General features: G+C 38.5%; 57 protein-coding genes, 3 pseudogenes and 3 other annotated features (1 of these 63 running past the window's edge). Of the genes and pseudogenes, 44 read left to right on the top strand and 16 right to left on the bottom strand.

Annotated features, from left to right (window positions below; translation table 11 throughout):
* The 5 genes from ABH902_RS13040 to ABH902_RS13020 form a co-directional block, all read right to left on the bottom strand.
* A protein-coding gene (locus tag ABH902_RS13040; RefSeq protein ID WP_404591393.1) for an SDR family oxidoreductase crosses the window boundary here: on the bottom strand, positions 1-461 show its 5' portion. The gene continues 433 nt to the left of window position 1, outside the view; the window shows 461 of its 894 coding nt (coding positions 1-461); it begins with the start codon at positions 459-461; its stop codon lies off the left edge, out of view.
* A 36-nt stretch (positions 462-497) separates the two neighbouring features.
* Positions 498-1388: an SDR family oxidoreductase gene (locus ABH902_RS13035; RefSeq protein ID WP_404591391.1), complete on the bottom strand. Its 891-nt coding sequence runs from the start codon at positions 1386-1388 to the stop codon at positions 498-500.
* Between the two features lie 101 nt (positions 1389-1489).
* The gene (locus ABH902_RS13030; RefSeq protein ID WP_404591389.1) at positions 1490-2749 is read right to left on the bottom strand and encodes a cytochrome P450; all 1260 of its coding nucleotides are present in this window, start codon (positions 2747-2749) and stop codon (positions 1490-1492) included.
* A 180-nt stretch (positions 2750-2929) separates the two neighbouring features.
* Positions 2930-3955 carry a DUF4097 family beta strand repeat-containing protein gene (locus ABH902_RS13025; protein ID WP_404591387.1) on the bottom strand — a complete coding sequence of 342 codons (1026 nt, stop codon included), beginning with the start codon at positions 3953-3955 and terminating at the stop codon, positions 2930-2932.
* A gap of 1 nt (position 3956) precedes the next feature.
* On the bottom strand, positions 3957-4619 hold the full coding sequence (locus ABH902_RS13020) for a DUF1700 domain-containing protein (RefSeq protein WP_404591385.1): 663 nt from the start codon (positions 4617-4619) through the stop codon (positions 3957-3959).
* 359 nt (positions 4620-4978) lie between these two features.
* Here ABH902_RS13020 and ABH902_RS13015 point away from each other — a divergent pair.
* From ABH902_RS13015 to wrbA, 9 genes and pseudogenes are all read left to right on the top strand, one after another.
* A pseudogene (locus tag ABH902_RS13015) lies at positions 4979-6373 on the top strand (LysM peptidoglycan-binding domain-containing protein); the annotation flags it as partial.
* A gap of 129 nt (positions 6374-6502) precedes the next feature.
* Positions 6503-6607: pseudogene (locus ABH902_RS13010) on the top strand (LysM peptidoglycan-binding domain-containing protein); the annotation flags it as partial.
* A 117-nt stretch (positions 6608-6724) separates the two neighbouring features.
* Positions 6725-7048 (top strand): LysM peptidoglycan-binding domain-containing protein, encoded by a 324-nt coding sequence (locus ABH902_RS13005; protein ID WP_404591429.1) that lies wholly within the window; start codon positions 6725-6727, stop codon positions 7046-7048.
* A gap of 47 nt (positions 7049-7095) precedes the next feature.
* Positions 7096-7315: a binding site (T-box leader), on the top strand.
* Positions 7316-7376: 61 nt separating this feature from the next.
* Positions 7377-9890 carry a leucine--tRNA ligase gene (gene leuS, locus ABH902_RS13000; protein ID WP_404591383.1) on the top strand — a complete coding sequence of 838 codons (2514 nt, stop codon included), beginning with the start codon at positions 7377-7379 and terminating at the stop codon, positions 9888-9890.
* 115 nt (positions 9891-10005) lie between these two features.
* On the top strand, positions 10006-10401 hold the full coding sequence (gene fosX, locus ABH902_RS12995) for a FosX/FosE/FosI family fosfomycin resistance hydrolase (RefSeq protein WP_404591381.1): 396 nt from the start codon (positions 10006-10008) through the stop codon (positions 10399-10401).
* Between the two features lie 391 nt (positions 10402-10792).
* On the top strand, positions 10793-12382 hold the full coding sequence (abc-f, locus tag ABH902_RS12990) for a ribosomal protection-like ABC-F family protein (RefSeq protein ID WP_404591379.1): 1590 nt from the start codon (positions 10793-10795) through the stop codon (positions 12380-12382).
* Positions 12383-12624: 242 nt separating this feature from the next.
* The gene (locus ABH902_RS12985) at positions 12625-16479 is read left to right on the top strand and encodes a bacterial Ig-like domain-containing protein (protein WP_404591377.1); all 3855 of its coding nucleotides are present in this window, start codon (positions 12625-12627) and stop codon (positions 16477-16479) included.
* A 181-nt stretch (positions 16480-16660) separates the two neighbouring features.
* A complete protein-coding gene (locus tag ABH902_RS12980; protein ID WP_404591376.1) occupies positions 16661-18124 on the top strand; it encodes a glycoside hydrolase family 1 protein in 1464 nt (487 codons plus the stop codon).
* Between the two features lie 195 nt (positions 18125-18319).
* A complete protein-coding gene (gene wrbA / locus ABH902_RS12975; protein WP_404591374.1) occupies positions 18320-18925 on the top strand; it encodes an NAD(P)H:quinone oxidoreductase in 606 nt (201 codons plus the stop codon).
* 79 nt (positions 18926-19004) lie between these two features.
* On the opposite strand, the gene ABH902_RS12970 is transcribed toward wrbA, so the two are convergent.
* From ABH902_RS12970 to ABH902_RS12960, 3 genes are read right to left on the bottom strand one after another with little or no spacing between them, the layout of a single operon-like run.
* The gene (locus ABH902_RS12970; protein WP_404591372.1) at positions 19005-19820 is read right to left on the bottom strand and encodes an amino acid ABC transporter substrate-binding protein; all 816 of its coding nucleotides are present in this window, start codon (positions 19818-19820) and stop codon (positions 19005-19007) included.
* A 14-nt stretch (positions 19821-19834) separates the two neighbouring features.
* Positions 19835-20470 carry an amino acid ABC transporter ATP-binding protein gene (locus ABH902_RS12965; protein ID WP_404591370.1) on the bottom strand — a complete coding sequence of 212 codons (636 nt, stop codon included), beginning with the start codon at positions 20468-20470 and terminating at the stop codon, positions 19835-19837.
* A 35-nt stretch (positions 20471-20505) separates the two neighbouring features.
* Positions 20506-21147 carry an amino acid ABC transporter permease gene (locus ABH902_RS12960; protein ID WP_404591369.1) on the bottom strand — a complete coding sequence of 214 codons (642 nt, stop codon included), beginning with the start codon at positions 21145-21147 and terminating at the stop codon, positions 20506-20508.
* Positions 21148-21209: 62 nt separating this feature from the next.
* Positions 21210-21453, bottom strand: a binding site (T-box leader).
* A gap of 38 nt (positions 21454-21491) precedes the next feature.
* Positions 21492-21722 (bottom strand) — a binding site (T-box leader).
* A gap of 250 nt (positions 21723-21972) precedes the next feature.
* Here ABH902_RS12960 and ABH902_RS12955 point away from each other — a divergent pair.
* The 6 genes from ABH902_RS12955 (at position 21973) to ABH902_RS12930 (ending at position 26085) form a co-directional block, all read left to right on the top strand.
* The gene (locus tag ABH902_RS12955) at positions 21973-22695 is read left to right on the top strand and encodes a gamma-glutamyl-gamma-aminobutyrate hydrolase family protein (RefSeq protein ID WP_404591367.1); all 723 of its coding nucleotides are present in this window, start codon (positions 21973-21975) and stop codon (positions 22693-22695) included.
* A 15-nt stretch (positions 22696-22710) separates the two neighbouring features.
* Positions 22711-24354 carry a peptide ABC transporter substrate-binding protein gene (locus ABH902_RS12950; RefSeq protein ID WP_404591365.1) on the top strand — a complete coding sequence of 548 codons (1644 nt, stop codon included), beginning with the start codon at positions 22711-22713 and terminating at the stop codon, positions 24352-24354.
* Between the two features lie 153 nt (positions 24355-24507).
* On the top strand, positions 24508-25068 hold the full coding sequence (gene amaP / locus ABH902_RS12945) for an alkaline shock response membrane anchor protein AmaP (RefSeq protein ID WP_404591363.1): 561 nt from the start codon (positions 24508-24510) through the stop codon (positions 25066-25068).
* A gap of 13 nt (positions 25069-25081) precedes the next feature.
* Positions 25082-25297: a DUF2273 domain-containing protein gene (locus ABH902_RS12940; RefSeq protein WP_404591361.1), complete on the top strand. Its 216-nt coding sequence runs from the start codon at positions 25082-25084 to the stop codon at positions 25295-25297.
* Between the two features lie 37 nt (positions 25298-25334).
* Positions 25335-25805, top strand: coding sequence for an Asp23/Gls24 family envelope stress response protein (locus ABH902_RS12935; protein WP_404591360.1), 471 nt, complete (start codon positions 25335-25337; stop codon positions 25803-25805).
* A 31-nt stretch (positions 25806-25836) separates the two neighbouring features.
* Positions 25837-26085, top strand: a complete 249-nt coding sequence (locus ABH902_RS12930; protein WP_404591358.1) for a GlsB/YeaQ/YmgE family stress response membrane protein — start codon at positions 25837-25839, stop codon at positions 26083-26085.
* A 100-nt stretch (positions 26086-26185) separates the two neighbouring features.
* On the opposite strand, the gene ABH902_RS12925 is transcribed toward ABH902_RS12930, so the two are convergent.
* From ABH902_RS12925 to ABH902_RS12910, 4 genes are all read right to left on the bottom strand, one after another.
* Positions 26186-26347, bottom strand: a complete 162-nt coding sequence (locus tag ABH902_RS12925) for a hypothetical protein (RefSeq protein ID WP_404591357.1) — start codon at positions 26345-26347, stop codon at positions 26186-26188.
* A 577-nt stretch (positions 26348-26924) separates the two neighbouring features.
* The gene (locus ABH902_RS12920) at positions 26925-27323 is read right to left on the bottom strand and encodes a PH domain-containing protein (RefSeq protein WP_404591355.1); all 399 of its coding nucleotides are present in this window, start codon (positions 27321-27323) and stop codon (positions 26925-26927) included.
* A 58-nt stretch (positions 27324-27381) separates the two neighbouring features.
* Positions 27382-27588 carry a hypothetical protein gene (locus ABH902_RS12915; protein ID WP_404591354.1) on the bottom strand — a complete coding sequence of 69 codons (207 nt, stop codon included), beginning with the start codon at positions 27586-27588 and terminating at the stop codon, positions 27382-27384.
* Positions 27589-27779: 191 nt separating this feature from the next.
* Complete coding sequence (locus ABH902_RS12910) at positions 27780-28016, bottom strand: hypothetical protein (protein WP_404591352.1); 237 nt, start codon at positions 28014-28016, stop codon at positions 27780-27782.
* A 246-nt stretch (positions 28017-28262) separates the two neighbouring features.
* On the opposite strand from ABH902_RS12910, the gene ABH902_RS12905 reads away from it, so the two are divergent.
* From ABH902_RS12905 to ABH902_RS12845, 13 genes are all read left to right on the top strand, one after another.
* Positions 28263-28964: a LytR/AlgR family response regulator transcription factor gene (locus ABH902_RS12905; protein ID WP_404591350.1), complete on the top strand. Its 702-nt coding sequence runs from the start codon at positions 28263-28265 to the stop codon at positions 28962-28964.
* A gap of 119 nt (positions 28965-29083) precedes the next feature.
* Positions 29084-29242: a hypothetical protein gene (locus ABH902_RS12900; protein WP_404591349.1), complete on the top strand. Its 159-nt coding sequence runs from the start codon at positions 29084-29086 to the stop codon at positions 29240-29242.
* A 120-nt stretch (positions 29243-29362) separates the two neighbouring features.
* On the top strand, positions 29363-31561 hold the full coding sequence (locus tag ABH902_RS12895; RefSeq protein ID WP_404591347.1) for a peptidase domain-containing ABC transporter: 2199 nt from the start codon (positions 29363-29365) through the stop codon (positions 31559-31561).
* Between the two features lie 163 nt (positions 31562-31724).
* Positions 31725-33977: an ABC transporter substrate-binding protein gene (locus ABH902_RS12890; RefSeq protein ID WP_404591346.1), complete on the top strand. Its 2253-nt coding sequence runs from the start codon at positions 31725-31727 to the stop codon at positions 33975-33977.
* Between the two features lie 21 nt (positions 33978-33998).
* Positions 33999-34859: a carbohydrate ABC transporter permease gene (locus ABH902_RS12885; RefSeq protein WP_404591344.1), complete on the top strand. Its 861-nt coding sequence runs from the start codon at positions 33999-34001 to the stop codon at positions 34857-34859.
* A gap of 97 nt (positions 34860-34956) precedes the next feature.
* The gene (locus ABH902_RS12880) at positions 34957-35697 is read left to right on the top strand and encodes a carbohydrate ABC transporter permease (protein ID WP_404591342.1); all 741 of its coding nucleotides are present in this window, start codon (positions 34957-34959) and stop codon (positions 35695-35697) included.
* Between the two features lie 4 nt (positions 35698-35701).
* A complete protein-coding gene (locus ABH902_RS12875; RefSeq protein ID WP_404591340.1) occupies positions 35702-37036 on the top strand; it encodes a hypothetical protein in 1335 nt (444 codons plus the stop codon).
* A complete protein-coding gene (locus tag ABH902_RS12870) occupies positions 37029-38138 on the top strand; it encodes a hypothetical protein (RefSeq protein WP_404591338.1) in 1110 nt (369 codons plus the stop codon). Before ABH902_RS12875 ends, ABH902_RS12870 begins: the two co-directional genes overlap by 8 nt.
* A gap of 7 nt (positions 38139-38145) precedes the next feature.
* Positions 38146-38805, top strand: a complete 660-nt coding sequence (locus ABH902_RS12865) for a response regulator transcription factor (RefSeq protein WP_404591336.1) — start codon at positions 38146-38148, stop codon at positions 38803-38805.
* Positions 38792-40180, top strand: a complete 1389-nt coding sequence (locus ABH902_RS12860; RefSeq protein ID WP_404591334.1) for an ATP-binding protein — start codon at positions 38792-38794, stop codon at positions 40178-40180. The genes ABH902_RS12865 and ABH902_RS12860 overlap by 14 nt, the downstream gene beginning before the upstream one ends.
* A gap of 303 nt (positions 40181-40483) precedes the next feature.
* Positions 40484-40729 (top strand): hypothetical protein, encoded by a 246-nt coding sequence (locus ABH902_RS12855; protein WP_404591332.1) that lies wholly within the window; start codon positions 40484-40486, stop codon positions 40727-40729.
* A complete protein-coding gene (locus tag ABH902_RS12850) occupies positions 40729-41169 on the top strand; it encodes a hypothetical protein (RefSeq protein ID WP_404591330.1) in 441 nt (146 codons plus the stop codon). Before ABH902_RS12855 ends, ABH902_RS12850 begins: the two co-directional genes overlap by 1 nt.
* Positions 41170-41202: 33 nt before the next feature.
* On the top strand, positions 41203-41403 hold the full coding sequence (locus ABH902_RS12845) for a hypothetical protein (RefSeq protein WP_404591329.1): 201 nt from the start codon (positions 41203-41205) through the stop codon (positions 41401-41403).
* A gap of 434 nt (positions 41404-41837) precedes the next feature.
* Here the strand turns inward: ABH902_RS12845 and ABH902_RS12840 are convergent, their stop codons facing one another.
* Both ABH902_RS12840 and ABH902_RS12835 read right to left on the bottom strand, forming a co-directional pair.
* The gene (locus ABH902_RS12840) at positions 41838-42158 is read right to left on the bottom strand and encodes a DUF960 domain-containing protein (RefSeq protein WP_404591327.1); all 321 of its coding nucleotides are present in this window, start codon (positions 42156-42158) and stop codon (positions 41838-41840) included.
* A gap of 192 nt (positions 42159-42350) precedes the next feature.
* On the bottom strand, positions 42351-42962 hold the full coding sequence (locus tag ABH902_RS12835; RefSeq protein WP_404591325.1) for a 50S ribosomal protein L25/general stress protein Ctc: 612 nt from the start codon (positions 42960-42962) through the stop codon (positions 42351-42353).
* A 460-nt stretch (positions 42963-43422) separates the two neighbouring features.
* Here ABH902_RS12835 and ABH902_RS12830 point away from each other — a divergent pair, with 460 nt between their 5' ends.
* Entirely contained in the window at positions 43423-44163 is a 741-nt protein-coding gene (locus ABH902_RS12830) for a 16S rRNA pseudouridine(516) synthase (RefSeq protein WP_404591323.1), read from the top strand.
* Between the two features lie 8 nt (positions 44164-44171).
* Positions 44172-44855 (top strand): YjjG family noncanonical pyrimidine nucleotidase, encoded by a 684-nt coding sequence (locus ABH902_RS12825; RefSeq protein ID WP_404591321.1) that lies wholly within the window; start codon positions 44172-44174, stop codon positions 44853-44855.
* Positions 44856-44901: 46 nt separating this feature from the next.
* Here ABH902_RS12825 and ABH902_RS12820 read toward each other — a convergent pair whose 3' ends face one another.
* Complete coding sequence (locus ABH902_RS12820; RefSeq protein ID WP_404591320.1) at positions 44902-45354, bottom strand: GNAT family N-acetyltransferase; 453 nt, start codon at positions 45352-45354, stop codon at positions 44902-44904.
* A gap of 141 nt (positions 45355-45495) precedes the next feature.
* On the opposite strand from ABH902_RS12820, the gene udk reads away from it, so the two are divergent.
* Positions 45496-46119 (top strand): uridine kinase, encoded by a 624-nt coding sequence (gene udk, locus ABH902_RS12815; protein WP_404591318.1) that lies wholly within the window; start codon positions 45496-45498, stop codon positions 46117-46119.
* 160 nt (positions 46120-46279) lie between these two features.
* On the opposite strand, the gene ABH902_RS12810 is transcribed toward udk, so the two are convergent.
* Positions 46280-46483: a hypothetical protein gene (locus tag ABH902_RS12810; protein WP_404591316.1), complete on the bottom strand. Its 204-nt coding sequence runs from the start codon at positions 46481-46483 to the stop codon at positions 46280-46282.
* Between the two features lie 278 nt (positions 46484-46761).
* On the opposite strand from ABH902_RS12810, the gene ABH902_RS12805 reads away from it, so the two are divergent.
* The 13 genes and pseudogenes from ABH902_RS12805 to ABH902_RS12745 form a co-directional block, all read left to right on the top strand.
* Complete coding sequence (locus tag ABH902_RS12805; protein WP_404591314.1) at positions 46762-47103, top strand: type II toxin-antitoxin system PemK/MazF family toxin; 342 nt, start codon at positions 46762-46764, stop codon at positions 47101-47103.
* Between the two features lie 178 nt (positions 47104-47281).
* Positions 47282-48241 (top strand): Gfo/Idh/MocA family protein, encoded by a 960-nt coding sequence (locus ABH902_RS12800; protein ID WP_404591313.1) that lies wholly within the window; start codon positions 47282-47284, stop codon positions 48239-48241.
* A 412-nt stretch (positions 48242-48653) separates the two neighbouring features.
* Positions 48654-50531: a BglG family transcription antiterminator gene (locus ABH902_RS12795; protein ID WP_404591311.1), complete on the top strand. Its 1878-nt coding sequence runs from the start codon at positions 48654-48656 to the stop codon at positions 50529-50531.
* Positions 50528-50866 carry a PRD domain-containing protein gene (locus ABH902_RS12790; RefSeq protein WP_404591309.1) on the top strand — a complete coding sequence of 113 codons (339 nt, stop codon included), beginning with the start codon at positions 50528-50530 and terminating at the stop codon, positions 50864-50866. Before ABH902_RS12795 ends, ABH902_RS12790 begins: the two co-directional genes overlap by 4 nt.
* 27 nt (positions 50867-50893) lie before the next feature.
* Complete coding sequence (locus ABH902_RS12785; protein WP_404591308.1) at positions 50894-51250, top strand: glycine-rich SFCGS family protein; 357 nt, start codon at positions 50894-50896, stop codon at positions 51248-51250.
* A gap of 21 nt (positions 51251-51271) precedes the next feature.
* On the top strand, positions 51272-51643 hold the full coding sequence (locus ABH902_RS12780; protein WP_404591306.1) for a DUF4312 family protein: 372 nt from the start codon (positions 51272-51274) through the stop codon (positions 51641-51643).
* Positions 51644-52426, top strand: coding sequence for a DUF4311 domain-containing protein (locus tag ABH902_RS12775; protein ID WP_404591305.1), 783 nt, complete (start codon positions 51644-51646; stop codon positions 52424-52426).
* A 25-nt stretch (positions 52427-52451) separates the two neighbouring features.
* Positions 52452-53117, top strand: coding sequence for a DUF4310 family protein (locus tag ABH902_RS12770; RefSeq protein WP_404591303.1), 666 nt, complete (start codon positions 52452-52454; stop codon positions 53115-53117).
* A gap of 126 nt (positions 53118-53243) precedes the next feature.
* On the top strand, positions 53244-54563 hold the full coding sequence (locus ABH902_RS12765; protein ID WP_404591301.1) for a PTS sugar transporter subunit IIC: 1320 nt from the start codon (positions 53244-53246) through the stop codon (positions 54561-54563).
* Positions 54564-54616: 53 nt separating this feature from the next.
* Entirely contained in the window at positions 54617-54871 is a 255-nt protein-coding gene (locus tag ABH902_RS12760; protein ID WP_404591299.1) for a hypothetical protein, read from the top strand.
* Positions 54872-54918: 47 nt separating this feature from the next.
* The gene (locus ABH902_RS12755) at positions 54919-56007 is read left to right on the top strand and encodes a DUF871 domain-containing protein (RefSeq protein WP_404591298.1); all 1089 of its coding nucleotides are present in this window, start codon (positions 54919-54921) and stop codon (positions 56005-56007) included.
* A gap of 8 nt (positions 56008-56015) precedes the next feature.
* Entirely contained in the window at positions 56016-57125 is a 1110-nt protein-coding gene (locus tag ABH902_RS12750) for an amidohydrolase/deacetylase family metallohydrolase (protein WP_404591296.1), read from the top strand.
* Positions 57115-57671, top strand: a pseudogene (locus ABH902_RS12745) (SelA-like pyridoxal phosphate-dependent enzyme); the annotation flags it as partial. The gene ABH902_RS12750 and the pseudogene ABH902_RS12745, both read left to right, overlap by 11 nt.

The raw sequence follows: 57671 nt of genomic DNA, 5'->3' as shown, positions 1-57671 counted from the left end.
TGATCGATTGGTAATTCAGCAAGCGATTCTTGAGCAACCTGTTGAGCAGCGTTTAAAATTAAGGTATCTAATCCGCCCAGCTGTGCCACTGCTTGTTCAATCAATTCTTCCGGTGCTTTTTCACCCAAAAAATCAAAAGGAAGTAAGACTGCTTTGCGTCCGGCTTTTTCGATATATTCAGCAACTTCTTCCGCATCCTCTTGTTCATCAGGTAAAAATTGCAGCGCAACATCAGCACCTTCACGTGCAAATGCAATGGCAATCGCACGGCCAATACCGGAATCGCCTCCTGTAATTAGCACCCGACGGTTTTCTAATTGATGACTGCCCTCATAGCTTTCTTCCCCGCAGTCCACAGTAACCGGCATGGTACTTTGCAGTGCTGGTGCTTGTTCATCTTCCGTAGACACCTTTTCTGTTTTATATAACGTTCTTGGATCTTTTAAAATAGGCTCTGTCATAGTGTTTGCTCCTTACTCTGAAGTAAATGCTAAATGTTAATCCGATAAAGTATCTTTAATTTTATTAATCAGACCCTCGACAGGGCGAGTAGCCGGTTCAATGTCCAGCGATTTTTGCACCAAGGCATGTCGCTGGCCCAGTTCATCCGTTGTTTTTCTTTCCCAAAGCTCTTTCTGTCTGGCTTTAGCTACCAGACTCATTGATTTTGGAATAACATTTCGGTAATCATTTGATTCACCAGTCACTACTTTAATCGCTTCTTCGATTAATTTATCGGGTTTAAATTGTTCATAAGGAAAAGCCAGCATTTCATAATCAAATAGTCGTTCAGCCGGATCATCCTGCCATAAACGCCATGCTTCAAATTCGCGGTCATTGAAGCCGGTCAGATAAGGACCCGGATTAATCAGCGCCACTTGCACATGAAATTCCTGTAATTCTCTGCTTAAAGATTCTGCGAAGCCTTCCAAGGCAAATTTGGATCCGCCGTAAGGTCCAGACAGTGGATCAGCCATTAGACCGGAAATAGAAGACATGAAAATAATTTTCCCGTGATTTTTCTTTACCATTTTTTTAGCAAATTTTTGCGTAAGTAAAATAGGACCGAAAACATTCACCTCAAACTGATTACGTAAGCGTTCTTCGGGAATATCTACCAACGAACCACCTTCAGAAATACCGGCATTATTAAGTAAAACATCCACATCCCAAGTCCAAGCTCGTTTGCGGTCAACAGGATCTGTGACATCTAATTTTTCAATTTGCAGCTTAAGCCCTTGCTCATGCGCTTCCGCTCTTAAAGCAGAAACCTCAGACATTGTTTCCACTCCGGCAATGACCGACTCGCCCATTTTGGCTAAACCGAAAGCAATACCTTTGCCGAAGCCTGTGCCGGCACCTGTAATCAAATACGTATCTTTTCGCATTGTGTGAACCTCCTATTTTATAGTTGTTAGTATGCAGTATACCTTTGGAACAAAAGGATTCCCAATAGTACGATTGTTCATTAAGCAAACGAGAGAAAGACTTATTCCTTATATAAAAGCGCCTTGCTTTTCGGGAAAGTTGGAAACTGATTTAATGGAACTTCCCAATCCTGTTCTGGAATTGAAAAAGTAAAGTGATTCACCAGCTGATCGGAAAATACTCGTAAGCTATGCAGGGTAATCCATTCGCCGGCACAGCGGTGCATGCTGCGGAAATCGCCGCCGCCTTGAGCGATCATTTCATATTCTTCGTCATATGAAATCTCTTTTGTCCGCCCAACAAAACGATCAATCATAAAGGAATCCGGCTGTTCAAACGTCCGAGGATCATGATCGGAACCATACAGATCCAAAACTACCCAGCTATCTTTAGGAATGGCATAGCCATCTACTTCAACGCCGCGCAATGAAATCGCCGGCAGCATTGGAAAAAATGGATAGTAACGGCGCATTTCTTGAATAAAGGCATCCTGTAAGGTTGAGAAATGCTCTTTTAATTGCTGGTAAAGATCGTTTCTACTGAAAAGGGCGTGACCCATAAGCGCTGCCCAGACTGTTAAAGCAACAGTCGGACGAATAATGTTTAATAGTTCAACCGCTGCTGTTTCGATCGGTAAAGGATCGCCTGTTAAGGTTTGCGCATTGGCAAAGGTATAAAGAGCGCGGTCCGCTTTTTCAGGAACCGGATTTTCTCTGGCTTCCTTGATTAAGCTTTGTGCCCATTTTTCGGATTTTTTCCGATTTTCCACTCCTTTAAATTGATTTGTGAGGGAAGGAGAAGTGGCGCTGATCATTGAAATTTGGTAATCAGCTAATTCATTGATTTCAGCCTCACTCATATGAGTAAGATTAATACCGGACCATTCACAGATTGAGGTGAAAAAGACCCATTTGGCTAAATCGAACAACTCAAAAGTACCGTGCTGCTCTGTTAAGGCTGCCGATAAATTGCGGTCTAAAATCTGCCGATATTCTTCCATTCGATTTGGAGACATCAAGTGCATAAAGTAACTTTTCCGGTGCTGATGTTCTTTGCCGTCCAAGGTTTGTACGCCGCCCTCACCAAAAAGTGTTTTTAAAACGATTTTTGGCATAGCACCTTGGCGTTTGAAATTTTTGGGATCGTAAAAAACTTTGGCTGCTTCTTTTCCATAGATAGCGATAATTTCCTGATTGAAGAACTTACCTTTGACAACAGGTGCCTGAACCTCTTCTCGCAGCTTGCCTAATAAGGTATAGCCGGCATTTAACAGGTCTTTAATGTCCGTTAATTTGATAGTTGTTTCTGGGATCTCTTTCATAGCAATGATTCTCCTTTGACTAAATTTATTCACGTTAATTTTATTGTAGTCGCTCTGAGAATTTTTTCCCAATGATAACGCTGAACCTTGTAACAGCAAGGTTTAAACAAAAAATGACTACCACGCTTCCGCAGGAATATCGGAGGTATGGTAGTCAGTGCTTTATTTTTAAGTTTTTAATTAATCATCTTCATATTCTGAAGGACCGTCAATAGTGATATCACCATATTTTGTTTTTAAATTCATACTATTGCTTTCTTTTCCTTGTTTATAGCTTGTACGATTTTTACCGAAAATAGAGCAGTCGCCCATATGAGTTTCCGCGGTAATAGCTGTATTGTACAAGATTTCGTCTGGATAAATTTGGATATCTCCTTGTTTTAATTCGACAGCCAGTTTTTTGGGAATTTCTGTTCCGTACAATTCGAAGTCGCCATTGACACTTTTAACAGTTGCTTCGCCTTTGATATCCGTTGTATAAATATCGCCATTTGTACTTTCAATACTAACATTCCCTTTTGTTCGTTCTAATGTAATATCTCCATCTCTTGAAAGAACAGACCAGTTAGAGGAAGTGAAATCTGAAACTCTGACATCTCCGCTTTTCGTTGAAAAGGTGCTTTTTTCGATTTTGGCTTCGCCATAAATGGATATACTACCATAGTCACTATGAATCGTTGCTTCTTTTGCGTTCAAATTACCAAAAGAAAGATCGGCATTCGTCATTTTAATAGTTAAGTTTTCAATAGTAAGATCGGAAAGATCAACGTTTCCACTAGCGTCACCGGAAATCACTAATTTTTCCGTATTCTCCGGAATCACTACACTGGTACTAGTGCCACGATCGAAGACATTAAATTGAATAAAATCCTGCTCTTTTTTCGTTTGCGACGTTTTGATTGTCGCGGTTAACTTGTCACTTTCTTCTTTCACGGATAAAGAACCTTTTAGAGAGGAAGATAAATAATTCTTAGTATTCAGTTTGATTTTATTTGAATTATCAGAATAAACCTTAATATAATCCGCATTTCCAGAAAGATTTAAATGCACTTCTTTAATGGCTTGTTTATTTTTAATCGTATATTGTTCTTTTTTTACTTCGGTCATAGAATGCTCCGCGCGTCGGAAAAAAGTTATGCTGCCGATGCCGCCGATAATCATTGCCAAAACACCGACAGTTAGAAAAAAGGCTGTTGTTTTTTTCATATTAAATCTCTCCCCTTAAAACGCGAATATTCCACTGCAGATAAAGCTTCAACAGTTTGCCGAAAAATTTCGTTAATGGAACCAAAATCACTAAACCAATAATGCCGGCGCCTGAAAGGAAGATACTTAAAAATAACTGGAACATAGACGCATCATTCATTCCAGCTAAAACTGAAACCCCACCCAAAATAGGTGAAAATAGAAAAGCAAGAGCTGCTAGCCAGCCACCGAAAAAGCACATAATAATAGCAAAGATAATCCAAATCATTAATAGAAAGTTTAATGAAAGAATCCCAATAATTTGGCAAAAGCGGACAAAAGGACCATGCTGCGGCCGTTCATAGGCTTGCGTTGCATCATCATAAGGATGTTCATAAGCAGCATTATCGGAAAAATCATAGTCAGCAGTAGGAGCCGGCGGAATTTCCTGCCAGCCGTCAATTCCCAATTTTTTTTCAGGAACCGATATGTCAAACTCGTGTAAGATTTCTTCTGCGATGCTTCTAGGCTTACCCAAACTTTTAGCTATTTCTTCTTCTGTTTCGCCAGCAGCTACGCGCTCGTCAAATAGTGTTTCGTATTTATTTAAGACTTGTATTTGCTGCTGAGCAGAAAGAGGTTTTAAGTAAATTTTTAATTCAATTAAAAAGTGCTCTTTATTCATTTTTTTCCCCCATTTCATCTATCAATCCTGTTTTCTACACTTTTCACTATAATTTTTTTTTAGAAGAATAACAAGAGCTTAAGGGAAAAATCAGCCTAAGGTAAAGGGAACTATCAGACTTGAGACCTAGTGGAAAACAGCTGTATTTTACTTTAGAATGACTAGCTATTTAGCATTAAAATAAGCAAAATAATTGGATAATTTATTTTAAATCAAAAACATTATATAAAGAAAGAAATTTTTTACATATATTTTTAAGTATTTAAACAGATTAAATTAAAAAATATTTCAATTTTCTTTAATAAAGGGTATACTATAACTTAAAGATAACTTTTTTAGAAAAATTTGGAGGATGTATCATGGATAAGTACAGAATATCGAGAAAAGAGCGAAGGAAAGCGGAACAAAGCAAGCTAGCCTACGGTCAGCTGAAAAAAGGGACAACGGTCCTTAGTTCAGCGGTTGTAGTTTCATCGATTGCCGCTCCAATTGCTGCTCCTAAGATAGCCGAAGCGGCAGAAGAACAACCAACTGCTGAAATCAGTTACTCAGATACGACACATACACAGAATGCCCAAGATGTAACGGGTACTTCGAACGATTCGATTGATACTCAAACAACTGCTGATGAAGAGCCGACAAGCGACACTTCTTCTGAAGTACAAGAGCCATCAGAATCAAATACATCAGAAACAATTCAAAGTACAGAGCCGACTGAAACAGCTGACAGTACTGCAACAACGGATACCAAAGCAACTGAAGCTTCTGCTTCCACGGAACTAAAAGCCCGTTCTTCCATTTCAACGTTTTCTGCTGCGACAAGAAATATTACACCTAGTGCATTTATTTCAGAGATTGCCGGACATGCCAGCACAGCAGCGGCCGCTAGTGATCTGTATGCTTCTGTAATGATCGCTCAAGCAATCCTTGAAAGTGACTGGGGTAGAAGTACTCTTTCTGCAGCACCTAATTATAATTTATTTGGGATTAAAGGCAGCTACCAAGGTCAGTCTGTTTATATGAAAACCTGGGAAGTAATTAATGGTCAAAACGTTTATATTGATGCAGCGTTTAGAAAGTATCCATCACCATTAGAATCGTTTTATGATAATGCCTATGTATTAAAAAATACATCATTCCAATCAGGCGTTTATTATTATGCGGGAACTTGGAAAAGCAATACGCGCTCTTATAAGGATGCAACAGCCTGCTTAACAGGACGCTATGCCACTGATCCAAACTATGGCACGAAATTGAATAACATTATTGAATCGTATGGCTTAACACAATATGACACGCCTGCTTCTGGAAGTAATTCAGGAAGCAATAACAGCGGCAATACAAATACCGGCAATACTACAAATACAAACACTGGTAGCAACAGTAGCTCCAACACATACCACACTGTAAAAGCCGGTGACAGCTTATGGGCTTTAGCTTCTAAGTATGGTACAACGATTGCCAACATTAAAAGCTGGAATAATCTTTCAAGTGATATGATTTATGTAGGGCAAAAATTAATTGTTAAAAAAGGCTCTACCAGCAACAGCGGAAGCAGCACTAACAATAGCTCAAATAATTCATCCAGCAATAACAATAGTAGCAGCTCTAACACTACTAGCGGCTCCAATACGTACTACACAGTAAAATCTGGAGATTCGCTATGGGCAATCTCAAATGCGAATGGTGTTAGTATAGCAAACTTGCGTCAATGGAATAATTTAAGCGGCGATATTATTTATCCAGGGCAAAAGCTAATTGTTAAAAAAGGCGCCAGCAGCTCGAATAATTCAAATAACTCAAGCAATAATACTAGTAGTTCATCATCAAACAATAATAATTCAAGTAATACAAGCTCAACTAATTCATACTACACGGTAAAATCCGGTGATTCTTTATGGGCGATTGCCAATGCGAATGGCACAAGTATAGCGAATCTGCGTCAATGGAACAGCCTAAGCGGCGATATTATTTATCCAGGGCAAAAACTAATCGTTAAAAAAGGCTCTGGTAGCTCTAATAGTTCAAGCAGCTCAAGCAATACAAGCAGCGGTTCGACGAATAACGCCAATACTTCAGCTTCAAATGCAAGTGCTTCTTACACGGTGAAATCTGGTGATTCCCTATGGGCGATAGCCAATGCAAACGGAGTGAGCGTAGCGAATCTGCGTCAATGGAACAGCTTAAGTGGCGATATCATTTATCCGGGACAAAAATTAGTTGTGAAAAAAGGCGGCAGCACCAACAGCTCTGCAGGCTCTTCTTCAAGTCAAAGTAGTAGCCAATCCGGTAAAACGCATGTAGTCAAGAGCGGTAATACATTATGGGGCTTGGCGCAACAATACGGCACCAGCGTTCAAAAACTAAAACAGCTAAACAATTTAGCCAGTGATATTATTTACATTGGTCAAACGTTAAAAGTTAAATAAAACGATTGATATTCATTAGGAAGTTTGGTAGTATGAGAACACAATAGATGAATACAGTGAGAAGGAATAGTAGAAAGAACCATGTTTTAGAGAGCGTATGGCTGGTGAAAATACGTACAGAAGCTTTCGAACTCGCCTTTGAGTTATTTTGCTGAACGAGCTTTTGCTTTATTAGGCAGAATCGGCGGCGGCCGTTGTCACGCTGAGGCTTGTTTTTGACAAGCGAAATTAGGTGGTACCACGTTGTAGTAAGCATACGTCCTATAGGAAGTTTTCCTATAGGGCGTTTTTTATTGTTAAACAAATCGAAATAAGGAGCGAAAGACCAATGAGTTACGATCACAAGCAAATTGAAAAAAAATGGCAGAAATATTGGGCAAAGCACAACAGCTTTATCACACATGATGATCCAAATAAAGAAAAATTCTATGCACTGGATATGTTTCCTTATCCTTCAGGTCAAGGCTTACACGTAGGCCATCCAGAAGGCTACACAGCAACGGATATTTTATCGCGGATGAAAAGAAGTCAAGGCTATAGCGTGCTACATCCAATGGGCTGGGATGCATTCGGCTTGCCGGCAGAGCAATATGCGTTGGATACAGGCAATGATCCTGCCGAGTTTACCAAAAAAAATATCGAGACCTTCAAACGTCAGATCAACTCATTAGGCTTTAGCTATGACTGGAATCGTGAAATCAACACGACAGATCCTGAATATTATAAATGGACTCAATGGATTTTCACTAAACTATATGAACACGGCTTAGCTTATGAAGCGGAAGTTGCCGTTAACTGGGTACCAGAATTAGGAACCGTTATTTCAAATGAAGAAGTGATTGATGGGAAAAGTGAACGTGGCGGTTATGATGTAATTAGAAAGCCGATGCGTCAATGGATGCTTAAAATTACTGCTTATGCGGATCGTTTATTGGACGATTTAGAGCTAGTGGACTGGCCGGAAAATATCAAGGATATGCAACGCAACTGGATCGGTCGTTCTGAAGGAGCGAATGTGACCTTTAAGGTGAAAGACAGTGACGAAACAATTACCGTCTTTACTACACGTGCCGATACATTATTTGGCGCTTCTTACCTAGTTCTTGCACCCGAGCTAAAACTTGTTGATACGATCACTACACCGGAGCAAAAAGCAGCTATTGAAGCCTATCAAGCAGAAGTAAGTAAAAAATCAGACTTGGACCGTACCGATTTATCAAAAACAAAAACAGGTGCCTTTACAGGTGCTTACGCTATTAATCCGGTAAACGGCAAAGAAATTCCGATTTGGATTGCCGACTATGTACTAGGCAGCTATGGTACTGGTGCAGTAATGGCGGTTCCTGCTCATGATGAAAGAGACTTTGAATTTGCAGAAAAATTCGGCATTGAAAAAATTCAAGTTATTGACGGCGGCGACATTACGAAAGAAGCTTATTCCGGCGATGGTGTCCATATTAACTCTGGCTTCCTAGATGGCTTAAACAAAGAAGCGGCCAATGAAAAGATGTACCAATGGCTGGAAGAAAATAATTGCGGAAAAAGAGAGGTTACGTACCGTTTACGTGACTGGCTGTTCTCACGCCAACGTTACTGGGGCGAACCGATTCCTGTGATTCATTGGGAAGATGGGACAACAACGACAGTACCTGAGTCAGAATTGCCGCTACGTCTGCCGAAAACAGATGATATCAAACCAAGCGGAACAGGGGAATCACCACTTGCCAACATTACCGACTGGATCAATGTAGTCGATCCTGAAACCGGGAAAAAAGGCAAGCGCGAGACTAACACTATGCCGCAGTGGGCAGGTAGCTCATGGTATCACTTGCGCTATATCGATCCCCATAACAAAAAAGAATTAGCCGATTATAAGAAATTAGAGCGCTGGTTGCCGGTTGATATTTATATTGGCGGTGCAGAGCATGCGGTACTTCATTTATTATATGCACGCTTCTGGCACAAATTCTTATACGATATCGGTGTTGTACCTACCAAAGAACCATACCAAAAATTATTCAATCAAGGAATGATTCTAGGACAAAGCTTCCGTGACAGCCGCGGAGCACTTGTTCCAACTAACATGGTTGAAAAGCGTGACGGGCAATGGGTCAACAGCGAAACAGGCGAAGTCTTGGAAGAAGCACCGGCTAAAATGAGTAAATCATTGAAAAATGTGGTGAATCCGGATGATGTCATTGACAAATACGGAGCAGATACCTTAAGAATGTATGAAATGTTTATGGGACCATTAGATGCTTCGATTGCTTGGAGTGAAAATGGTCTTGAAGGCAGCCGGAAATTCTTGGAACGAGTATGGCGCCTAATTGTCGATGAAAACGGCAAGCTTCGTGACCGCATTACTACCATTAATGATGGAAAATTAACGAAAGTGTATCATCAAACGGTTAAAAAAGTGACCGAGGACATGGAAAATCTGCACTTTAATACAGCTATTTCTCAAATGATGGTCTTTGTAAATGAAGCAAACAAAGCAGACAGCCTGCCTTATGAATATATTGCCGGATTTGTACAGCTTTTAGCACCAATAGCTCCTCACGTTGGCGAAGAGCTATGGTCAATTTTAGGGCATGATGAAAGCTTAACTAACGCTCCATGGCCAATTTATGATGAAGCTGCTTTGGTTGAAGAAGAAGTTGAAGTGGTTTTTCAGGTCAATGGGAAAGTACGTGCCAAATTAAATGTAGCGCGCGGCTTGGACAAACAAGAGCTCGAAGAAAAAGCCTTGGCAGCTGCTGAAATTCAATCTTTTATTGAAGGCAAAACTGTCCGCAAAGTCATCGTGGTTCCAGATAAATTAGTTAATATTGTAGCAAATTAAAAAAATTGCTGGGGGTCTTGTCTTTTAAGACTTCCGGCTTTTTTGTTTAAAGTATCTTTAGTAGAATTTGTTATAATTATCAAGCGTTTATTTAATGAATACTTGGAGGAAGCTTATGCTTAGTCATTTAACTTTTATTGTTCACGATCTGAAGAAAGCGACATTGTTTTTTGAAACAATTTTCGGTGCAAAAGAAGTTTATTCCAGCGGTGAAGAACAATTTTCAATTGCTGCTGAAAAATTCTTTTTAATAGATGATCTTTGGATTGCTATTATGCAGGGAGAAGCGTTGCCTACCAAAACGTATAATCATGTCGCTTTTAAAATACAGGAAAGTGAGTATGATATCTATTTATCTAAAATTGAACAGCTCGGCCTAGAAATTAAAGCTGGACGTGAAAGAATAGCAGGTGAAGGCCATTCAATCTATTTTTATGATTTTGACAATCATCTTTTTGAGTTACATACGGGTACTTTGTGTGAACGCCTAAAAAAATACAATGCTTTGTAACTATGGGAATTTACAGGTATGCAGCTAATATGCTACAATGAAAAAAATAGTAAAGGTGGTGAATAAGTACGATGGTCAACATGTCAAAAATAACAGCAGGCTTTTCTTATGTCATTGAGTTTCTGGCTTTTTGTCATGTCATTATTTCCAATTTTTCATTCCAAGGGACAAGTGTGTCTAAAATAGGATGATTAATTAAATAAAACAGACCATTCAGACTTATTTACTTTGGAATCGTTATATATAAAATAACGATGCGTTGATTTTGTCTTTACTTATACACCCGTTTAAAAGTAGATGATATGAAGGTTGAACAAGTCCATATTGTTCAGCTTTTTTGTGCTACCTTTGAAATCAATAGGTTGATCTGTCTGAATGGCAGGAGGAAATTATGCTAGTACAATTACAAAAAGTGACTCAAAGCTATGGCGGTGTGCCGCTGTTTGAAGAGGTAAGCTTACAAATTAATCCGGGAGAAAGAATTGGGTTAATCGGCACCAATGGCTCAGGGAAATCTACGCTTTTGAACCTTATAATGGGTGCTGAGAATAGTCAATCCGGAACAGTTAGCCGCAAGAAAAATAGTTCTATCGGTTATTTAGCGCAAATGCCTGTCGCAAACGAACAGCTTGTTAGAGAGTATTTGTTGGAAACCTTTATTGAATTACGCAAAATTCAAGCGCAACTTCATATTTTAGAAAGGAAGCTAACCGAAGGAGAGGATTTGGAAAAAAAATTGCTTCGTTATGGAGAAAAGCAAGAAGAATTTTTGCAAGCAGGCGGTTATGAGATGGAAAGTCGCTTAGAAATGATTACTAACGGCTTACAGATTCAACATTTGCTGGAGAAAAAGCTGCTTGATTTAAGTGGCGGTGAATTAACAATTATTGGATTAGCCAGATTGTTGCTGCAGGAAAATGAACTGGTGCTGTTGGACGAACCGACCAATCACTTGGACGCTCAACGAATTGCTTGGCTGGAAGGGTTCTTAACTCATACAAAAATGGCGTATTTAATTGTGTCTCATGATCGCTTATTTTTAGACAATACGGTAGAGAAAATTTTTGAACTAGAGGATGGGCGTCTTTTGGAATATAAAGGCAATTATTCGGACTATAAGCAGCAAAAAACAGAGCGGCTGGAGCGCTTACGCAAGGATTATCAAGAGCAGCAAAAAGAAATAAAAAAGCTGCGGCTGGCTATCCGGCGTTTCCGACAATGGGGCAATGAAGGAGATAATGAAAAGTTCTTCAAAAAAGCGAAGCAGCTGGAAAAACGTTTAGAAAAAATGCAGAGAATAGGGAAGCCTAAAGATGATAAGACTAAAATGGGGGATCGTTTCAAAGAAACAGAGCGTTCCGGCAAGGAAGTCCTGCAGTTCAAACGAGTAAGTAAAAGCTATGGAGAGCAGCAGCTTTTCGAGCAAGTTCATCTTTCTTTATTCTGGCAGGAGCAAGCAGCGATTATCGGCGAGAATGGGGCTGGAAAAAGCACGCTGATGAAGCTTGCTTTAGGGTTAGAGCAGCCGGATGAAGGCGAGATCAAACAAGGAACAAGGCTACGCATAGGTTACCTTGCTCAAGTGATTGATTATCCTAAACCGCAGCGAACTGTTTTGGAAGTATTTAGTGACGCCTGTTCGTTATCGGAACAAGAGAGTCGGCGGATTTTAGCAAATTATTCATTTTACAGAGATGATGTGAGCAAGCAAGTCCGGTTTTTAAGCGGAGGGGAAAAAATTCGTTTGGAGTTGGCTAAGCTGATGCAAAATGAAGTTAACTTTTTATTATTGGATGAACCGACCAATCATCTGGACATTGAAGCAAGAGAAGAAATTGAAGAAATCTTAGAACGTTATACAGGAACGTTATTAGTAGTTTCTCACGATCGATTTTTCCTGCAGAAAATGTTTCAAACTTTTCTAGTGATAGAACGAAAGCAGATCGTTAAGAAAATAGGCGAATACACTCAATTGAAGTAAAGGATTAGACTATAAACTATAAAATAAATGGGAACATAGAAGATGTTCCTATTTATTTTTTGATCATTTTATGTAAAAATAGTATGGTTGATTAATTAAAATTTCATAATTTCGTTTTTTAATTACAGTTTGATTAAAGCGAAAGATATTTTTATTTTGGAAATATTACAAAAAGATTTTATTTATATTTATACAAAAGGTATAATGGAGAACTGAAGTAGAAGTGAAAGTGAGGAAAAAGTGTGCAGAAACAGCATATAATTGGGGGATTGTTGGGATTAATTGCTCTATTGGTGATGAGTGCTACCGGAGCTAAAACAGCCTTTGCAGAAACCTATAACGGCGTGAGAAATGTTGAAAAAACAGTGGTGGTTAAACCGAGAGGGAATCCTACTGAAACAAAAAATATCGAAAATAGATCTTATGAACATAGTGCCTATGAAGCAACAGGAATCTTTTTATATGCGGGAGAAGAATTGGAAATCGTTATGGATGAAACGCCAGAGGATCTTCAATTACGAGTAGGTCAATGGGGCACCTATGAGAATGTTCCTTATATTACGAATGTATCAAATGTTTTTGGTAATGGTACACGTACTGTTACTAGAGGAGTAACTCGGTTTAAACGAGAGGATACAGGCGGCATGGTTTATCTGGTCAATTATTCAAAGACTAAGACAGAAACGGTTAAGATTAGAGGCGGTGTAAATGTTCCTCATTTTATTGATGGGGTTACGTCCGATGAGGAGTTTCTTGACCAATTAGCAACATATAAAGATGTTCCTTTTATGCAAATTGAATCTGACTGGGTTCTTGCAACTGTCCGAATAGATCGAGCTGAAAACATTATGATGAAAAAAGGTCAAGCTCGCAAATTTATTAATATGGCATCTAAAACAGCCAGAATAGTAAGTGAAGTAGCCGGATTTTCAGAAGATGGGATTGGTTTGAACAAAAAATCTCTGCAAAGAATTCATATTGAGAATCCAACTAAGGGTGCTGGCTCTTTATATGCAACTAGCAATTATCTTGGAATTCACAGTGGGACTACAAAAGATCAAGAAATTTTTAATACTAGTGGTAATTACCCAGAGTGGGGTCTAAGTCATGAAATGGGGCATACTTACCAAGATAAAAATTACAATTGGGCAAATATGGGTGAAGTTACGGTAAATATTTATTCAGTGTATGTGCAAAAATTCTGGGATGTTGGTGCAGCTGATCGATATGATGCTGTAAATAGCAGTAATGGCGCTCGTAAATCAGTGAAAAGATTCTTTGACGAAGTGGCTGCTGATCCGACATTCACCTTTGATCAAGATCCTTCCAGAGCACCCAAGGACTATTATTTTGCTGATCTTGGTTTGTTTATGACACTGCCTAGAGTTTTTGGCTATGATTTTTATAGAATATTAAGTCAAAATTATAGGGCGTTGCCGGAAAATGAGAAACCGGGAAGCGACTTACAAAAGAAACAGATGTTCATTATTATGACTTCTCTAACTGCGAAAAGAAATTTATTGCCGTATTTTGATCATTGGCGTTTTACAGTAACAGATGAAACTAGAGAGAAAATGAAGGCTTTGAATTTACCACCTTTAGAAAAAGATATTTGGCAAGATATCTTTGCAACCGAAGAGGAAGAGAAGGCCGGTACGTATAGAATTCTTGATAGTATGAGCAATTATACTGTACCGGTGGGTGAGTTAAAAGATACGACAATGTCGCTTCCTTTTGAGGATATTTATAATATTGATGCATTGGGTACCGTGGTAAAACGTGTATACTCAATGCCAATTGATAGCCCTACGCGGATCGTTTCAGGCGATGCACTTAGTTCTGGCGTAAGCTTTGGAGAAAACCAAGGAGCAATTACTATCCAAAATGATGCTGGTATTAATAATAAATTATTATTCCCGATTAACATAACACCAGGGAATTCATATGTTATGACCGGTCAAAGAGGACGTTACGCGGTTCTTGGCTATGACAGCAGTACGAAAAAGCTGGTATCCAAAGGAAGCACAGATAAGATATTAGAAAATATACCCAATAATACGTATCCTAAAGTTAAAATTTATAATAAAGATATGAGTACGGTAAAAAAAGAAATCACTGGTCTGGGCAGCACACGGGGAACAGAGATTTCAGGCGCGTTGGATGGTTTTTCGGTAGAGGTAGGCGATATCATAGAATTGTATCATAAAGAATCCTCTAAACGAGTGTATCGTTACAAAGACGGCAACAAATTAACGACCAATAAAGATACTTACTATTATAAAGTACTGGATAATTACTGGACAGAGGTCGCTGATCCTCACGATCAATCGCTAGTTCAAGTGAAAGACACAACGATTACGGCAGGAGATACGTGGAAGGCTTCTGATAATTTAGTTTTAGCGACAGATAAAGATGGAAAGAATTTGACCGCCGAGGAGTTAACAATCGAAGGGATCGTTGATATTAATGTTCCCGGAGAATATGAAATTAAGTATACGGTCGGAAGCTTAACTGAAATAGCCAAAGTAACGGTTTTAGATGATAAAAGTAGTATAGAGGTACAGGATAGTAGTATTGTTGCTGGCGATAGCTGGACCGCAGCTGATAACTTTGTGGCGGCGACGGACAAGGATGGTAATAGTATTGGTTTAGCTGATTTGACAGTAGAAGATACTGTCGATGTAACGCATCCTGGAGAATACACCGTAACCTTTACAAACAGAAGGGTAAAAGAAACGGCAAAAGTAACCGTTGTCGCTGATCAAACCAGCTTAGAGGTGAAGGATACAAATATCGTTGTGGGTGACAGCTGGAAAGCTGAGGATAATTTTGTATCTGCAACCGATAAGTATGGGCAAACAGTAGCGTTTGCTGCGATTGAAGTGACAGATGCCGTGGATACGACTCAGCCGAATGAATACAGAATCACCTATAAGAATGGTTTGCTTGTAAAAACAGCCAAAGTCACTGTACGAGCGGATCTTACCAGCTTAAAAGTAAAAAATCTTAATTTAACAATTGGCGATAGCTGGACGGCGGCGGATAACTTTGTATCTGCAACAGACAAAGATGGAAATAGCGTGCTGTTCAAAGATATAGTAGTAGAAGGAACTGTTGATACAAGTCAATTAGGGGTATATGAGGTTAAGTATACGAATAGTTCGCTGACAGAAGTAGCGAAAGTGACTGTCTTAAATCAAGTAATTGACCAAACCGACTTAGTTGTGAAGGATAGCAGCATAAGTGTAGGCGAACGTTGGACCGCAGCCGACAACTTTATTTCAGCACTAGATAAAGACGGCAATAAGCTGGCTCTTGAAGATATTGAAGTAGTGGGCACTGTAGATGCGGCTACGCCGGGAGAATATACCATTATTTTCAGAAATGGACAACTGGAGAAGACTGCAAAAGTCACAGTATTGCCAGTTAAAGTTGACCAAAGTACATTGAATGTTAAAAATACTAAGCTGACCGTTGGACGTAAGTGGACGGCGGCTGATAATTTCATATCCGCAACGGATAAGGATGGAAAGGCGCTATTGCTCGAAGACATTCAAGTAGAAGGTAGTGTAGACAGCTCACAACCAAGTATGCATAATATAACTTTTACAAACGGTACGCTGAAAAAAACAGTGACTGTCACAGTGGTTCCTGCTGTCATTGATCGAACGAGCTTGGAGGTTCAGGATGTAGCATTAATTGTCGGTGAAACTTGGACACCGGAGCTAGGCTTGGTTTCTGCGACAAATAAAGATGGAAAAGCACTTGGAACAGCTGATTTGCTTATTGAAGGAACGGTTGATGTGAACCATATCGGCACCTATAATGTGACGTATACGAACGGCGCACTACACAAAACGATTGCTGTGACAGTATTATCAGCGCAAAATGATCAACTAAGCGGAGTGCAGGCCGCTGATACAAATTACAGTCAAATGAACGCTGCATCAACGGCTGAAGAGCAGAGTGATCCAAGTAAAAAACTTCCAGCAACGGGTGAAAAAGCAAGTTATGTTATTTTACTGATGGGCTTGTTGACTATTCTTTTCGGTTCAAGAAAGCTGAAGCAGTTAGCGAAAAGTGATAACGAAAACTAATGCACTAATTTGAGTACAGGGTTGATGGAAAAAAGAAAAAAGCGTAGGTAACTGCGCTTTTTTCCTATTAAAAACGTCCAGATTCTAGCAATAATTGTGCTGGCGTAAGTGAATTTTATGTTACAATAAAAATATTAAAGCGTAATCATTAATGAAATTATTGGATAAGGAGAAACAACGAATGAGCAAATCAGGATTTCCAGAGAATTTTTTATGGGGCGGTGCAACTGCAGCCAATCAATATGAAGGCGGTTACCTATCTGGCGGGAAAGAATTAAGCACGCTTGATGCTATTACAGGCGGCAGCCATACGAAACCAAGGATGATCACTTATAAAACAAAAGAGGGCAAGATCGAAAGCTGTACAAGGGATTCAGAGCTGCCGGAAGGAGCAGTTGGCTATATCGATCCTGAGCAGTACTACCCTAGTCATGTGGCAACGGACTTTTACCATCACTATAAGGAAGACATTGCTTTATTTGCGGAAATGGGCTTTAAGTGTTTTCGTTTGTCTATTGCTTGGTCAAGAATTTGTCCTAAAGGTACGACAGAAGTTAATGAAGAAGGCTTGGCATTTTACGATAAAGTTTTTGATGAGCTTTTAAAATATGGCATTGAGCCCGTAGTTACGATTAATCATTTTGATATTCCAATGTATTTAGCAGATGAATTAGATGGCTGGTTCAATCGTAAAGTAGTGGATTATTTCCTATTTTTCTGTGAAACATTATTTAAACGTTATAAAGACAAAGTAAAATACTGGATGACCTTTAATGAAATCAACTTTTTACGCAGCTGGACACAGATCGGCATTCACAAAAATGATAAGCAGGCAAAATATCAAGCGGCGCATCATCTATTTGTTGCAAGTGCGAAAGCTGTGCAGTTGGGGCATCAGATTAACCCTGATTTTCAAATCGGGATGATGGTTGCCTATATTCCAAGCTACCCAATGAGCTGCAAGCCTGAGGATGTCATGGAAGCGATCCGCTTTAACCGTGAACAAGAGTTTTATATTGATGTGCAGGTCAAAGGGTATTATCCAGCCCATAAGCTAAAAGAATTTGAAAGAGAAGCGATTATTATTCAAAAAGAAGCGGGAGATGACGAACTGATTCAAGCCGGAACAGTGGATTATATCGGCTTTAGCTATTACATGTCCACCGTTTCTACAGTTAGTCCGGAAGAAGTCAAGTATGTGGGCGGTAATCAAATGCCGGCGGTTAAGAATCCTTACTTGCAAGAATCCGACTGGGGCTGGGCTGTTGATCCGCTCGGTCTGCGTATCTCATTGTGTAAGCTGTATGACCGCTATAATGTGCCATTATTCGTTGTGGAAAATGGTTTTGGTGCAGTGGATAAGGTGGAAGCAGACGGCACGATCCAAGATGATTACCGGATTGATTACTTCAGCAAGCATATTGCGGCTATGAAAGACGCGATCGAATTGGACGGCGTGGACTTGATCGGCTATACACCATGGGGCTGCATCGATTTAGTCAGTGCAGGTACTGGAGAAATGAAAAAACGCTATGGCTTTATTTATGTCGATATGGATGATGAAGGTAACGGCACCTTAAATCGTTCCAGAAAACAATCCTTCTACTGGTACCAAGAATTAATTAAAAATAATGGCAATCAATAAGGAAAAGATCGAATAAATTTTTTTCGTAGTTCAAAAAACGAGTAAAATCAACTGGAGAATGGTTGATTTTACTCGCTTTTTTTACAACAGGAAATTTACTAATAAAAAGTAAGCATATTAATTGCTAAACTTACTTACTTTTTGTTAGTATATAAATGTAGATAAGAAAACAACTATTATTGGAGGAATAAAACTATGACAACAAAACTATTAATTGCTTATTATAGCTCAACAGGAACAGGTGCTCAAATGGCAAAATGGGCCAAAGAAGCGGCGGAAGCCAATGGCGCGGAAGTACGTTTAAGAAAAGTTCATGAACTAGCACCGGATGTAGCGATTGATTCAAATCCATTATGGCGTAAAACAGTTGATGAAACAGCAGATATTCCAGAAGCGACCAGTGATGATTTATTATGGGCGGATGCGTATATCTTCTCTTCTCCTTCTCGTTTTGGTGTAATGGCTAGTCAATTAAAACAATTCTTTGACCTACAAGGTGGTTTATGGGCACAAGGAAAATTAGCGAATAAATTTGTTTCTGCATTTTCTTCTGCACAAAATCCTAATGGTGGACAAGAACAAGTAATCCAAGGAATTTACACAGTAATGCAACACTGGGGTGCTATTATTGTTCCAGCAGGCTACGTAAATGCTACAACCTTTGCTGCCGGAGGTAACCCTTACGGAACAAGCGCTTCTGTCGATGGTGAAGGTAACATGCTCAAAGCTGATGAAGTAAAAGCGGCTGTTCAAGATCAAACAAAACGCTTAGTGGATGTTGCAAGCAAATACTTAAGCTAAGAGTAAAAATAAAAAAGAGTTTGGATTGAATTTTTTCAGTCCAAACTCTTTTTGTACTTTACAGCTACATCATCGTGTCTTACTTGGTTACATCTTCGCCAAACCATTTTTTAGAGATTTCTGCCAGTTTGCCGGAAGCCCGTAAATCATCAAAAGCATCGTTGATTTTTTGCGCTAACTGCTTATCTGTTTTACGAATACCTACAGCAAAGGCTTCACTTTCAAAGTCCCCACTGATGATTGAATAATTGGCAAGATTATCTTCATGTGATAAATAATAATTCGCATATACTCGATCAATTAATAAACCGTCGATACGTCCTGATTTTAAATCCATAAAAGCTTCATTAAAGCCGTCGTATAAAATGGCCGACTGATTTTTCACGCTATTTTTGAGAATTTCAGGCTGTTCTTCAAAGCTGTTGTAGCCGGAGGAACCATTTTGAGCGCCTAAAATCTTACCTTTCATATCCGCAAAATGATTGATATTATTCTTCTTTAAGGAAACGATAACTTGTTCATTTTTCATATATTCGTCACTGAAAAGCACCTTTTCTTCTCGTTCAGCGTTTTTAGAATAGCCGTTCCAAATTAGGTCAATGGTTTGATTCTGCAGCTCGTTTTCTTTCATGGACCAGTCAATTGGTTGGAAATCAACATCAATATCATATAAATCAAAGACGGCACGAGCCAAATCTACATCAAAGCCAATGATTTCGCCGGCCTTATTTTGAAAGCCCATAGGAACGAAGGAATCATCCAGACCAACGATCACTCTTTTTTCAGAAGAAATGCGTGACCATTGATCCACATCTGCTTTTTTACGCCCGCAGCCAGCTGTAAGGAACAACCCCAATAGCGCAGCGAAGATGAGAATACGGTAGTTTTTTTTCATAAAAGCGCTCCTTTCTACTGAACGGGTGTAACAGTCAGTATATTATCAGCAATATTTTCGGCAAAATTCATATCATGAGTAACGATAATTTGTGTCATTCCCTGTGCTTTTAAGGCTAAAATGACTTCTTCTACCTGCTGGCGCAGTTCAGGATCAAGGGCGCTGGTTGGTTCATCGTAGCCCAAGATTTTTGGCTTCATAGCCAATGCCCGTGCTAAAGCCACACGCTGTTTTTGGCCCCCGGACAGCTGGTAAGGATACAAGGTTTCTTTTCCTTTTAAGCCGAATTTTTCCAACAGCTCAAGAGCTTCTGCTTCGCTGGCTTCTTTTGATTGTTTTAACGCCAAAACTGGTGCTAAGGTAATATTGTCTAAAACGGAAAGGTGAGGAAATAGCTGGAAATCCTGGAAAACAATCCCGACAACCTGATCAACATTTTCCATCGCTACTGGATCAAAAACGGTACCGTCTATAATCAGCTGCCCAGAATCAATCGTTTCAAGTCCGGCTAAACAACGTAATAGAGTCGTTTTTCCGCCGCCAGAAGGACCTACAATTGTTAAAATTTCGCCATCATTAATTTCTAAATTCAACTGATCGATAATTCGGCGACCATCAAAGCTTTTTGTTAAGTCTTTAATTACTAACATAAAATACCTCTTTTCTAAAAAATAATAGTACTTATTTATTTATAATACTGATAATGTTTTTCTATTTTCTTGGAAGCCAACGTTAAGACAGCGGTCAGCAGTAAATAAATAACCCCTACTAAAACCAATGGTAGCAAACTTACATCCCGACTCATGGCAATTTTTCCGGCACGCAGTAAATCCCCTAAACCAAGAACATAAATCAATGAAGTATCTTTGACTAAATTAATCACTTCATTGCCAATAGAAGGTAAAACAATTTTCACTACTTGGGGTAAAATGATTCTAGTCACTGTTTGCAGCTTCGTTAAGCGTAATACTTTCGCTGCTTCATACTGACCTTGCGGGATTGACTGAATCCCGCCGCGGAAGATTTCTGCAAAATAAGCAGCATAATTTAAAATAAAAGCAAAGAGTGCCGCATCATACCGCTCAAAAACGATCCCAATCAACGGCAAGCCATAAAACACAAAGATCAGCTGCAGCAATAAAGGCGTGCCCCGCATCAGCCAAATATAAATGTTGATTAAATAATTCAGCGGTTTAAAATGCGTTTGTAAGGCAAAGGCCACTAAAATACCCAGTGGAATGGAACCTAATAATGTGAAAACAAAAACCTTTAAAGTCATCAATGCGCCGTCTAATAAAGCCGGCATAATTTCCAAAATGTACGTCATATCTTTTCCTCCAATTTTTTTCATTAAGAATAAAATAAAAAAGTCCTCTTGACTAAATTAGCCAAGAGGACGAAATAATCGCGGTGCCACCTCAATTTATCAGTACCTCACAGTACTGACCTCAGAGAATTACTAAAAAAAGTAATTCTTTTTCGATAACGGGAAATTCCGCAGCTTCTTACTTTTTTCGGAAACTGGCTAAAACAGCTGTGTTCATCTTAGGTTTTCTGCTTTTTCTCTCAGCCGTTGAAAAAGTCTCTGTCAGAAAATGGACTAGGATTACTTGGTCTATTTATTTGCTTTAACTATATAAATGTAAATAAAAAAGTCCTTTGGCCTGTAGGCCAAAGGACGTAAAATTCGTGGTTCCACCTTTATTCATTATCTTCTCGCAAAGATAACCTTAGGAAGTCAAAGACTTCGCATGCTGTAACGGGCATCCCCGAACTTTCCTACTTGCTCCTTCAAAAAGTCAACTCACAGATGTGTTTCACTTTACCTCTCTGTCTTTTTTCACCAGCCAAAGACTCTCTTCAATGAAAAAATAAAGCTACTATTCTGATCTCAGTTTTTTTATAAGCTTAACTTTACCATCAACTTTGTACTCTGTCAACCGGTTATTTTTTAGAAAATTTAGAAAATAATTTTCAGGCATATTAGTTACGGATTGAAACAAGTTGCGGTAAAATAAAACTAACTATTTCCTATCAAAAAGTAAGTGTTTTGCTATAGTTAAAAACTATCACGACACTTTTGTTTCATCTATTCATTCACAGTTAAATCTGCTAAACTGAGGACAATCATTAGCGAAGAGGAGCGATAGCTATGGAACGTCCAATTATTGGCATTGCTGCGAATGAAGTTGAAGATGCGGGTGCGAAGCTTTATCACTTGCCGATCAGTTATACACCGGCTGGCTACGTAAAAGCTGTACAAGAAGTGGGTGGACTGCCGTTTTTATTGCCAATTGGCACACCAGCTGATGCTAAAGCCTATATGCAGCGTATTGATAAGCTGATTCTAGCAGGTGGTCAAAACGTTGCACCTGATTTGTACGGAGAAAAACCGCTGGTAGCAGAAGCTGCTTTGGCTAGTGAAAGAGATCAGTTTGAACTGGCTTTGATCTATGAAGCGTTAGTACAGAAGAAACCAATATTTGCCGTTTGCCGCGGGATGCAGCTGGCTAATGTTGCGCTAGGCGGTAGCTTGTATCAGGATGTCAGCCAACTAAGCGATCTGCAGATTGCTCATATGCAGGTGCCGATTGCCAGAGAAATTCCCACGCATCATATTCGTACGGAAAAAGCGAGTGTACTGCGCAATATTTATGGAGAGCAAGCCAAAGTGAATTCTTTCCATTATCAGGCAGTAAAAAAGCTGGCGCCTGATTTAAAAGCAACAGCCTTTAGTGAAGATGGTATTATCGAAGGTGTTGAAAATAGAAGCAGTAAATTTACTTTTTTAGGTGTGCAGTGGCATCCGGATTTTGCCTATGAGCATTTAGAACAGGAGCTGGCGATTTTTCGTTATGTAGTAAAAGACTTATAGAGGAGGGTTTATTAAATGAAAAAAAAGTTTGGTATCATTGTTTTGGTTGCAGGGGTGCTTTTAGCGGCATGCAGTACAAAGGGAGGAACAGATTCATCCGGCGGAAAAGAAGCAGGCAGTAATGCGCAAGCACAAGTAATTAAAGTCGCTTCCGGCGGAGAATTATCTACCTTGGATAGCGCCCACTATACGGATGTTTATAGTTCAGATATGATTGGTCAGGTCGTAGAAGGACTATATCGTATGGATAAAAATCAGGATCCGGAGCTAGGCGTGGCTGCTAGTGAACCTACAGTCAGCGACGATGGCTTAGTCTATACATTTAAATTGAAGAATACAAAATGGAGTAATGGCGATCCCGTCGTTGCTGGTGATTTTGTCTATGCTTTTAAAAATGTTGTTGATCCTGCCTATGGCTCAAGCAGCAGCAACCAAATGGATGTTTTCAAAAATGGTCGTAAAATTCGTGAAGGACAAGCGAAGCTGGATGATTTCGGAGTAAAAGCAATTGATGATAAAACATTGGAGCTAACGCTGGAATACCCGATTCCTTATTTATCACAGGTATTAGTCGGGACACCGTTTATGCCTAAAAATGAAAAATTTGCGGAAGAAAAAGGTAAAGCTTATGGCACATCAACAGATAACTTTGTCGGCAATGGTCCGTTTTTGATTTCTGGCTGGGACGGCAATAAAGAGGAATGGCAATTAAAGAAAAATGAAGATTACTGGGATCAAAAAAATGTTAAACTTGATACAATCAATGTTCAAGTCATTAAAGAAATCGGTACAGGAACCAATCTTTTTGATGCCGGCGATATTGACTATACAGTGCTGGCGGACACATATGCGCTACAATATAAGGATTCACCGCAAGCCTATTTTGTTCCGAAAGCGATGGTCGGCTATTTAAGCCCTAATCATAAACGTGAGGTAACAGGCAATGTCAATGTACGTAAAGCCATTTTACAGGCGATTGATAAAAAGACCTTTGCCGAGGATATTCTAGGCGATGGTTCTACTGCTTTGAACGGTTTTGTTCCTAAGGATTTCGCTAAAGATCCGGAAACGGGAGCAGATTTTCGTAAAGAAAGCGGCGATTATTTGCCGTATAATTTAAAGGCTGCCCAAAAGAGCTGGGAAACGGCGAAAAAAGAGTTGGGCAAGGATCAAATCGAATTAGAATTACTTTCAGCAGATTCTGCGTTGGCTAAGAAAACCATTGAGTATGTCCAAGGTCAGCTACAACAAAATCTGCCGGGCTTAAAAATTAATTTGAAATCAGTTCCGCTGCAAAATCGTTTGGATTTACAAACAGCTGGTGAATTTGATTTAGTATTTGGCACGTGGACACCAGATTATGCGGATCCCATTAACTTCTTGGAATTTTACGATTCTAAAAGCGGCTTAAATACAGCGGGCTATGATAATCCTGACTACGACAAGGGGCTGAATGATGCACGAATCACGTTAGCCAATGAACCTAAAAAACGTTGGGACAAATTAATTGAACTGGAAGCAACCTTAGTGGATAAAGACGCGGCAGTCTTGCCTCTTTACCAAGGAGCTATCGGTTATTTAAAGGCTGATAAAGTGAAGGATCTGCAAGTCTTTCCATTTGGCCGAACTGTTTCTTATCGGTTAGCATACGTCAAATAAAGAAAAAAGTAGCAGTTGTTTAGAATAATTCTAAGCAGCTGCTATTTTTTTAATGCGTATCTTTTGTAATTGTTTAAAAATGCGTTTAACATAAATATAGAAACAAGGAAAAAACTTTTGCAAAAGTCAAAACAGCGTTGGAGGGACATAGGTATGCGAATCGTCAAACTTTTTATTGCGTTAGTCTTAATCGTAGGTATTTTTGGTATCGTAGGCCTTTATTCTCAAATTGTAGATTTAGGCGTTGTTACTACCTTCTTTCGGAATTTATTTTTTCAGTCTGATTATTTATTTTACCTTTACCAAATCATCTTATTTGCTTTACTCGCTTTGTTGTTGCTAACATTTTTAATTATTGTCTTCAAGCCGATTGGTAAAAAGGCCATTCATATTAAAAAGGATACAGGACAAGTGAACGTACCGTTGCATTCTTTGGAATCTATTGCCAAATCTTCGTTGCATACAATAACAAATACGGATAACGTTCAGGTGAATATTACGTTGAACAAACAGCAATTGGCAAACGTTGAGGTGACTGTGACAGATCATAAACATCATCTGTTTACGACAGGAAAGCAAATTGAAGAACAAGTCGCACAAGCCTTGAAAAAAATGGCGATGGTGGAAACCGAGAAGATCAAAGTGATCTTTAAAAAGCCGAAGGTTGAAGCGGATGTGCTGACGGGAAACAAAAAAGCAACTCGTGTGATTTAAAGGAGGACTATCATTGGAAAAATTAAAAATGCTTGCTCCTTATAAGAATCAGATTGTTTATACAACTTTATTTGTTTTAATCGCTGTTCTATGGATGACTATTGGTTTTTGGAAAACAATCGTTTTGATTGTCTTTACCGGAATCGGTTATTCAATAGGAATGACGCGAGATGAAAATCGTTCTATCTCTTCAATTATTGCTTCTATACAAGCGATGATTGAAAGATGAAATAAAAGAAATTTATTATAGAAAGGTCGAGGAGAATATGGATAACAAAACAAATGTAAACACACCAGAAGGAACAAACGTTGCAGGGATCAAAACAAAATTAACTTTTGATGATCAAGTTGTGAAAAAAATCGCCGGCATCGCTGTTTCAGAAATTCCCGGCATTTTAGGCTTAAGCGGAAATGCTATTACAAACTTGACCGACAAATTTACTAGTGGAAATAATCCTACTAAAGGAATCAGTGCAGAAGTCGGTACGAAACAAGTAGCGATTGACTTGGATGTCATTGGTGAATATGGTAAAAATATTGCGCAAGTCTTTGATGCTGCAACTAAAAAAGTAGCAGACGAAGTGAAAAATATGACAGGTTTATCTGTGATCGAATTCAATATGAACGTAGATGACGTAATGTCAAAAGAACAATATGAAGAAAAATTCGAAAATAAGAAAAAAGATGATTCTTCAGAAGAACAACACAAAGATAACCCTACTCGTGTATTAGAGTAGACAAACGTTAGACAAGAGGAGGACGAGTATTATGTTGAGTTTTATTTGGTCATTAATTGTAGGTGGCGTATTGGGAGCAATCGCAGGAGCAATCTTGGGTAAAGACGTTCCAGGCGGCATCATTGGAAACATCATTGTCGGTTTTATCGGCAGCTGGGTTGGTACAAAACTATTAGGAAGTTTCGGTCCTGTAATTGGTGGTTTTCCAATCATATCTGCGCTAATCGGTGCGATTATCTGTATCGCCATTTACTCATTTATCGTGAAACGAATGGCTTAAGCAATAGCTATTGTTTAATAAAATAGTTGATTTAAGGATTACGATGATTTGTCGGAATCTTTATTAAAGAAGGTTGGGGAATAAACCCCAAAGAATTAAATCACTTCGTATGATTCCTAGAGGAACTTTCCTCTAGGTTTTTTTTTGTTTGAAAAAGAACGGTGCCAAAACATAAAGAGATTCTCAGCTTAAAATTGTAGAAGATATGAAAACTATAGACGTTTCTCTTTAATCTTTTAATATGGCTGTTTAGATATTCCAATGAGCCATTAGAAATAAGGTAATGACAATACGTTTTTTACTTCATTTCGGTACTTTTTAAATGTGGCGGTTTGATAATAAGGTAAATCTTGTACAAGTGATTTTCTAATTGTAGCAGCTGCAGTAGCGTTAGGAATATTTTTGATTTCGATGGATCATTTAATATTTCCGTTTAGATCACTGGCAAGTAGATAGCCAGATAAATCCTTTTGTATTTTTGGTACCCAGGTCACTTGAGTATTTTTAGCTAACCCACTGATAATAATTTTTCCGCTGGATTTATTAGCATTTAATTGATTATTTGGGATCTTATAAGTACCTGTTCTCAAAATATAATAAATTTGGTCAATGTAAATTTGCGGGATGCTTTCAATAACAATTCGATCGTTACTTTCACCTCTGATACGTGTACTTAAAAGGAGACTAGCGTATTTTTTTGCATTTCAGTAATCCATTTTATTTTAGTTGATTCAAGTAAGTCAACTACTTTGATAACACTGTTGCTACCAGAGAAATTTGATGATGAGGCATAAGGAGGTCTTAAAACACCCCAAAAACCATCCTTTTCGGGAATTTTATTACACAAAAAAATTCTTTCCTTTTAAATACTGAAGACTGGTCATTTGCCATTTAGAAGTTAAGACTACTTGTGGTGTCTTGATTATTACTTTAGCACCATTATATTTAAAGATAATTTTTGTTTGCATTAGCCCTTTTTTTGTTCTAAAATCAGTGATATCTTTATGATCCAGATAAGAAATATTTTCTGTGAAGTTTCCTGCCAAACTTAGTCCTGCAAAAATAATTTGCTTTTCTGTAAAAAACACAAGTAAGTTTTTCATATCTGCTACAGCTCCCTCCTGAAAAACCATGTACTTCCAGAACTTTGGCTCAACATAGCCAAAAATAAAATTTTTTCCCTCGATATTTTTTATATTCGTTTCTTTTATAAATTCCATAATATTGACTAACTTCATTGCTTAGTTCATTCTTTTTCCTCCTACTTAATGCACTTTTTCTTTTTTGAGTATTCTTCTATCTATAAAACCCTAATTCATGTTCTTTTTGTATCCGTTTGAAATATTTTTCTGTCAGCTGCTGAAGGACTTCATCATCATCTTTCATGGCAAAATGAAGAGCAAAACTATTTAGAGCATCATTAAACTGTAGAGCTTCGTAAAGCGTTTGTTCTCTACCTAGACAGTTGTCAATAAATTCATCTATTTCTTTATCAATAAGCACTTGTATTGTTTCTTCCTCCTTCAGTTGTGATTCAATTTGTGTACGGGATATGGAGGATTTGCCTATCGTTCCAAAGCTATAAATGGACTCATTTCTTTTGGAGTTTCGCCATTTGGGACTAGTCTTTGTTTTTGATTGAAGATGGAGCAGACAAAAAATGACTCAGACTAACCATAGACTTTTTGAACCTATCAATTCGCTTCTACAATTGCTCCGTCATTTCCGCCTGTTATTGATCCGGTAGTGCCGTCACCCTCGAATTTGAATACTTTGTCACTGTTTTCATCTGAAGTTTGCTCGGTAGAAAGCTGTGACGAAGAAGGAATATCTTTTTGTAAATCCTCTTTTTCACTCTTATTTGAGGTACAAGCTGCTAAAAAGAACACAATACTAATAATTAGAAATGGAACATAGATTTTATTTTTCATAATAAAAACCTCCAGGAATGATTTTATAATTCTTTGTTGCATGAGCAACTATAGCAGTCTCATGTGAATCTAATATGTAAGTGCAAATATATTGGTTTTAGCGATAAATGGAAGATAATGTGGTGTTAACTATCGTATTTATCTATCAATAATGGGTGAACAAAGTCTTTGTTTTTGCCTCTTTAAATACTAGTTACATATTAGGTTCATATTCATGTTATAACATTACAATAAGGAGGTAATAAAATGGATATTGTTATATATAGCAGAGAGGAAAATGAGTTTGAACTAATTAAAGAAGTAGCTGATTATTGCAAAGTTCCGCAAAAAAACTGCAGTTTTTTTAATGAATATCATCGCATCAGTAATTATATCGATTGCTTTTCAAATGAACAAAATATTTATTTTTTATCGATTGAGATGACAGAGCACTCGGGTTTTGATGTGGCGAAAAAAATCAGATGCAAGGATCGCTCAGCTTTGATTGTTTTTATCGCAGACACGATGCATTATGTTATGAAAGTATTTGAATTTGTTACTTTTGATTACTTAGTTAGACCGCTTGATAAGGAGTCTATGAAACGATTATTTTTGAGAATGAACGAATACATAATAAGCCGAAAGCAATATTTTACTTTTTTTTCTGAACGAATACATCACAGTGTACACCTTTCAGAAATTATTTATTTCGAGAAAAGTGGACGCTCGGCTTATATCCACACAGAAAAAGAGAGTTATCGTTTTAACAAAACAATGCATGAGATTCTGCGACAGTTATCCAAGGAGTTTGTTCACATTCATTGCTCCTATATAGTGAATCTTTCTTATGTGAAGGAGATAAAACAGAACGAAGTGATTGTAAAGTCTAAAAGTACAGGAGATAACAGTATTGAACAGAAACTTCCGATTGGAAGAAGCTTTAAATCGAATATAAAAAAATTTGCTTAACAGAATAAAAAAAATGTAAACATTTACATTAAGGATGTATTTTTTTACAATAAGGAAAATAAAAAAATTAAATTTGGTATATTATTTTTGTAATAAATAAAAGAAAGGAAGTGAAAAAAATGAAAAAAGTGGATGTGGAAGCACAACGCCAAATCAATGGGGGCTGGTGTCTAAGAGCTAACTTCAAATGTGCAGGGTTTAATCATTATATCAACGGTTGGTATCAACACTATGACAAATATCGCTATAAGAGCGGTTCTTGGTATTACTATTATTAAAGAGAAACATAGCCAGGATGCAAATCCTGGCTATTTCTCTATATACGCAGATAACTGCTGCTGATACAGCGGATCAGTTATTTTATAAAAGTAAGGAGTTCAGATAAGAAAGGAGAATGTATGGGGTATACATATGTCAAGCAGCATGATTCGAAAGACTGTGGTGTAGCGTGTTTAGCTACAGTGTGCGCGCATTATGGCTTGAAACTTCCTTTGATCAAATACAAAGAGATGACTAAATCTGATAACATGGGAACAAATATGTTGGGCTTGGTAGAAGCCGGAAAACAGTTGGGTTTCAAAACAGATGCACTTAATGGCAGTTTTGAAGACCTTACGCGGGAAATCGTACAAGATAAAATTCCGTTGCCTTGCGTGGCGCATGTCATCATCAATAATACTTTTGAGCATTTTGTGGTTATCCATAAAATAAAGGGTGAGCATATTATATTGGCTGATCCGGCTTCAGGTATAGTAAAAAAAACAATTGATGAATTTTTAATGGAGTGGACAGGAAACATTATCTCCTACAAAAAAACAGAAAAGTTTGTTTCTGGAAAACGCAAGATCAATTTATTTTCTTTTTTTATAAAAAATATTCCTGCAAAAAGAAAAATGGTTACATTGATATTAGGTTTTTCAGTAGCATCCTCTCTTATAGGAATTGTGACATCTATGCTTTATAGCATGGTGATTGATGGAGTCATATTAGGAAACTATAGTACAATACCTGTTGACTGGGCCTCAAGGCTTCGAGCGATACAAGCAACGGATATTCTTCTTATCATTGCTTCTGCTGGAATTGTTTTAGAGATTATGAAGGTTTCCTTTGATATTTTGAGGGGGAGATTGGTTGCTAGATTATCGGTTATATTTGATGATGCAATTATTGGAAAATATTATGAACATCTGCTGAATTTGCCAATTGGTTTTTTCAGCACTAAAAAGACTGGGGAATTGATTTCCAGATTTAATGATGCAATAAAGATACGTACAGCATTGATTTCATTGCTGCTTTCCGTGACATTGGATGTAGTTATGGTTTTAGGCGGAGGTTTTCTGTTGTTTCGATTATCCAGCAATTTGTTTTTGCTGAGTCTAGTATTGATTGGTGCATTCTTAGTAATCATTTATCTTTTTAAGAGTAGGATAGAACAGCTTGAAAAGAAAATCATGCATGCAAATGGTTTGGTCACCTCTTTCTTGAAGGAGACGATTTCAGGGATAGAAACAGTTAAGACCTTCCAATTAGAACATTCGATTTTTGGTTCCTTCAGGAAAATCTGGGATAAGAGCCAAGAGTTTGATTATAAAGGAAGCGTCACTGATAACACTAGATTTTCTCTAGTTAGCTTTATTTCGTCGACAGGTACATTATGTTTGTATTTATTTGGCGCAAAGGAAATCTTGTCGGGCCAGCTGTCCATAGGAGTCTTGATCTCATACAGTACACTGATGACCTATTTTCTGTCACCGTTTACCAATATAGTGAATCTGCAAACTGAGGTGCAAGCAGCTTCTGTTGCACTTGATCGTTTAGGAGATATTCTTTTTTCAGAGGTGGAGCAACAAGGAGAAGGTAAACAACTGTCTAGCTTGGCTGAAGAAATTCGCTTTGATCGGGTATCATTTCGATATGGAAACAGACAGCCTGTTTTAAAAAATGTTTCATTTACAATTTCTAAAAATCAGTTGGTTAGCATTGTTGGAGAGAGCGGTTCAGGTAAAACAACGATTGCTAAACTATTGCTTCAATTCTTTAAAAAGGAAAATGGTCGGATTTTCATTGGAGATTCGGAAATTGAAGAGATTGATTTATCGTGCTTAAGAGAAAAAATCGCACTGGTTTCACAGAGTTCATTCTTTTTCAATGAATCGATCATAAATAATCTGAGAAAAGGGAACAGCGAGCTGACAGATGAAGAAATCGTGATGGTTTGTCAAAAATGCGGCATCCACCCATTTATTATGTTGCCTATGCAATATGATTCTATTCTTGAAGAAGGCGGGAATAACTTGTCGGGCGGTCAGCGCCAACTTTTAAGCATTGTTCGAGCGTTACTGAAAAGGCCTAATGTGCTGATTTTGGATGAAGCAACAAGTAATTTAGACAGCTATAGCGAAGAATTGATTGGGAAAGTGCTTGAAGAATTGGAGATCACGTGCATAATTATTGCTCACCGCTTAAAAACGGTTGTGAATTCGGATCAAATCATCGTTCTGAAAAATGGAGAAATCGATCATATAGGAACCCACCAGCAACTACTACAAAAATCATCACTTTATACAGAAATGATAGAGAAACAAAGAATCATTTAAAAGGATCTCCAGAAGCTTTGGTTGATTGTAATAAATCAATCATGGCTTTTTTCTGTACACAGCCCTACATATTAGCTTCATATATGCATGATAAATTATAGACAAACATTGATTTAATAAATGAAAATGGAAAAGCTTAGATGTAAGAGAGAGAGGATATTTTATGAGACAACCAAAGAAAATTTATGGATTATTGATGTTCAGCTTGGTATTTTTTACTGTTTTTACAGGCTGTACAAAAGAAACGACAAACAAACTGGCGAATACCTCAGAGGAGCTTGTTGTTTCGGAAAAAATCGATTTAGACAGATCCTATGAAGAGGTTCATGATATACAAAAAATGGCTGATGACACGATTCGAATAGGCGTCTCTGATAAAAATGGACAGAATAGTTCTATTTTTGAATCTAGCAATCAGGGAGAGAGCTGGACGATAGTTGAAGAGCTGAGTGACAGCATTCAAGTAGGAAACAATGATTTTTTACAATTTAAGATAGGTGGAAATGGAGAAATTTTCATCAAAGTAGTGAAGGAAGCTTCTGACTACACAGATGCTCTTAATAAAGACAGTCAGTATTTTATTATGGATGCAGATAAAAAAGTAACAGAAATAAATGTAGCGTTAAAAGAGATAGAAGATCATAGTGGGCATGATCATGGAACAGAAGAATCAGAAGTCAATTCTTTGAACATGGTTGAATTTACAGCGGCGGGTGAGCTTCTTGCAACGGATTTTGGAAATGTAGGTTACTTGATCGATGGCAAAACTGGAGAAATCAAGCAAACATATGAGTTGTTGGATGGGTTTGGTTATGCAGACAGCGTATTTTCTGATAAAGAGAATGTTTACTTTTCATCTGCGACAGGCTTTTTGATTTACCAAAAAGAATCTGGAAAATTGGTCACGGGCACGGAGCTGGAAAAAGCTGTTTCAGAAAAGCTGGAGAAATCAGTTAGCAAGAATATTAATGTAGGAACATCTATTTACCAAGGCAAAGATGAAAATATTATCTACTTTACAAATGCTTTGGGGATATACAGTTATAATAACGACACTCAGAAAATAGACCAGAAAGCAGATTTGAGTGAAAGTGATTTAGGGTTAGCAGAAAATTATGCACGACTGCTAACAGTTCTTGATAATGAACAGTACCTATTGGCATTAACAGATTTTGATAGTAGGACACAAAGTATCTATATCAGTAAGAAGCATACTGGAAAAGAGGCTTCAGCGCAAAAAGAGAAGATGGAAACACTGGCGATATGGACTTTGAAAGAGTCAGTGGAATTACCGAAAGTAATTGATAGGTTTAAAGCTGAAAATCCGAATGTAAATGTTGAGGTTCAAATTGGTGTAGACAGTGAAAGTGCTCAGACCGTATCCGATGCTATCAGCTCATTGAACACAAAGATGTTGGCAAATGAGGGGCCGGATGTGATTCTGGCAGATGGCTTACCATTGGATACGTATATTGAAAAAGGTATGCTAAGTAATTTACAGGAGATGTATGATGAGTTTGCAAAGGAGGATCAGCTTTTTGATAATATAGCTTCCTCCTATAAAACAAAGGATGGCGTTTTTGCTATTCCTCAAGGATTTTCATATTTAGCTGTGACTGGAAAAAAAGAAATCATTGATCAGATTCAGACGACAGAGACCTTATTGTCATATCTTGAGCAAGAAGATGGCAAGGTTGGCGTGGATGATGCAATCATGCTGACTTCCCAGCTTTACTACAGCAGTATAAATGATTGGTTCGATGGAGAAACGGTTGATAAGGAGAAATTAAAACAATTCTTTGAACAGTATAGGAAGCTCTACGAGAAAATCAAGCCTTACGATGAAAAACAAATCGACTTCAATCAAATCGAGCATTCGTTTTATTCAGGAAACTTTTATTTGCTTGTAGAAAAAGTACCTGATATGGAAGACACAGATATTGCGTTGGATTATGTCGGGTTGCCGCATTTGCTTTATGGGATTCAAACCTTGTCTCAGCGGGATTATGAAACGACGCTTTTTAATGGGCAGTCTGCGAAGCAATTTATGCCGTTAGGGATTTTAAGTGTTAGCAAGAGCTCTGAAAATCAAGAAATTGCGAAAGCATTCATAAAATTCACGTTATCAAAGGATGGCAAAAATATAACAGGATTGCCTGTAAGTAGACAATTGTTTGAAGCTACCTTCCAAGAAGGTGCAGATGGAGCGGGTGTTGAAGGGACTGAGCAGCTTTCTGAGGCAGAGTATCAGGAAGTCGTTACGTTCTTAAACAATTTAGATACACCGATAAACCATAATGGTGTAATTAGTGAAACGGTCGTGAAACAGTTGGAAGCGTATGTGTTGAATAATGAGTCGGTAGAAACTGCTGTAAATAATACCGCTAAGAAGATTGAGTTATATATGTCCGAGTAATGCAAAGATGGAGGGAAATGCATGAGAGAGAAACGAATAGAGTTATGGCGAAAGAATAGAGGAATCGTATTTATTTTACCGAGCTTAATTGGAGTTTCCCTCTTTTTCCTACTTCCGTATCTGAGCGTACTGAAGCAATCCTTTACTTCAACCATTTCTTCTGAATGGCTTGGTTTGGCAAATTATCAAACTGTGTTGGAAAACAAGGCGTTTCGATTGGCTGTAACCAATACTGTCAAGTTCATGGGTGCCTGTTTACCGATTCTTTTAAGCCTGTCTTTAAGCTTTGCGCTACTTCTACAAAAAAATCAACGATTCTCTAATTGGATCAAAACTGGCTTTCTATTCCCAATGGTTATACCGGTAGCCTCGATTGCTTTTTTTTGGCGGTTGATGTTTGAAAAACAAGGACTGCTCAACTTATTGCTAAGTAAAGTCAATGATTCACCGGTTGATTGGATGAATTCGAAATCGGCTTTTTGGGTGCTGGTATTTACATATGTATGGAAAAATCTAGGCTATAACTTGATTTTGTGGCTATCAGGTCTGGCTGGGATTCCTGAAATGATTTATGAAGCAGCAAAAGTAGATGGTGCAGGAAAATGGACAATTTTTTTTAGAATAACAGTTCCTAATTTATTACCTACTTTTTTTGTTATCACTGTTTTGTCAACACTGAATACGTTTAAAATATTTAGGGAAGCTTACTTAGTTGCAGGAGAATATCCTCATCAAAGTATGTATATGGTTCAGCATGTGTTCAACAACTGGTTTCGGGAAATGGATGTCGGAAAAATGGCAGCAGGAAGCATACTAAACACAGTAGGTATTATGCTATTAATTGTCCTTTTGCAGAAAAAACTGGGGGAAATAGATGACTAGGAATAGAATGAGCAGCATATTTTTGATACTTGTAGCTTGTCTTGTTTGCTACCCACTTATCTTTCTGTTCATCGGCTCTCTGATGGGGAGTGATGAGTTGAAAAATAATCTAAGTGCGGTTCTGGAAAGCGGCACAACAGAATTCATTACATGGTCAGCGCTGCCGCTGTATCCTACACTCCAATCCTATGTCAAGCTGCTGTTGGATACACCTGAATTTTTTGTGATGTTCTGGAACTCGGTAAGAATCAGCGTTGGTGTTTTACTAGGACAGTTTCTTATTGCAACACCGTGCGCTTGGGGATTCGCTCAAGGAAAGTTCAAAAAGAAAAAGCAATTATTTTTTTTATACATCATTTTGATGCTGCTGCCATTTCAGGTTTTGATGCTGCCGGAGTATTTGATGCTGAAAAATCTCAACTTACTCGATACATTGGGTGCGGTTATTCTACCCAATATTTTTAATACATTTCCGGTATTCATCATGTATTACTTTTTTAAAGCAATTCCTAAAGCAATGCTGGAAGCAGCTAGAGTAGACGGAGCCAGTGAGTTGCGAATATTTTTTCAAATAGGTATTCCCTTAGGTAAATCAGGGATTGTTTCAGCATTATTGCTCAGTTTTTTTGAGAATTGGAATTTGATTGAACAGCCGATGCTGTTTTTAGAAAATAAGCAGAAGTGGCCATTATCCCTTCAATTGCCGAATATCAGTTTAGATAGAGCAGATATAGCTATTGTTTCTTCTATTATTACGATGATTCTCCCTATCTTACTTTTCCTTTTATTTCAAAAGGAATTAGAAGAAGGTATTGCAACTTCTGCATCAAAGGAGTGAGAACATGAGAACTAAAGGTATTAAAATCATTGGCTTCTTTTTTCTTGGCATTCTGCTGTTGACTGTACTTTCGAGAGCTTTGAATGGGGTGCTTATTCCGAAAATCAAAGTAAAAAAGGTTAGTGAACAGGTGATTACCCATAGACCGACTTCAGAAGGAGTAATCACCTATAAAAAGCAGTTATCAATGACGATACAGCCAGAATTATTTGTGGATTCTTTGGATGTGACAGAAGGTCAACAAGTGGAAAAAGATCAGGTTCTTTATACACTGAATGTAGCTATGCTAAACGAAAAAATCGAAGCGATTGAGCGAGAAATAGCGAAGCTGGTTTTGCAAAATGAACAGGCTGGCAGTGAAAGTGCAGCAGAGCAGGAAAAACGGACAAGAAGCATCAACCGTGCGACAGAAGCATATAATGAAGCGGTCAGCTCTGGCGATTCAGCGATTGCCAGAGCTGTGGAGGAACTAAATACCGCTCAGAATAATTTATCAGGAATCGACAAAACAAAAGAAAATTACGAAGAAGAAAAAAAACAGCTTGAAGCAGAGCTTAGTGACAAACAACGAAGCTATGAAGAAGCACTTGAGAACAAGGAAAAGATGGTCAACGAAGCTCGGCGATTATTGGAACAGGAGTCCGATCCGACAGCTACTACTACAACGATCAGCCAGACACAAAAGGACATTGAAGAAAAACAACAAGAGGTGGAAAAGCTGAAGCAATTGCTGCAAATAGACGGGAAAATAAAAGCTACTTTGCCGGGAATAGTTACGGCTATTTCGATCAAGGCAGGGGGCTTGACTACAACAGAAGCACCGTTACTGTTAGCCGATACAACTGCGGGGTTAAGAGTTGTTCTCCAGTTTCAGAAAGAAGATCAAAAATATATCACAGTGGGGACAGAAGTAGTACTTTCAAAAATTCTTGAAAGTGATGGTCAGCAGCAATCATCGTTGGAAAATCAAAAAATAATTTCAGTCACGGAAGATCCGGAAGATTCGACGATTTTGAACGTCATGATCAATGTACCGGCAGACGGCTTTCAAATCGGAGAAACACTAAAGGCGGAAATTAATGTGCCGGCAAAAAAATATGAGCAATGTGTTCCGATTGAGGCACTGCATATCGATGAAGGAAATGCCTATTATGTTTATTGTGTAAACACAAAAGAAACAGTCCTTGGTACTGAGAAAACCATCGAGAGAGTAGACGTTGAGCTTATAGATAAGAACAATCAGTACGCTGCAGTAAAAGGAATTGATTCTGATAAACAAGTGGTAACCGAGACGGATAAAGAAATAGCGGAAAGAACAACGGTAAGGATCAATGAATAGGCGTCAGAAGGCTCTTAAACATTTTCCTGTAATTCTGGGTTTCTTTTTGATCATCGGGTTTAGTTTCAATCTAATTTGGCTTGAAGAACTGAAGCAGTTTTCCCCATATGTACAGCTCATCATCAAAAATGAAGGCAGTCAATTAGATGGTAAAAGAGCGAATGACTTATTGGCGGAGAATGAACAGCTGGATAAACAATTCTCATTTGTTGTATGGGGAAAGAAAAATGATGAGCTTGTTTCTGTAAAAGAGTTGAATACAGAGGTAAAAACAGATGTTTTAGCGTTGCAAGGAAATAGTCAGCTTCTATTTCCAAAGACTCCGGGGTTACATGGAGAGAACACTACAGAATGTCTTGTAAGCTCGTCTTTAGCAAATAAATTATTTGGGAATACTACTGTCAAAAGTCTATCTATCGTTTATAATAACAGAAAGTATCAGGTTCTTTCTGTTATTCCCAGTGATCGCTCGTTTTTTGTTTATGAATCAAAAAGTGAAGCGGTCACAGGTCTGGATCGACTGACGATTTTAAGTGGGAATCAAGTGAATAAAAATTTACTCAAACAGGAATTTTCTGAACGCTTTTCACTAGATAGTCAATTGTTGGATTATGATATTTTCCGTCTATTACTGGGTGTCATAAACGGATTATTGCTACTACATTTTTTAGGATTCTTTATATGGTTAAGTATCCGATCCGAAAAAAGAAAAGAGGGATTGACTAGACGCTTGTTTTCTATGGCTGGTGTAACTTGTTCGCTCGTTTTGTTCATCCTTCTAACAGAGAATTTTTCTATAACAAGTGAATATCTACCGACACAAGCATCAGATTTTGATTTTGTGAAAGTTTTGTTGGATAGGATGGCAACAAGTGCTGAGCTGTTTCTGGAAAGTGGAAAATATGCGAGTGAACGGCAAATAATGATGTATGTACTCTCTATCGCTGTGATGACCTTTTCGTTATTTTTGGTCAGTTTCATCTACCCCGTCCTTGTTTTTCTTGCTGAAACATGGACAGAGGCAGATGAATGGGAGGTACAACTGCTTGAGATAAGAAAGCCGTGGAGAAATAGAGTAATGAGTCTTTTTTTAGAAAGGTAGTTTTTAGATGAAAAACATTTTGTTGGTAGAGGATGATTTCAACATTCGCCAGTCAATCAAAACTGGTTTGGAAAAGGAAGGGTATCAGATTATTGAAGCAAAAGATGGTGAAGAAGCGTTGCAACTATTCGCTGTTCATGAGATACACTTGATTTTGTTAGATATCATGCTGCCAAAATTAAGAGGAGAAAGTGTCCTCAAGAAAATCCGCTTGGAAAGCGAAGTACCTATACTGATCATTAGTGCGCTGAATGATGAATTGATTCAAGTCGAAGCGTTCAGAAATCGAGTCGATGATTATGTTGTCAAACCATTTTCATTGAATATTCTTTCCTACAAAATAAAATCTCTTTTACGACGTGTATACGGGGAAGAGAGTAATAAAATAATTTATTCAGACCTGCTTCTAATTCCGGAAAATTATGAAGCCTATTTGGCAGGGGAGCCGATAAAACTATCAGCAAAGGACTTTGATATTCTACAGGTGATGCTGTCCAATCAAGGGCGTGTATATGACAGAGAAGAGCTGATTACTTTAGTATGGGGATACGAATATTATGGGGATGTCAGAAATATCGATGTCCATATCAAGAATATTCGCAAGAAAACTTGGCCGGAATTGATTAGAACAGTAAAAGGGGTCGGTTATAAAATTGAAAAAAATTAAAAGTTTCGTGGCGATGCGCTCCTTGTTTGCAAAAACCTGGTTGATTTCAGTAGTTTCTATTTTACTGACTACTGGGTTGCTATTTTTAGTCGTTGGCTATTTTGCAGATTCATTCATATACGATACTCAGAAAGAAAATTTTGAACAAAATTCAAAAGAAATTCTAACTGCGTTGGAGGAAGATGCCATAGAGCGGTTGGATAAGTATATCGCACAAGGCTATACGATCCAATTGGATGATGTCACGATGAGAGAGCGGCCGGCTGAAGACAACTCAGGTATGGCAGAGGCTCCTGACAGCTTGTCATCGGATACAGCACTGGCTATTCAAACCAATTCCCAGCTGATCATCAATCCCGAAAAGAACTTTCAAAAAAAAGAAGATATCATAAGGGATGGAGAGACAACGAATGTCACTATTTCGTATCCAATTGCCTTGACCCAAAGTGAAATTTTCGATATAGTCCGTAACATCGCACCTTATTTTTTATTTATCGCATTGATTGTTTCTAGTATCATTGCTATTGGCTATGCCAAATATTTTTCTAATAAAATCAAGAGCATCAATCAAGTGATCGATGAGATGGCGTTAGAGATTTACCCGGTAACACAAGAGCATCATAAAGGTGATGAATTGCAAGAGCTTAGGAATAACATAAATATTATGTATTGCAAACTCAGAAACACGATGACTGCTTTAAAGGAAGAGGTCATTATGGTAAAAAAACTGGAGGACAGTCGGCAATTATTTATGAGCGGGATCGTCCATGAATTAAAAACACCGATCATGAATATGAGCCTATCTTTAAAAGGACTGTATCAGGAGGAGACAGTCCAAGAAAAAAAGCTTTCTCTTAGAAACCAGCTTAGCTACTTAACCGGAATGAATCGATTGGTAAGTGAGTTACTTGAACTTAGTCGGGTTGGTGATGTGACAGTTGTTGAAGAAATCGAAATTACTCCTGTGCTAAAGGATGTGGCAACGGTCTATGCAGAAATGCTTGAAGATAAAAATCAGAAACTTCAGCTGACTTTAGAAAAGGGAGCTACAATGGCGATACCCATCAACAAAATGCAGAAACTGTTTTCTAATTTACTGGGAAATGCCATTAAGTATGCGCCGAAAGAAAGTGTAATCAGAATCACAGTTACGAAAGAGCTTTTTGAAATTGAAAATCAAGCAATACCTATAGAGGATGTGTTGAGTATTGAAGAGATGCACAAACCCTTTGTCACAACAGACGATGAAACGGACTATCCCTCTCATGGCTTGGGCCTCTATCTCGTTCAATCGATATTACAATTTTATAGCTACAGGTATAGCTGTATAAAAGAAACTAATCAATTTATCTATCGAATATTTCTTAAGAATTGAAACTAAGGATAAAATACTATTTAGATAATGTAAAATTTTAAGTGAAAACAGTGTCTATGTCAGGCAGTTGTGGGATATTGATACAGATGACGGGATTACCATCGGTGGCTAACATAGAACAATACAAGATAGGGTTTAATTTGTGGAGGCTAAAACGCTTGCCATTGATTGACCCTATTTTTAGTTGTCGGAGGATAGTTGCTGATAATAATTATCGCTTGACCCTCACATCATGTGAGGCTTTATCATAAGGATACGTCAGTGAAATTCTGCTGAGATATCAGCAAATCAAGGAGGAGTTCGATGAAAAATTACGAGTTGCAAGCGATTGGTTATGTGAAGAGGGAAAAGGATCGTCTGATTATTACATTAGCGGAGAATCGTTTGATTGCTGCAATGAAAAACCTCTCCTTCTTTAGTCATGCAACCTTCATTTTTAGTGATGGCATCAGTAATTTGTGTATCCGAGTGGCTGAAATGCTTGAAGTTGATGAAAAAAGAGGAAAAATCATTTTAGCAATAGAAAGCGGCTTATTGGAGGGAAAATGATGGAAATATATAAGTATGGATTTAATAGGTATGTAAAAGTGATTCTTGTTTTAGGTATGTTAGCAGGAGCATTTTACTTTTCATACATTAATAGTTTGCTGAATTATGAAACCGTTAGTTTATTTATATTAGTAATAATTATTTTTCTGATTCTTAGTTGGTGGCAACTATCAAGCAAAATCATACTAAGAGAAGGAGTCATTACGATTAAGTGTTTTAGAATGAATATTAAAGAAATGGAAATAAGTAAAACAAAATTCAAAACCAATGGCTATGAAGATCCAAATAGCTATCGTTCTTTAACGAATAAAATAGAACCATACTATAGTGTTATTGCCATAGATAGATCTTCAAATGAAATTTTTGAAATCAAAATATACGACAAGAAAGACTATCTTGCATTTTCAAATATTCTTCAGCGAGTAACGGTATTGAGTTAGGTTCTCGAAAACGATCAATAGGGGGTGATGGAAATGTACTTGAATGCTGTTGGTGTTACAAGAGAAGAACTACTTGAAAACGTTGTTTATGAGTGTGTTTTTACAAAAAGTCATTACACCAATACTTTATTAGGTGAACCACAAGAAGTTACTCGTGCATTTGGTATTTTACACGGCGTTTGTATGGCTTTAGGATTACAATATGAAATAGCAAACAAGATGTGCTATGGGTAATGATGATCAAAAGGAAGACTGAAAAAGGAAGAATCAAATAAGAATGAAGAGGTTTATGTACTTATCGATGAAAATCCAGCTATGATTTCATATAGAGATTTTCTTGATGTCAGTATGCAATTTCCCAAAAAGAATATATTTTCAAAAAGGGATAATTGAAAAAGTGATGATGTTTTGGGATATGAATATAAAATACTGAGATTGAGGAAGTGAGTAAAGTAAGTGCCAGGACGTTTAAATATTGAGATAGATGAATATCGACTAATTTTTTTTCAATTATTTTGAGCATAGGTAAATAACCATTTTGCTTACTATGGACTAAGCTTAGTGTGTGGCAGTAAAGTGCTTTTTAAGTTGCTACTCGCATTTTTTGTACATTTAAAAAAAGCTCTCTCAAAATTAGAGAAAGCTTTTTATTTTATACAATTTTTATACTATTCCAGCATTTCAGCGGGCAGTAAAATCGTTTCTTTATTGCCGTCGTCAAAAGCAAATACTTGCGTTGGGTATTCTTCAGAGTAAGGAAAAGGTAAATCAACAGCCATTTGCACATCATTCATCTCTTGCGAGAAGTTGATGGTCACTGTGCCGCCATTGTCGATTAAATCAAAGTAAAGCACATTAGTAAGCGGAATAACTCCCTTTAAATCTAAATCAATAATCATCCAAATGCTGTCAATTAAAGGACCTGGTAAGCTTTCCACTACCCCAAGAGAGGCGTAGCGTCTGCGATCACTATCAAAACTTTCAACCATTTATTTGACCTCCTTTATCTGCTGATACCATTAGTATACCTCATTTTTTTCAAACTCGCTTCTGTCATGTTTCACTAAAAAAGCAACAATAATGCACTAAAAATTGTTTAAAAAAAGGCCGGAGCAAAACTAATTTTATGTTTTGCTCCGACCTTGACGGCTTTGGATTCAACCTTAGTTAAAAATAAAAAATTATTCTGTTTTTTCACCAATTACTTCAGGCTCGCCTGCTTCTTCAGAACTTTCTTCTTCAACAGCTTGTGCTTCAACGATAGCTGCGATTTGTTCTTCGCCATCTGTCATAATTTCATAGTCATTATTTTTCGGTAAATCAGCAACAGTGATTGCATCGCCGATCGCTAAATCAGTAACGTCGACTTCTACTCGTTCAGGAAGTTTGTCTGGTGTCGCTGAAACAAGAACGCTGTATAGGTTTTGTGCTAAGACGCCACCGGCTTTAACGCCTTGAGCTTCGCCGACAAGCACGACTTCTGCTTCAACTTCTGTTGCTTCTTTCATATTTACTGCTAAAAATTCTGCATGTTTCATACGATTCGTGAAGGTGTCCAATTGCGCTTTGTACATTAACGTGTTGATTTTTTTACCCCCAACAGTCATTGTAATAACAGCATTAGCACCGTTATCGCGCAAAATTCTTGTTAGTTCTTTTTCTTCAACTGAAATAGGTGTGCTTTCAATGCCATACCCATAAACGACTGCGGGCACTTGACCGGAGTGACGTAGTTGGTTTCTTAGTGAACGTGGACGGACGGCTCTTTCTTTAACTTCTAATGATACTGACATAACCTAAATTCCTCCTTAAATTTAAAAGCTGATCCAGTGATTCCCTTAAAGACAAAATCTGTCGGGAGCCTTTTCAGCTAGATAAACCGAGTGAATTCATATTTGGTTATCTTAAAAACGCAACATGATGAAAATTAACCGTATGCTTCAGTATTCCTCGTTAAAAACGAAATCGTTTCTACAAAAGGAACAGCTGAAAACAAAAAATCCCGAATAATTGTGCACAATTATCCAGGGAAAAATTTCCATATGATACCTTATTCTCTCCCAGGTCATTACGCTGTTTTTGAGAAACCTTATTCACTTATATATTCACCTTAACGCGAATCAATTTTTTAGTCAAGGAAAGCAGCCTCTTTCTTAAGATTATTTTTAACAATTTGTTCGCTGTTCTGATGAGATTATTTTCTTTTCATTCTGGACTTTGTATACTAAACTAGTAAAGAAGTGAGGAGAAATTATGCGTTTAGATAAATTACTGGAACAGGAAAATTTTGGTTCGAGGCGTCATGTCAGGGCGCTGATTCGGAGTAAGCAAGTTCGTATTGACGGCAAAATTGTAATTGATGAAAGCCAAAGCGTGGAGCCTGCGATTCAAGAAATTTTGGTGAAAGATCAGCGACTGCAAGAACCGCTTCATGTTTATTATATGTTAAACAAACCACAAGGCGTTGTTACTGCTGTTCGTGATGCTACTCATACAACCGTCATCGATCTGATTGCGCCCAAAGATCAGCGAAAGGGCCTGTATCCAGTTGGCAGACTTGACCGCGATACAGAAGGCTTATTACTTTTAACCGACAATGGTCAGTTAGGGTATCAGCTACTTTTGCCGCACAAAAAGGTCTTAAAGCGGTATGAAGTCATCGTCAATGGCGTGTTGACGGAAGCTGATCGGCTGGCTTTTGCACAGGGCATTGTGTTTGTTGGCGGTGAAACCTGCAAATCTGCAGAGCTGCAGATCTTGGCTGCTAAAGCAGGGCATAGCCATGCTTACTTAGACATAACAGAAGGCAAATTTCATCAGGTTAAAAAGATGTTTTTGTCGGTAGGCAAAAAAGTTACTTATTTAAAACGATTATCGATGGGACCTATTCAACTGGATGAAACGCTTGAAGCAGGACAGTACCGTCCGTTGAATACTACAGAGCTGCAGGCTCTTAAACCTTATTTCACCATACACAAAAAAGAAAGAGTGTGACAAAGAAAATGAAATTTGAAACCTTATTATTTGATGTTGACGATACGCTGCTGGATTTTCAATTAGCTGAAAAAAAGGCGCTGCAGGCATTATTTCAAGAAGAAGAGCTCTTGTTGACAGATGAAATCGAAGCGACCTACAAAAAGATTAATCATCAGCTATGGCGGGATTTTGAGCAAGGAAAAACGGATAAGCAGACGATTATGGATACACGTTTTCGTTTATTATTTGAACAATTGGATAAAAAAGTGGATGGCAAATGGATGGGCGAAAAATATCGTCAGCACTTAAGTCAAGGACATGACCTGTTGGGTAATAGCAAAGCAATTATTGAACAGCTAAGCGCAGGTTATGATTTGTATATTGTTACCAACGGTGTAGCAAAAACCCAGTACCAGCGCTTGAATGATTCTAAATTAACTACCTTTTTTAAAGATATTTTTGTTTCAGAAGAGGTGGGTTACCAAAAGCCGATGATCGAATATTTTGATTATGTATTTGACCGTATTCCGTCGTTGGATAAAGAAAAAACGATGATTATCGGAGATTCACTTGTTTCCGATATTCAAGGCGGAAATACAGCTGGAATTACTACGCTTTGGTTGAATCCAAATCAACAGCCTGTCACCCCGGAAATTCAGCCGACATATGAAATCCGGCAGCTGGATGAAATTTTTGGATTGCTACAGTAATTATAAAAAGCAAGCTGCAATGTAAAAAAAAGCAACTTGCTTTTTTTTATAGATCAATCCTAAGTCTTACCATATCCTTTAAAACGAGCTTATTTTCGATAATTTCGTTTGAATAATGGCGCAGGAAAAAATCCCGATCAATGCCGGTCATGCGGAAACCACATTTTTGATAGAGATACAATTGTGCAAAGCTAGTACTGCCGGTGCCAATTTCAACCGTTTGATACGCTTGTTCCTGAGCGAATGTCAATGCATAGCGCAGCAAAGCCTCGCCGATTCCTTGATTTTGTTGCTGCGAGGAAACAGCGATATTGACGATCTCCAGTGTTTTAGGCCGGGTTGGTAATAAGACAATCACTCCGACAACTTGCTCCTTCAGCCGATACTCAAAGCATGCGGCGCGTTTAAGGTAGTCGATAATTAAGGACTCGTTAGGATCAGCTGACAACAATAAATCCATGTGAGTGGAAGTAATCTCTTGAATCACTTTAATACACATAACTAAGCTCCTTTGCTGATTTTTTTATAAAAATGGCAGAATCGTAAAAATTATAGTGAAAGTGATGGTTTTCTTCTGACTTTCTATTATAATGGAAAAAGGTAATTATGACTATTATACATAAGAGAGAGGTTTCGTTGCATGAAAAATAAACAGCCAATCGTTATCGGTGTCACTGGAGGCTCTGGAAGTGGTAAAACCAGCGTTAGTCGGGCGATTTTCAATCATTTTCCGGATCATTCTATCATGATGCTGGAGCAGGATTCTTATTATAAAGATCAAAGCCATTTACGTTTTGAAGAGAGATTAAAAACCAATTACGATCATCCTTTTGCATTCGATACAGATCTATTAATCGCGCATTTGCAAAAATTAATTAACTATGAAACGATTGAAAAGCCTGTCTACGATTATGTAGCACATACAAGAAGCTCTGAGATTGTTATTCAAGAGCCTAAGGAAGTCATTATTTTAGAAGGAATCTTGATTTTGGAAGATATTCGTTTAAGAGAGCTAATGGATATTAAGCTGTATGTTGATACAGATGATGATATCCGCATTATTCGCAGAATTAAGCGTGATATGGAAGAGCGCGGACGGACGTTGGATTCTGTGATTGAACAATATTTGACTGTTGTGAAGCCAATGTATCATCAATTTATTGAACCGACCAAACGATATGCGGATGTGATTGTGCCGGAAGGCGGCGAAAATCATGTAGCGATTGATTTAATTAATACGAAGGTTGAAAAATTTCTGTCTTAAAGTAGCACAATAGTTCACGATAAAGAGATTGAGCCAAAAGTCGTTTAGGTTCCTACAATTGGAGTAAAAGACGAAGAACCTTACTTTGGGCTACCGTTTATTTGTAAGTAGTGGGAGGGACAAAACTGTTTTTAGTTTTGTTCCTCCCACTTTCGTTATACTATCTAAAGTCTGGTTTCTTACTTTGCTGCCATAAATAAATACCTAAATAGGGAACAAAGGCTGCTAAGCCATAGGCGAGAGACCAGCCGTAAAGTGAAACACCGTTATCTCCATTTGCCTTTGTCTTTCGATAGGCGGTTCCCATCCCTAGAAAAGCTTGTACAATGATGAGAATATACCAAACAAAACCAATTAAGCCCATATAAAAACTCCTTTCATTTTTATGAAATAAATTTTAACATATTATAAGTAAATAAGTACATATTTTTTTATTTATCTACAAAAGGAAGAAAACAAGACTTAGAACCAATTCCTTTTTTAATTGAGAATCAGTAGCTAATTTTACTAGTAAAAATAAAATGTTGAGCTGAGATTATCAAACTTTTCAAAACGAGCGAAAATTATTGAAAAATTTTAATAAAAAAGCATGATATAATTTACACAAGGGAAGTTTGGTTAGATTAGGGGTGATAATATAATATGATGCGCAGGGGAGAAATTTTTTATGCTAATCTCTCGCCGGTAATCGGCTCAGAGCAGGGAGGAATTAGGCCAGTCTTAATTATACAAAATAACAAAGGCAATCTGTTTAGTCCCACATTAATCGTTGCGCCTATTACGCGAAACGTCAACAAAAAGATGCAGCCGACTCAAGTAAAAGTAGACATACCGCACGAAGAGCAAATGACACCGTCACTAATATTGCTCGAACAAATACGTACATTGGACAAAGAACGTATCCTGCATAAAATTTGTCAATTAACCGAAGAGGATATGCTTAAAGTTAATCAAGCATTAAAAGTCAGTGTGGGGATTCGCTAAGAAGCAACATGATACATAGCAGAGAAAGTACATAAAGATTTATTATAATGGCTGTACTTTGCATTAAACCAACCAACAAGACTGAGCCGAAAGGAAGGCTCAGTCTTGTTTAGTAGGAAGACTTTTTTTGAATATTTCTTTATTACTCGTTATAGTGTTAGATGAAGGAGTTGAATCGATGAGAAAAATTCGTTATGGAATTATCAGTACTGCTCAGATCGTGCCGCGCTTTGTTGCCGGAGTTGCGGCCAGTGAAGCTGGCGAGGTTCGCGCCATTGCCTCGCGGACACTGGTTAAAGCAGAAAAAATGGCTGCTGAACTAGCGATTCCCAAAGCTTACGGCTCTTATGAAGCGGTTTGTCAGGATGAAGAGATCGATATTGTCTATGTCGCTACATACAATCAGGGACATTATGAAGCAGCGAAGCTCGCCTTGCAGCACCACAAGCATGTTCTAGTGGAAAAGCCGTTTACGCTAAAGCTGGCGCAGGCGCAAGAGCTTTTTGACTTGGCTGCGAAGAACCGCTGTTTCTTAATGGAGGCCCAAAAAGCAGTGTTTTTACCCATTACTCAGATGGTGAAATCAGCGCTTCAACAGAATAAAATCGGGAAAATTCAGTGGCTGCAGTCAATCACAACCTATCCGAATATTGATCATATCAGCTGGTTTCATTCACTTGAAGCAGGCGGAGGTATTTTACATGGTTCGGGCAGCTATCCTTTGCAGTACATGCAATATTTACTGGATCAGCCAATTCAGGAGTTTAGTGGAACGGTTACGAAAAAAGCCGGACAGACGGATGATCAGACGAACCTTTCGCTGCAATTTGCAAATCAGATTTTAGGAAGTATTTTCCTTTCTGTTAAGCTGGATCTTCCTAGTAAAATGACTCTTTTTGGTGAGCGGGGACGCATAGAAATTCCTCATTTTTGGAAAGCGAAAAGTGCAACAATTATTTATGCAGATGGTCGGCAGGAGCTTCTTTCAAGTGAATATGAGAGTGAATTTGTTTTTGAGCTGAATCACGTGAATGAGTGTGTGCAAAAAGGCTTGCTTGAAAGTCCAGTGATGACGAAAAAGCTGACTTTGGCTACGGTTCAGCTAGTTGAAACACTTTACCAGCAATGGAGCGATTAGCAATAACACAGGTCGTGGTTGCAAACTCCTCTTTTCTATGTTAAAGTAACTGTCATGCGACGAGTTGACTTAATCAGACAGCTTTGGCTGTTCCGTTTTAACGGCTGGTGATTAATCAAAAACAGAGGCACATAGATGAACATCTACCTACCGGATTGTAGGCGTGTCGGATAAATATTTTTGTGGAGAAGATTTTATCTATTTATAAATTTTATAAATACTGTGCTAAAAGAAGACATTTGTCTTCTTTTTTTGTTTTCTAAAGAATTGCACTAAATTTATACGAAAACCTGTTGAAAAGCAGGGAAAGCCAAGAGACGTTGCACTTACACAAGTGCAACTTTTTTGTGTTGTTCTGTTATTAAATTCAAGCTATAGTTCAAGAGTGAGGAAAGAAAGTTGGTGAGAGAAGATGTCGCTGCACTTATCGAAAAGAGAAATAAAAATACTGCTGTTTCTTTTGGATTCAGAGGAATGTGTCACTACCAAGGAGTTGGCAGAAACCTTTAAAGTTAGTGTGCGGACAATTAAATATGATTTGGACAATATTCGTGACTGGTTCGATGAACAAAATGTGGTTCTGCAAACCCGCCGAAACAAAGGGATTTGGCTGGAAATACCTGATTCAAAGCGCTTGACATTGAAAAATGAAATTATTGAGGTGGAACGTTTTGAAACTTACCCTGATCAAGAATTACGCGCGATCCAGCTGATTTTTCGTTTGCTGCAGGCCTCTAAAAGTCTAACTTCCAAAGAATTAGCAGAGGATTTGCAGGTAAGTAGAAATACAATTATTAGTGATTTAGATCGTGTGGAAGAACTTATTCAGCCTTATGAGCTGCGATTAAACCGCCAAAGTGGACAGGGTTTTTCAATCATAGGAGCAGAAAGCAAAATTCGGTTATTAATGGAATACATCACTCAAAAAGAAATTACAGAATATGATATTTATCAAATTATGACGTATTTCGTGCAGGCTGGACAACAAAAGAAAAGCCAAGAGATCCACGTTGGCGGCAACACGATTTTTCAACAGATTTATCAGGTGGCATTAAAGGAAATGACTCAGCTGATTGATCCTTCCTTATTTGATCAGTTTAATTATTCAGAAATTCTGTCCATTACTTTGCGGGTTGCCATTGCAGCCTCCAGAATGCAGCTACATCACACGGTAGGCAGCTATAAAATGCTAGGCAATCAAAGCATGCTGGAGCAAAAGCTGGAAGTTCCTTTTTTATTAATGAAAAAAGTATTCGCTTACTACGAGCTACCTTTATTGGCGGATGAATACTTATATGTGTACAGTGATGTATTTGTGGCTAACAATCAGCAGGATATTGTGAGCTTAACAGAGGCACTGATTACACAGGTGTCGAAAGAAATGGACATTCCTTTTTATCAGGATCGGCAATTATTTACGAATCTTTTTGCTCACTTGTCTTTAAGGCTAACGAAAAAACACTTATTCATTAATGAATACAATCCTTTTGTGGATGATATTAAAGCAAAATATCCGCAGCTTTTTTCAGCCATTCAGCACGCTAGTCAAAATGAGCTGGTAGGTTCTGCGTTATTAATCAATGATTCGTTTATTGCGTACATTGCCCTACATTTTCTTGTGGCTTATGAGAAAAACTTGCTTGAGGAAAATGTCGTGAGAATCGTGTACGTCTGTTCGACTGGCTTAGGCGTGACAAGTTTGATTGAGCAGAAAATTTTGGAGGAGGTTTCTAATGTAGAAATCGCCGGCTTTGCTTCTGTCTTAAATGCCGCTGAGGTAATTGAAGCGAAAAATCCGGATTTAGTATTGAGTATTTTTCCGATTGATAGTGTGAATCGTCCATTTATCAAAGTGAATCCGCTGCCGACAGAAGCAGATATTCATAATATTCAAGAAGAAGTAAATAAAATTTTAACGCAACCAAAATCCGGTAAAGTACCGCGGCTGATTCCCAGAAAGCAAATCAAAGAAAATCAGGGAATCGAAGCTGAAAGTCGTGATCTTTTGGTTAAAACTTATATTATTTACGAGGAATTGTTAAAGGTTTTCGGGAAAAAGCTGCTGCAGGAATATAAAGAAGCATTTTTACTGCACGTGATGCTGATGGTGCATCGGATTACATTTGACAGTCAATATGAAAATGAAGGCAATGTAGTGAAAGAAACGTTGCTGACACAACAAAAATTAGTAGAGCAAATTGAACAAATTTTTGCGAAAAATGAGTTAATGGTAAATCAAGCAGAAATCACTGCTTTATTGAATTATATAAGAGAGGAGCAGCAAGGATGAATTTAACGGATGATGCTAAAAAAATCATCGCTGAAAGTCCGTGTAAAATCAAGCTAGAAGCAGCGCTCGAAGTCATTAGTAATTTGCTGAATGAACGTGCCATCGTGCCGACAGAGTTACAGTGGACGATTTTGATCAATCATGTAAATGAAATGATTAAACGGTCAATCGCAGATGAAAAAATGACGGGAGTGGATCCTGAAATGTTTGCAGAGGTTTCTAAAGAAGCGATTGAGATCGCAGATAAAGTCGTCCGGCATATTGGCAATTTGCCGCAGTCGGAAATGTATGTATTATCTATTCATTTTGAAGCAGCAAGACAAAATGAACAATAAATGAAAATTATATAGGAGGAATAGAGAATGGTAACAGTCGTTATTGCAGATCGTTTAGGAAAAGGTCAAAATGTAGCTAAAGGCGTGGAAGCCGCTGGAGGTAAGGCAGTGGTAGTGCCAGGAATGGGCGCGGATATGCGCTTGGGAGATGTCATGCAGCAGGAAAATGCTGATTTAGGGATTTCATTTTGTGGCAGCGGCGGGGCAGGTGCCCTAACAGCAGCAACAAAATATGGGTATCCGGAACGTCACGGCATGCGGTCGATTGATGAAGGGGTGACTGCGATTCAAGAAGGAAAAACCGTTTTAGGCTTTGGATTTATGGATCAGGAAGAGCTGGGAAAACGTCTTGTGGAAGCATATCTTAAAAAGAACGGTCAATAAAAGACAGAGGGGGAGCGCCTGATGGAACAAGTAACTGTCAAAAAGCGCCAGGTTATTCGAGTTGAAGGAACTGGAAAGGAAAAAAATCTGGCTTTCGCGAATGCACTGAATCAGATTCACAATCGGGTCTTAAAAGAAAAAAAGGATGTCATTGTGCGGATTGAACCGCTGGCTATTCACATTGTCAAAGCTGAGCAGGAAACCTTTACGGAACGCTTTTTGTTTTTCTTTTTGCCTAGAACGCGAGTGAATTATCATGTGCTGCTGGATGTGGAAGTAGCAATCACGTTAGTTGAAATGGACACACTGCATTTTGAAGAGAAAGCCATTGCTGATCCTAACGGACTGCCGCTGCCCTTCGGCAAAAAGCAGATACAAAAGGAGGTAAATTAAATGGAAGTCATGATTATTTTATTGAAATCTCTGTTGATTGGAGGTTTGGTGGGCTTTGCAGCCGGTGCCGGCGCTGCAAGAATGTTTCATGCGCCGAGTACACAAGGGTTGGGCGCTTTTAGAACATTAGGTGAAATGAATGCCTGTGAAGGAGATGCGGCGAGTCATTTTTCGTTCGGGCTGGGCTTTTTCTTCAATGCTTGGGCCTCTACGGTAGGCGCCGGAGCCTTTACTCAGGATGTGGACCATCGGGTAATTCCAAACTGGGCAGCCGCCGCTTTGCTGGTAAAAAACAAGAATGTTGCTGAAACGATGCACAATCCGAAAAAGATGGGCATTTCCGGTGCCTTGATTGGGATGGTGGTTGTTGCATTTTTAAATACGACGGCTTCCGCTATTCCCGAATCGTTGCAAGTTACAGCGGTAGCTGTGTTAGTTCCTGCGGCTAATCTCTTGATCAATACAGTCATGCCGGTTTTATTCTGGCTGGCAGCCATTGATGCCGGCAAACGCTCTGGTTTATGGGCCACTATTTTCGGCGGATTGGCAACTATGATTATGGGAAATGCAGTTCCGGGTGTTGTTTTAGGAATTTTAATCGGTAAAGGTGTAGATGAAATCGGCTGGAACAAGGTGACGAAAAGTATGATGGCTGCAGTGATTCTGCTCTTTATTCTTAGCGGCTTTTTCCGCGGCTTTGATTTACAAATGATTGAAAGCTTCCGTCTGCAAATTCCTGAATGGCTGGAAAATATGCATAATGTGTTCAATATTGGGAAGTAAAAATGAATGGAAGAGGTGAAATATAATGGAAGAAACAGTGAAATTAGAGGAGAAAAAGAATTTTTGGTTTGCTGACTGGTCTTTTCCGATTTTAGTGGGCTTATTGTCTGCCGGGGTATTTGCCGGAACACATATGTACTTTGAGCATGGTGTTGGAGCGTTTAATGAAGTTGCGATTGTAGCCATGTTAAAAGCAGGTATGGATGGCGGTTCTTATGGTGCAGCGGCGGCCTTTGGAGCAAGTTTCTTATTTGCTCGGATTTTGGAAGGCTCGCTGGTTGGTATTTTAGATATTGGCGGAGCAATCTTAACTGGTGTTGGAATTGGCGTTCCTGCTATTTTATTGAGTATGAATATCAAAGCACCGGTGGAGAATTTTGCACTGTCTTTATTGACTGGTATGCTGCTGGGCTTAGTGATTGGCGGAATCATTATTATGATTCGGAAATTTACGATAAATCAATCAAATTCAACCTTTGGGGCAGATATCATGATGGGGGCCGGAAATGCTTCAGGTCGCTTCTTGGGGCCACTGATTATTATTAGTGCTTGTGGAGCATCAGCGCCGATTGGTATTGGCTCTGTGGTTGGCGCAGTTATTTTCTATCTTTGGAAAAAGCCGATTGCCGGCGGAGCGATTCTAGGGGCGATGATCTTTGGTGCAATTTTCCCGGTGGCTTTGCCAAGTTAAAAGAGAATTTGCTTGCACTATTCTTTTGTTAATCGTTTACATTATAATGTTATTATGTTATTCTGATGATGAAATAATTTAATTTTATATTTTCAGACTAACTTTTTTGAACGGAGGACAAAAGAAATGAATGGTTTTGTGTTATGGATGGAGCAGCACTTGATGCCTGTTGCGAATAAGTTTGGTTCGCAGCGGCACATGGTTGCAATCAGAAAGGGATTGATCGCTACGATGCCATTGACAATTGTAGGATCTTTCTTTACGGTATTTCAAAATATTCCGATTGAGGCTTATACGAAATTTATCACGCCGTATTTATCAGTCTTGGATATTCCTTCAAGATATACGATGGGAATTTTAGCGTTATATGCAACCTTTGGGATTGCTTCGGCATTAGCAAAGAGTTATAAGCTGGATTCATTAAGCTGTGGTTTGCTTGCATTGATGGCGTTTTTAGTGACTGCAGCGCCTCCAACGCGTGTGTTGGAAGATGTGAAAGATGTAATTGGCGCTGGTCGCTATATCAATTTAGCTAATTTAGGTTCAGCTTCCCTATTCGGAGCGATCGTAACGGCGTTAATCTCTGTGGAAATTTATCGTTTCTTTATTGTAAAAAACATTACGATCAAAATGCCTGAAGGTGTACCGCCGGAAGTATCAAATTCATTTATCGCGTTGATTCCAGGTGCGGTTATTTTGATGTTATTCTGGGTAATCCGTCATGTTTTAGGCTTTGATTTGAATGGCTTCTTAAGTGCTATTTTAATGCCGCTTAAAGGTATTCTAGCTGGTAATAGTTTATTTGGCGGACTTCTAACTGTATTTTTAATTTGTTTCTTCTGGGTTTTGGGAATTCACGGGCCTGCAATTATGGGTCCTGTCATTCGTCCGTTCTGGGATATGTCCATCGCGGAAAACGTAGACGCCTTTACCAATGGTGCCAGTGCAAATAATTTACCGAATATTTTCACTGAGCAATTCCTACAATGGTTTATCTGGATCGGCGGCGCTGGTACTACACTTGCGTTAGTTGTTTTGATGATGTTTTCAAGATCAAAATATTTGAAGAGCTTAGGTCGATTATCTTTCCTTCCGGGAATTTTCAATATCAACGAGCCGATCATTTTTGGAACGCCAATCGTGATGAATCCGATTTTAGGGATTCCTTTTATCGTAGCGCCATTAGTGACTACGACGCTTTCTTATTTCTTGACGGTCAGTAATGTAGTGCCAATGATGATGGCGCGTCTTGGCTTTGCTTTTCCAGCACCGATTGCTGCTTGGATGAGTACGAACTGGAGCATTACTGCCGCACTGCTTGTCTGTGTCAATTTCTTGATTACTTTGGCGATCTACTACCCGTTCTTCAAAGTATATGAAAAACAACAGCTGGATAAAGAAGCAGAAGAATTAGCGGCAGAGCAACAAGTAAAAGACGCTGCTTAAACAAAAAGAGAGGGAGGGTAGGAAAAAAACTACCCTCTTTGGTGTTTAATCGTATGATGATTTGGTTTATTGTATTTTTCATTGTTAGTCAAATAATGATCGAAAAAAACTGGCTGCCGAAAAAAATACTTGAATTGCGCTTGTTGCCACTTTGCTTGGCTTCAATCGGGATAATTTTACTAGCTGCTATTATCGGAATAATTATCGGGCAACCGGTTTTCGTTGTGGGAACTATGACAATCTTATGCGGTTCGCTGATTTCGTGGCGCTACAGAACATTCGGCGTTGGAGTATCAGAGAAAAAATGAAAGTAAGCAGCTAGATGGCAGCAACTACTTAGAGCGGAGGAAACAGGATGAAACGAGCATTAGGTGTATCAGTATACCCGGATCACAGTGATATAGAAAAGGATAAGGCATATTTAAAAAAAGCCAGTGAATGTGGTTTTTCACGGATTTTTATGAGCATGCTGGAAGTTACTGAAGGAAAGGAATCTGTAAAGCAAAAATTTCAATCCTTGATCAGTTTTGCGAAGGATCTAGGATTTGAAACGATTTTAGATGTGGCGCCGAATATCTTTGATGAGCTAGACATTTCCTATGATGACTTGACATTCTTTTATGAAACCGGAGCGGACGGGATTCGCTTAGATGTCGGTTTTGATGGAAGCAAGGAAGCGAAATTAACCTATAATCCTTTTGATTTGGCGATTGAATTGAATATGAGCAATGATGTCGCTTATCTGGATAATATTTTGACTTATGAAGCAAATGTGCCGTTTTTATATGGCTGTCATAATTTTTATCCGCAAGAAGGTACAGCGTTACCTTATGATTTCTTTGAACGCTGTAGTGTTCGTTTTAAAAAACAAGGGCTTCGGACTGCTGCCTTTATCAACTCGCAAGCTGGCGTTATTGGACCGTGGGATGTGAATGACGGACTGCCGACATTGGAGCTGCATCGTCATCTGCCTGTTGAGGTTCAAGCGAAGCATTTATTTGCGACCGGCTTGATTGATGATGTGATTATTGGCAATGCTTACGCCTCAGATGAAGAATTAGAAATATTGGGCAGGCTAAATCGCTATCAACTGGAATTTGCTGTTGAATTTACTGCTGATGTAAATGAGGTTGAAAAAGAAATCACATTGACTGAGCAGCATTTTAGACGTGGCGACATTACTGCACAAGTAGTTCGATCTACAGAAGTGCGGAAAAAGTATAAGGAACAAGCCAATCCAGCTCATGATAATACTATCGAATTTCAAGTGGGTGACATCGTGATCGGCAATGACAGCTTCGGCAAATACAAGAATGAATTGCAGATTGTATTGCAGCCGCATAAAGATGAACGCAAAAATAAAGTAGGACATATAACAAAGAAAGAACTGCTGCTGTTAGATTTTGTAAAACCATGGACTAAATTTAGATTTATAGAAAAGTAGGCGATGAAATGAGTTATGACTTAATCATAAAAAATGGGCGTTCGATTACAGGCAGTCGGATAGAAATAGCGATCAACGCTGGGAAAATCGTCAAAGTTTCTGAACAGATTGACGCTGACAGTAAGGAAGAAGTTTGCTTGGACGGTCAAACCTATGTATCAGCCGGCTGGATTGATGATCATGTTCATTGTTTTGAAAAAATGAGCTTGTACTATGATTTTCCCGATGAAATTGGTGTGAAAAAAGGAGTAACAACGGTAATTGATGCTGGAACGACAGGCGCTGAAAATATTCATGAGTTCTACGATTTAGCCAAGCAGGCTAAAACCAATGTTTATGCGCTGGTAAACATTTCCAAATGGGGCATTATTGAACAGGATGAATTAGCTGATCTTAGTAAAATCAAGGAAGAGCTGGTTCATAAGGCATTGAGGGAATTACCAGATTTTGTGGTGGGCATCAAGGCGCGAATGAGCAAAACAGTCATTGGCGAAAACGGCATTACTCCTTTAGAGATGGCTAAAAAGATTCAGCAGGCAAATCACAATTTACCGTTAATGGTACATATTGGTTCAGCACCGCCGCAATTAGATGATATTTTAGCGCATATGTCAAAAGGTGATGTCTTAACGCATTGTTTTAATGGGAAGCCAAATGGAATTTTAGACAAAGAGCAGGAAAAAATTAAGGACTTTGCTTGGGCGGCCTATAATAAAGGCGTGGTTTTTGATATTGGTCATGGAACAGATAGCTTTAATTTTCACGTAGCAGAAACTGCATTGAAAGAAGGGATGAAGGCTGCGTCTATAAGTACCGATATTTATATCCGTAATCGGGAAAATGGACCGGTATATGATTTGGCAACGACGATGGAAAAGCTTCGTGTTGTCGGCTATGAGTGGCCGGAGATCATTGAAAAGGTAACAGTAGAGCCTGCTGAAAACTTTCATTTTACAACAAAGGGTCAGGTGAAGGAAGGCTATGATGGAGATCTTACTATATTTACCATTGAAGCTGGTCAAAAGACATTAACTGATTCAAATGGCTTTACAAGAGAAGCTACGGAAATTATCAAGCCAGTCAAAACGATTATTGGAGGGGTTGTGTATGACAATTAGTTACGAAAAATTCAATCTAAAAGAAGTCATCAACGCCTCAGGCAGAATGACGATTCTCGGGGTATCCAAGGTTTCGGAAAATGTGCTGGCGGCCCAACGGTTCGGCGGCGAGCACTTCTTTGAAATGAGTGAGCTAAGTATTCAAACCGGTGCTTATCTGGCAGAGCTTCTACACGTTGAGGACGCACAGGTGGTGGCTTCGGCTTCGGCCGGCATCGCTCAAAGCGTGGCGGCATTAATCGGGGCAGGCTCGTTGTATCATGCCTATCATCCATATACAACGAAAATCACCAAGCGGGAAATTGTTCTACCAAAAGGGCACAATGTTGATTACGGTACACCGGTTGAAGTTATGGTCGCTCAAGGCGGCGGTCAAGTGGTGGAAGCCGGCTATGCCAATATGTGTTCGCCTGAGCACTTGGAAATGATGATCACCGATCAAACAGCGGCTTTACTTTATATTAAAAGCCACCACACCGTGCAAAAAAGCATGTTAACCGTTGCCGAAGCAGCGGCTGTTGCGAAAAAGCATCAGGTGCCGTTAAT

Origin of the sequence: Enterococcus sp. UD-01, assembly GCF_044909655.1 — a bacterium.
Classification (GTDB): domain Bacteria; phylum Bacillota; class Bacilli; order Lactobacillales; family Enterococcaceae; genus Enterococcus_L.
The sequence above is the reverse complement of the archived record's forward strand: the minus strand, read 5'-3'. Positions and strand labels throughout refer to the sequence as shown.

Bases quoted from the DNA above. Each gene is read 5' to 3' on its own strand.
- ABH902_RS12830 (WP_404591323.1), top strand. From the start codon at position 43,423: ATGCGTTTAGATAAATTACTGGAACAGGAAAATTTTGGTTCGAGGCGT.
- ABH902_RS12820 (WP_404591320.1), bottom strand. From the start codon at position 45,354: ATGTGTATTAAAGTGATTCAAGAGATTACTTCCACTCACATGGATTTA.
- ABH902_RS12850 (WP_404591330.1), top strand. From the start codon at position 40,729: ATGGAAATATATAAGTATGGATTTAATAGGTATGTAAAAGTGATTCTT.
- ABH902_RS12840 (WP_404591327.1), bottom strand. From the start codon at position 42,158: ATGGTTGAAAGTTTTGATAGTGATCGCAGACGCTACGCCTCTCTTGGG.
- ABH902_RS12900 (WP_404591349.1), top strand. From the start codon at position 29,084: ATGAAAAAAGTGGATGTGGAAGCACAACGCCAAATCAATGGGGGCTGG.
- ABH902_RS12855 (WP_404591332.1), top strand. From the start codon at position 40,484: ATGAAAAATTACGAGTTGCAAGCGATTGGTTATGTGAAGAGGGAAAAG.
- ABH902_RS12870 (WP_404591338.1), top strand. From the start codon at position 37,029: ATGAATAGGCGTCAGAAGGCTCTTAAACATTTTCCTGTAATTCTGGGT.
- ABH902_RS12790 (WP_404591309.1), top strand. From the start codon at position 50,528: ATGAATTTAACGGATGATGCTAAAAAAATCATCGCTGAAAGTCCGTGT.
- ABH902_RS12775 (WP_404591305.1), top strand. From the start codon at position 51,644: ATGGAAGTCATGATTATTTTATTGAAATCTCTGTTGATTGGAGGTTTG.
- leuS (WP_404591383.1), top strand. From the start codon at position 7,377: ATGAGTTACGATCACAAGCAAATTGAAAAAAAATGGCAGAAATATTGG.
- ABH902_RS12890 (WP_404591346.1), top strand. From the start codon at position 31,725: ATGAGACAACCAAAGAAAATTTATGGATTATTGATGTTCAGCTTGGTA.
- ABH902_RS12965 (WP_404591370.1), bottom strand. From the start codon at position 20,470: ATGTTAGTAATTAAAGACTTAACAAAAAGCTTTGATGGTCGCCGAATT.
- ABH902_RS12955 (WP_404591367.1), top strand. From the start codon at position 21,973: ATGGAACGTCCAATTATTGGCATTGCTGCGAATGAAGTTGAAGATGCG.
- ABH902_RS12845 (WP_404591329.1), top strand. From the start codon at position 41,203: ATGTACTTGAATGCTGTTGGTGTTACAAGAGAAGAACTACTTGAAAAC.
- ABH902_RS12875 (WP_404591340.1), top strand. From the start codon at position 35,702: ATGAGAACTAAAGGTATTAAAATCATTGGCTTCTTTTTTCTTGGCATT.
- ABH902_RS12905 (WP_404591350.1), top strand. From the start codon at position 28,263: ATGGATATTGTTATATATAGCAGAGAGGAAAATGAGTTTGAACTAATT.
- ABH902_RS12760 (WP_404591299.1), top strand. From the start codon at position 54,617: ATGATGATTTGGTTTATTGTATTTTTCATTGTTAGTCAAATAATGATC.
- ABH902_RS12835 (WP_404591325.1), bottom strand. From the start codon at position 42,962: ATGTCAGTATCATTAGAAGTTAAAGAAAGAGCCGTCCGTCCACGTTCA.
- ABH902_RS12865 (WP_404591336.1), top strand. From the start codon at position 38,146: ATGAAAAACATTTTGTTGGTAGAGGATGATTTCAACATTCGCCAGTCA.
- ABH902_RS12810 (WP_404591316.1), bottom strand. From the start codon at position 46,483: ATGGGCTTAATTGGTTTTGTTTGGTATATTCTCATCATTGTACAAGCT.
- ABH902_RS12825 (WP_404591321.1), top strand. From the start codon at position 44,172: ATGAAATTTGAAACCTTATTATTTGATGTTGACGATACGCTGCTGGAT.
- ABH902_RS13030 (WP_404591389.1), bottom strand. From the start codon at position 2,749: ATGAAAGAGATCCCAGAAACAACTATCAAATTAACGGACATTAAAGAC.
- amaP (WP_404591363.1), top strand. From the start codon at position 24,508: ATGCGAATCGTCAAACTTTTTATTGCGTTAGTCTTAATCGTAGGTATT.
- ABH902_RS12895 (WP_404591347.1), top strand. From the start codon at position 29,363: ATGGGGTATACATATGTCAAGCAGCATGATTCGAAAGACTGTGGTGTA.
- ABH902_RS12755 (WP_404591298.1), top strand. From the start codon at position 54,919: ATGAAACGAGCATTAGGTGTATCAGTATACCCGGATCACAGTGATATA.
- ABH902_RS13035 (WP_404591391.1), bottom strand. From the start codon at position 1,388: ATGCGAAAAGATACGTATTTGATTACAGGTGCCGGCACAGGCTTCGGC.
- ABH902_RS12885 (WP_404591344.1), top strand. From the start codon at position 33,999: ATGAGAGAGAAACGAATAGAGTTATGGCGAAAGAATAGAGGAATCGTA.
- ABH902_RS12750 (WP_404591296.1), top strand. From the start codon at position 56,016: ATGAGTTATGACTTAATCATAAAAAATGGGCGTTCGATTACAGGCAGT.
- ABH902_RS12780 (WP_404591306.1), top strand. From the start codon at position 51,272: ATGGAACAAGTAACTGTCAAAAAGCGCCAGGTTATTCGAGTTGAAGGA.
- ABH902_RS12770 (WP_404591303.1), top strand. From the start codon at position 52,452: ATGGAAGAAACAGTGAAATTAGAGGAGAAAAAGAATTTTTGGTTTGCT.
- wrbA (WP_404591374.1), top strand. From the start codon at position 18,320: ATGACAACAAAACTATTAATTGCTTATTATAGCTCAACAGGAACAGGT.
- ABH902_RS12910 (WP_404591352.1), bottom strand. From the start codon at position 28,016: ATGAAAAATAAAATCTATGTTCCATTTCTAATTATTAGTATTGTGTTC.
- ABH902_RS12805 (WP_404591314.1), top strand. From the start codon at position 46,762: ATGATGCGCAGGGGAGAAATTTTTTATGCTAATCTCTCGCCGGTAATC.
- ABH902_RS13025 (WP_404591387.1), bottom strand. From the start codon at position 3,955: ATGAAAAAAACAACAGCCTTTTTTCTAACTGTCGGTGTTTTGGCAATG.
- ABH902_RS12785 (WP_404591308.1), top strand. From the start codon at position 50,894: ATGGTAACAGTCGTTATTGCAGATCGTTTAGGAAAAGGTCAAAATGTA.
- ABH902_RS12800 (WP_404591313.1), top strand. From the start codon at position 47,282: ATGAGAAAAATTCGTTATGGAATTATCAGTACTGCTCAGATCGTGCCG.
- ABH902_RS12970 (WP_404591372.1), bottom strand. From the start codon at position 19,820: ATGAAAAAAAACTACCGTATTCTCATCTTCGCTGCGCTATTGGGGTTG.
- ABH902_RS12795 (WP_404591311.1), top strand. From the start codon at position 48,654: ATGTCGCTGCACTTATCGAAAAGAGAAATAAAAATACTGCTGTTTCTT.
- ABH902_RS12960 (WP_404591369.1), bottom strand. From the start codon at position 21,147: ATGACGTACATTTTGGAAATTATGCCGGCTTTATTAGACGGCGCATTG.
- ABH902_RS12935 (WP_404591360.1), top strand. From the start codon at position 25,335: ATGGATAACAAAACAAATGTAAACACACCAGAAGGAACAAACGTTGCA.
- ABH902_RS12920 (WP_404591355.1), bottom strand. From the start codon at position 27,323: ATGAAGTTAGTCAATATTATGGAATTTATAAAAGAAACGAATATAAAA.
- ABH902_RS12980 (WP_404591376.1), top strand. From the start codon at position 16,661: ATGAGCAAATCAGGATTTCCAGAGAATTTTTTATGGGGCGGTGCAACT.
- abc-f (WP_404591379.1), top strand. From the start codon at position 10,793: ATGCTAGTACAATTACAAAAAGTGACTCAAAGCTATGGCGGTGTGCCG.
- fosX (WP_404591381.1), top strand. From the start codon at position 10,006: ATGCTTAGTCATTTAACTTTTATTGTTCACGATCTGAAGAAAGCGACA.
- udk (WP_404591318.1), top strand. From the start codon at position 45,496: ATGAAAAATAAACAGCCAATCGTTATCGGTGTCACTGGAGGCTCTGGA.
- ABH902_RS13020 (WP_404591385.1), bottom strand. From the start codon at position 4,619: ATGAATAAAGAGCACTTTTTAATTGAATTAAAAATTTACTTAAAACCT.
- ABH902_RS12950 (WP_404591365.1), top strand. From the start codon at position 22,711: ATGAAAAAAAAGTTTGGTATCATTGTTTTGGTTGCAGGGGTGCTTTTA.
- ABH902_RS12765 (WP_404591301.1), top strand. From the start codon at position 53,244: ATGAATGGTTTTGTGTTATGGATGGAGCAGCACTTGATGCCTGTTGCG.
- ABH902_RS12930 (WP_404591358.1), top strand. From the start codon at position 25,837: ATGTTGAGTTTTATTTGGTCATTAATTGTAGGTGGCGTATTGGGAGCA.